At 50.9% G+C, this 55,326-nt stretch carries 62 protein-coding genes, 1 tRNA gene and 5 pseudogenes; 31 read left to right on the forward strand and 37 right to left on the reverse strand.

The window, feature by feature from the left end; all coding sequences use genetic code 11:
• Positions 1–251 (reverse strand): annotated as a pseudogene (locus tag DFO57_RS12250) (flagellin FliC); the annotation flags it as partial.
• A gap of 253 nt (positions 252–504) precedes the next feature.
• Between DFO57_RS12250 and fliD the strand changes: the two are divergent.
• From fliD to amyA, 4 genes are all read left to right on the forward strand, one after another.
• Positions 505–1,902: a flagellar filament capping protein FliD gene (gene fliD, locus DFO57_RS12255; RefSeq protein WP_014605570.1), complete on the forward strand. Its 1,398-nt coding sequence runs from the start codon at positions 505–507 to the stop codon at positions 1,900–1,902.
• Between the two features lie 14 nt (positions 1,903–1,916).
• A complete protein-coding gene (fliS, locus tag DFO57_RS12260) occupies positions 1,917–2,327 on the forward strand; it encodes a flagellar export chaperone FliS (RefSeq protein WP_014605569.1) in 411 nt (136 codons plus the stop codon).
• Positions 2,327–2,686: a flagellar protein FliT gene (gene fliT / locus DFO57_RS12265; protein ID WP_013026163.1), complete on the forward strand. Its 360-nt coding sequence runs from the start codon at positions 2,327–2,329 to the stop codon at positions 2,684–2,686. The genes fliS and fliT overlap by 1 nt, the downstream gene beginning before the upstream one ends.
• A gap of 104 nt (positions 2,687–2,790) precedes the next feature.
• Positions 2,791–4,272: an alpha-amylase gene (gene amyA, locus DFO57_RS12270; protein ID WP_014593942.1), complete on the forward strand. Its 1,482-nt coding sequence runs from the start codon at positions 2,791–2,793 to the stop codon at positions 4,270–4,272.
• Between the two features lie 82 nt (positions 4,273–4,354).
• Here the strand turns inward: amyA and yedD are convergent, their stop codons facing one another.
• Entirely contained in the window at positions 4,355–4,813 is a 459-nt protein-coding gene (yedD, locus tag DFO57_RS12275) for a lipoprotein YedD (RefSeq protein ID WP_013026165.1), read from the reverse strand.
• Positions 4,814–5,056: 243 nt separating this feature from the next.
• Between yedD and DFO57_RS12280 the strand changes: the two genes are divergently transcribed.
• The gene (locus tag DFO57_RS12280) at positions 5,057–5,380 is read left to right on the forward strand and encodes a DUF6388 family protein (RefSeq protein WP_014605568.1); all 324 of its coding nucleotides are present in this window, start codon (positions 5,057–5,059) and stop codon (positions 5,378–5,380) included.
• A gap of 135 nt (positions 5,381–5,515) precedes the next feature.
• Here DFO57_RS12280 and iraP read toward each other — a convergent pair whose 3' ends face one another.
• Positions 5,516–5,812 (reverse strand): anti-adapter protein IraP, encoded by a 297-nt coding sequence (iraP, locus tag DFO57_RS12285; RefSeq protein WP_014605567.1) that lies wholly within the window; start codon positions 5,810–5,812, stop codon positions 5,516–5,518.
• Between the two features lie 175 nt (positions 5,813–5,987).
• Between iraP and DFO57_RS12290 the strand changes: the two genes are divergently transcribed.
• Positions 5,988–6,227, forward strand: a complete 240-nt coding sequence (locus tag DFO57_RS12290) for a DinI-like family protein (RefSeq protein WP_013026169.1) — start codon at positions 5,988–5,990, stop codon at positions 6,225–6,227.
• A gap of 38 nt (positions 6,228–6,265) precedes the next feature.
• On the opposite strand, the gene DFO57_RS12295 is transcribed toward DFO57_RS12290, so the two are convergent.
• Complete coding sequence (locus tag DFO57_RS12295) at positions 6,266–6,532, reverse strand: hypothetical protein (RefSeq protein WP_013026170.1); 267 nt, start codon at positions 6,530–6,532, stop codon at positions 6,266–6,268.
• Positions 6,533–6,817: 285 nt separating this feature from the next.
• On the opposite strand from DFO57_RS12295, the gene DFO57_RS12300 reads away from it, so the two are divergent.
• Positions 6,818–7,018 carry a hypothetical protein gene (locus DFO57_RS12300; protein WP_019106602.1) on the forward strand — a complete coding sequence of 67 codons (201 nt, stop codon included), beginning with the start codon at positions 6,818–6,820 and terminating at the stop codon, positions 7,016–7,018.
• Positions 7,019–7,309: 291 nt separating this feature from the next.
• On the opposite strand, the gene DFO57_RS22600 is transcribed toward DFO57_RS12300, so the two are convergent.
• On the reverse strand, positions 7,310–7,600 hold the full coding sequence (locus DFO57_RS22600; RefSeq protein ID WP_014605566.1) for a hypothetical protein: 291 nt from the start codon (positions 7,598–7,600) through the stop codon (positions 7,310–7,312).
• 841 nt (positions 7,601–8,441) lie between these two features.
• On the reverse strand, positions 8,442–8,753 hold the full coding sequence (gene fliE / locus DFO57_RS12305; protein ID WP_013026173.1) for a flagellar hook-basal body complex protein FliE: 312 nt from the start codon (positions 8,751–8,753) through the stop codon (positions 8,442–8,444).
• A 234-nt stretch (positions 8,754–8,987) separates the two neighbouring features.
• Between fliE and fliF the strand changes: the two genes are divergently transcribed.
• The 15 genes from fliF to DFO57_RS12380 all read left to right on the forward strand — a co-directional run bounded on the left by fliF (position 8,988) and on the right by DFO57_RS12380 (position 22,838).
• A complete protein-coding gene (fliF, locus tag DFO57_RS12310; RefSeq protein ID WP_014593944.1) occupies positions 8,988–10,706 on the forward strand; it encodes a flagellar basal-body MS-ring/collar protein FliF in 1,719 nt (572 codons plus the stop codon).
• Positions 10,703–11,695, forward strand: coding sequence for a flagellar motor switch protein FliG (gene fliG / locus DFO57_RS12315; RefSeq protein ID WP_013026175.1), 993 nt, complete (start codon positions 10,703–10,705; stop codon positions 11,693–11,695). The genes fliF and fliG overlap by 4 nt, the downstream gene beginning before the upstream one ends.
• Complete coding sequence (fliH, locus tag DFO57_RS12320; RefSeq protein ID WP_014593946.1) at positions 11,688–12,386, forward strand: flagellar assembly protein FliH; 699 nt, start codon at positions 11,688–11,690, stop codon at positions 12,384–12,386. Before fliG ends, fliH begins: the two co-directional genes overlap by 8 nt.
• Positions 12,386–13,747 (forward strand): flagellar protein export ATPase FliI, encoded by a 1,362-nt coding sequence (fliI, locus tag DFO57_RS12325; protein ID WP_014593947.1) that lies wholly within the window; start codon positions 12,386–12,388, stop codon positions 13,745–13,747. Before fliH ends, fliI begins: the two co-directional genes overlap by 1 nt.
• A gap of 28 nt (positions 13,748–13,775) precedes the next feature.
• Entirely contained in the window at positions 13,776–14,219 is a 444-nt protein-coding gene (gene fliJ, locus DFO57_RS12330) for a flagellar export protein FliJ (protein WP_013026178.1), read from the forward strand.
• Positions 14,216–15,484 carry a flagellar hook-length control protein FliK gene (locus DFO57_RS12335; RefSeq protein ID WP_110015386.1) on the forward strand — a complete coding sequence of 423 codons (1,269 nt, stop codon included), beginning with the start codon at positions 14,216–14,218 and terminating at the stop codon, positions 15,482–15,484. The genes fliJ and DFO57_RS12335 overlap by 4 nt, the downstream gene beginning before the upstream one ends.
• Positions 15,485–15,613: 129 nt before the next feature.
• The gene (gene fliL, locus DFO57_RS12340; RefSeq protein WP_013026180.1) at positions 15,614–16,099 is read left to right on the forward strand and encodes a flagellar basal body-associated protein FliL; all 486 of its coding nucleotides are present in this window, start codon (positions 15,614–15,616) and stop codon (positions 16,097–16,099) included.
• Positions 16,100–16,103: 4 nt separating this feature from the next.
• Entirely contained in the window at positions 16,104–17,111 is a 1,008-nt protein-coding gene (gene fliM / locus DFO57_RS12345) for a flagellar motor switch protein FliM (protein ID WP_013026181.1), read from the forward strand.
• Positions 17,104–17,517, forward strand: a complete 414-nt coding sequence (fliN, locus tag DFO57_RS12350; RefSeq protein WP_013026182.1) for a flagellar motor switch protein FliN — start codon at positions 17,104–17,106, stop codon at positions 17,515–17,517. The genes fliM and fliN overlap by 8 nt, the downstream gene beginning before the upstream one ends.
• A gap of 1 nt (position 17,518) precedes the next feature.
• Positions 17,519–17,917 carry a flagellar biosynthetic protein FliO gene (gene fliO / locus DFO57_RS12355; protein WP_110015387.1) on the forward strand — a complete coding sequence of 133 codons (399 nt, stop codon included), beginning with the start codon at positions 17,519–17,521 and terminating at the stop codon, positions 17,915–17,917.
• Positions 17,917–18,648 carry a flagellar type III secretion system pore protein FliP gene (gene fliP / locus DFO57_RS12360; protein ID WP_033765984.1) on the forward strand — a complete coding sequence of 244 codons (732 nt, stop codon included), beginning with the start codon at positions 17,917–17,919 and terminating at the stop codon, positions 18,646–18,648. The genes fliO and fliP overlap by 1 nt, the downstream gene beginning before the upstream one ends.
• Before the next feature lie 25 nt (positions 18,649–18,673).
• The gene (fliQ, locus tag DFO57_RS12365; RefSeq protein ID WP_014605563.1) at positions 18,674–18,943 is read left to right on the forward strand and encodes a flagellar biosynthesis protein FliQ; all 270 of its coding nucleotides are present in this window, start codon (positions 18,674–18,676) and stop codon (positions 18,941–18,943) included.
• Positions 18,943–19,728 (forward strand): flagellar biosynthetic protein FliR, encoded by a 786-nt coding sequence (fliR, locus tag DFO57_RS12370; RefSeq protein WP_014593951.1) that lies wholly within the window; start codon positions 18,943–18,945, stop codon positions 19,726–19,728. The genes fliQ and fliR overlap by 1 nt, the downstream gene beginning before the upstream one ends.
• Positions 19,729–20,356: 628 nt before the next feature.
• Complete coding sequence (gene rcsA, locus DFO57_RS12375; protein WP_014593952.1) at positions 20,357–20,992, forward strand: transcriptional regulator RcsA; 636 nt, start codon at positions 20,357–20,359, stop codon at positions 20,990–20,992.
• Positions 20,993–21,131: 139 nt separating this feature from the next.
• Positions 21,132–22,838: a methyl-accepting chemotaxis protein gene (locus tag DFO57_RS12380; RefSeq protein WP_015700052.1), complete on the forward strand. Its 1,707-nt coding sequence runs from the start codon at positions 21,132–21,134 to the stop codon at positions 22,836–22,838.
• A gap of 130 nt (positions 22,839–22,968) precedes the next feature.
• Here the strand turns inward: DFO57_RS12380 and dsrB are convergent, their stop codons facing one another.
• Both dsrB and DFO57_RS12390 read right to left on the reverse strand, forming a co-directional pair.
• A complete protein-coding gene (dsrB, locus tag DFO57_RS12385; RefSeq protein ID WP_014593953.1) occupies positions 22,969–23,163 on the reverse strand; it encodes a protein DsrB in 195 nt (64 codons plus the stop codon).
• A gap of 62 nt (positions 23,164–23,225) precedes the next feature.
• Positions 23,226–23,384 (reverse strand): YqaE/Pmp3 family membrane protein, encoded by a 159-nt coding sequence (locus DFO57_RS12390; protein ID WP_014605562.1) that lies wholly within the window; start codon positions 23,382–23,384, stop codon positions 23,226–23,228.
• A gap of 309 nt (positions 23,385–23,693) precedes the next feature.
• On the opposite strand from DFO57_RS12390, the gene DFO57_RS12400 reads away from it, so the two are divergent.
• From DFO57_RS12400 to DFO57_RS12410, 3 genes are all read left to right on the forward strand, one after another.
• The gene (locus DFO57_RS12400; RefSeq protein ID WP_013026191.1) at positions 23,694–23,918 is read left to right on the forward strand and encodes a DUF2525 domain-containing protein; all 225 of its coding nucleotides are present in this window, start codon (positions 23,694–23,696) and stop codon (positions 23,916–23,918) included.
• A 353-nt stretch (positions 23,919–24,271) separates the two neighbouring features.
• Complete coding sequence (locus DFO57_RS12405; protein ID WP_072404023.1) at positions 24,272–25,060, forward strand: mannosyl-3-phosphoglycerate phosphatase-related protein; 789 nt, start codon at positions 24,272–24,274, stop codon at positions 25,058–25,060.
• A gap of 40 nt (positions 25,061–25,100) precedes the next feature.
• A complete protein-coding gene (locus tag DFO57_RS12410; RefSeq protein ID WP_014593955.1) occupies positions 25,101–26,321 on the forward strand; it encodes a glycosyl transferase in 1,221 nt (406 codons plus the stop codon).
• Between the two features lie 83 nt (positions 26,322–26,404).
• On the opposite strand, the gene DFO57_RS12415 is transcribed toward DFO57_RS12410, so the two are convergent.
• From DFO57_RS12415 to DFO57_RS12430, 5 genes are all read right to left on the reverse strand, one after another.
• Entirely contained in the window at positions 26,405–26,587 is a 183-nt protein-coding gene (locus DFO57_RS12415) for a YodC family protein (RefSeq protein WP_019106597.1), read from the reverse strand.
• A 171-nt stretch (positions 26,588–26,758) separates the two neighbouring features.
• Positions 26,759–26,890, reverse strand: coding sequence for a hypothetical protein (locus tag DFO57_RS22995; protein ID WP_014605559.1), 132 nt, complete (start codon positions 26,888–26,890; stop codon positions 26,759–26,761).
• Between the two features lie 44 nt (positions 26,891–26,934).
• Entirely contained in the window at positions 26,935–27,837 is a 903-nt protein-coding gene (locus DFO57_RS12420; RefSeq protein ID WP_013026196.1) for a DUF808 domain-containing protein, read from the reverse strand.
• A gap of 97 nt (positions 27,838–27,934) precedes the next feature.
• Positions 27,935–28,210 (reverse strand): hypothetical protein, encoded by a 276-nt coding sequence (locus DFO57_RS12425; protein WP_013026197.1) that lies wholly within the window; start codon positions 28,208–28,210, stop codon positions 27,935–27,937.
• Between the two features lie 65 nt (positions 28,211–28,275).
• The gene (locus DFO57_RS12430) at positions 28,276–28,755 is read right to left on the reverse strand and encodes a very short patch repair endonuclease (RefSeq protein ID WP_013026198.1); all 480 of its coding nucleotides are present in this window, start codon (positions 28,753–28,755) and stop codon (positions 28,276–28,278) included.
• Between the two features lie 237 nt (positions 28,756–28,992).
• Here DFO57_RS12430 and dcm point away from each other — a divergent pair, with 237 nt between their 5' ends.
• Both dcm and DFO57_RS12440 read left to right on the forward strand, forming a co-directional pair.
• Entirely contained in the window at positions 28,993–30,372 is a 1,380-nt protein-coding gene (gene dcm / locus DFO57_RS12435; RefSeq protein WP_014593957.1) for a DNA (cytosine-5-)-methyltransferase, read from the forward strand.
• A 111-nt stretch (positions 30,373–30,483) separates the two neighbouring features.
• Positions 30,484–32,100 carry a methyl-accepting chemotaxis protein gene (locus DFO57_RS12440; RefSeq protein ID WP_041455866.1) on the forward strand — a complete coding sequence of 539 codons (1,617 nt, stop codon included), beginning with the start codon at positions 30,484–30,486 and terminating at the stop codon, positions 32,098–32,100.
• A 78-nt stretch (positions 32,101–32,178) separates the two neighbouring features.
• Here DFO57_RS12440 and DFO57_RS12445 read toward each other — a convergent pair whose 3' ends face one another.
• Both DFO57_RS12445 and DFO57_RS12450 read right to left on the reverse strand, forming a co-directional pair.
• Positions 32,179–32,433, reverse strand: coding sequence for an Arc family DNA-binding protein (locus DFO57_RS12445; RefSeq protein WP_013026202.1), 255 nt, complete (start codon positions 32,431–32,433; stop codon positions 32,179–32,181).
• Between the two features lie 73 nt (positions 32,434–32,506).
• Complete coding sequence (locus DFO57_RS12450; protein WP_014605556.1) at positions 32,507–33,211, reverse strand: phosphohydrolase; 705 nt, start codon at positions 33,209–33,211, stop codon at positions 32,507–32,509.
• A 611-nt stretch (positions 33,212–33,822) separates the two neighbouring features.
• Between DFO57_RS12450 and DFO57_RS12455 the strand changes: the two genes are divergently transcribed.
• From DFO57_RS12455 to DFO57_RS12465, 3 genes are all read left to right on the forward strand, one after another.
• On the forward strand, positions 33,823–34,500 hold the full coding sequence (locus DFO57_RS12455) for a hypothetical protein (protein WP_013026204.1): 678 nt from the start codon (positions 33,823–33,825) through the stop codon (positions 34,498–34,500).
• A gap of 171 nt (positions 34,501–34,671) precedes the next feature.
• On the forward strand, positions 34,672–35,439 hold the full coding sequence (gene mtfA, locus DFO57_RS12460; RefSeq protein WP_227022858.1) for a DgsA anti-repressor MtfA: 768 nt from the start codon (positions 34,672–34,674) through the stop codon (positions 35,437–35,439).
• Between the two features lie 112 nt (positions 35,440–35,551).
• Positions 35,552–35,627, forward strand: a tRNA-Asn gene (locus DFO57_RS12465).
• Between the two features lie 72 nt (positions 35,628–35,699).
• Here DFO57_RS12465 and DFO57_RS12470 read toward each other — a convergent pair.
• The 5 genes and pseudogenes from DFO57_RS12470 to hemH all read right to left on the reverse strand — a co-directional run bounded on the left by DFO57_RS12470 (position 35,700) and on the right by hemH (position 38,306).
• A complete protein-coding gene (locus DFO57_RS12470; RefSeq protein WP_110015388.1) occupies positions 35,700–36,032 on the reverse strand; it encodes a type II toxin-antitoxin system PemK/MazF family toxin in 333 nt (110 codons plus the stop codon).
• Positions 36,033–36,290 carry an antitoxin gene (locus DFO57_RS12475; protein WP_014605554.1) on the reverse strand — a complete coding sequence of 86 codons (258 nt, stop codon included), beginning with the start codon at positions 36,288–36,290 and terminating at the stop codon, positions 36,033–36,035.
• 347 nt (positions 36,291–36,637) lie between these two features.
• Positions 36,638–36,843: pseudogene (locus tag DFO57_RS12485) on the reverse strand (helix-turn-helix domain-containing protein).
• A pseudogene (locus DFO57_RS22885) lies at positions 36,840–37,091 on the reverse strand (hypothetical protein); the annotation flags it as partial. The pseudogenes DFO57_RS12485 and DFO57_RS22885, both read right to left, overlap by 4 nt.
• A gap of 252 nt (positions 37,092–37,343) precedes the next feature.
• Positions 37,344–38,306: a ferrochelatase gene (gene hemH, locus DFO57_RS12495; protein WP_041930826.1), complete on the reverse strand. Its 963-nt coding sequence runs from the start codon at positions 38,304–38,306 to the stop codon at positions 37,344–37,346.
• Between the two features lie 747 nt (positions 38,307–39,053).
• Between hemH and DFO57_RS12505 the strand changes: the two genes are divergently transcribed.
• Complete coding sequence (locus tag DFO57_RS12505; protein ID WP_019106590.1) at positions 39,054–40,292, forward strand: MFS transporter; 1,239 nt, start codon at positions 39,054–39,056, stop codon at positions 40,290–40,292.
• 296 nt (positions 40,293–40,588) lie between these two features.
• Here DFO57_RS12505 and DFO57_RS12510 read toward each other — a convergent pair whose 3' ends face one another.
• The 17 genes and pseudogenes from DFO57_RS12510 to DFO57_RS12590 form a co-directional block, all read right to left on the reverse strand.
• Entirely contained in the window at positions 40,589–41,014 is a 426-nt protein-coding gene (locus DFO57_RS12510) for a pentapeptide repeat-containing protein (RefSeq protein ID WP_071988953.1), read from the reverse strand.
• Between the two features lie 162 nt (positions 41,015–41,176).
• Positions 41,177–42,187: an iron ABC transporter permease gene (locus DFO57_RS12515; RefSeq protein WP_019106588.1), complete on the reverse strand. Its 1,011-nt coding sequence runs from the start codon at positions 42,185–42,187 to the stop codon at positions 41,177–41,179.
• A complete protein-coding gene (locus DFO57_RS12520; RefSeq protein WP_181135625.1) occupies positions 42,184–43,116 on the reverse strand; it encodes an ABC transporter substrate-binding protein in 933 nt (310 codons plus the stop codon). The genes DFO57_RS12515 and DFO57_RS12520 overlap by 4 nt, the downstream gene beginning before the upstream one ends.
• Positions 43,117–43,147: 31 nt before the next feature.
• Positions 43,148–43,951: an ABC transporter ATP-binding protein gene (locus tag DFO57_RS12525; RefSeq protein ID WP_019106586.1), complete on the reverse strand. Its 804-nt coding sequence runs from the start codon at positions 43,949–43,951 to the stop codon at positions 43,148–43,150.
• 252 nt (positions 43,952–44,203) lie between these two features.
• Positions 44,204–44,500, reverse strand: a complete 297-nt coding sequence (locus DFO57_RS12530) for a hypothetical protein (RefSeq protein ID WP_013026217.1) — start codon at positions 44,498–44,500, stop codon at positions 44,204–44,206.
• Between the two features lie 79 nt (positions 44,501–44,579).
• Positions 44,580–45,068, reverse strand: coding sequence for an Hsp20 family protein (locus tag DFO57_RS12535; RefSeq protein ID WP_064373957.1), 489 nt, complete (start codon positions 45,066–45,068; stop codon positions 44,580–44,582).
• Between the two features lie 229 nt (positions 45,069–45,297).
• Entirely contained in the window at positions 45,298–46,470 is a 1,173-nt protein-coding gene (locus DFO57_RS12540; protein WP_014593967.1) for a carbohydrate porin, read from the reverse strand.
• Positions 46,471–46,512: 42 nt separating this feature from the next.
• Entirely contained in the window at positions 46,513–48,420 is a 1,908-nt protein-coding gene (locus tag DFO57_RS12545; RefSeq protein ID WP_110015389.1) for a PTS sugar transporter subunit IIA, read from the reverse strand.
• Between the two features lie 2 nt (positions 48,421–48,422).
• Positions 48,423–51,056 carry a mannosylglycerate hydrolase gene (mngB, locus tag DFO57_RS12550; RefSeq protein WP_014605545.1) on the reverse strand — a complete coding sequence of 878 codons (2,634 nt, stop codon included), beginning with the start codon at positions 51,054–51,056 and terminating at the stop codon, positions 48,423–48,425.
• A gap of 25 nt (positions 51,057–51,081) precedes the next feature.
• Positions 51,082–52,185, reverse strand: a complete 1,104-nt coding sequence (locus DFO57_RS12555; protein WP_029570208.1) for a PTS fructose transporter subunit IIC — start codon at positions 52,183–52,185, stop codon at positions 51,082–51,084.
• Between the two features lie 13 nt (positions 52,186–52,198).
• On the reverse strand, positions 52,199–52,522 hold the full coding sequence (locus DFO57_RS12560) for a PTS fructose transporter subunit IIB (RefSeq protein ID WP_014593971.1): 324 nt from the start codon (positions 52,520–52,522) through the stop codon (positions 52,199–52,201).
• Positions 52,519–52,980 carry a PTS sugar transporter subunit IIA gene (locus DFO57_RS12565; protein ID WP_013026224.1) on the reverse strand — a complete coding sequence of 154 codons (462 nt, stop codon included), beginning with the start codon at positions 52,978–52,980 and terminating at the stop codon, positions 52,519–52,521. Before DFO57_RS12565 ends, DFO57_RS12560 begins: the two co-directional genes overlap by 4 nt.
• A 634-nt stretch (positions 52,981–53,614) precedes the next feature.
• A complete protein-coding gene (locus DFO57_RS12570; protein ID WP_024472303.1) occupies positions 53,615–53,935 on the reverse strand; it encodes a hypothetical protein in 321 nt (106 codons plus the stop codon).
• A 43-nt stretch (positions 53,936–53,978) separates the two neighbouring features.
• Entirely contained in the window at positions 53,979–54,242 is a 264-nt protein-coding gene (locus DFO57_RS12575; protein ID WP_041930830.1) for a hypothetical protein, read from the reverse strand.
• A gap of 198 nt (positions 54,243–54,440) precedes the next feature.
• A pseudogene (locus DFO57_RS23080) lies at positions 54,441–54,533 on the reverse strand (RHS repeat-associated core domain-containing protein); the annotation flags it as partial.
• An 86-nt stretch (positions 54,534–54,619) separates the two neighbouring features.
• Positions 54,620–54,712: pseudogene (locus DFO57_RS23085) on the reverse strand (type IV secretion protein Rhs); the annotation flags it as partial.
• A 74-nt stretch (positions 54,713–54,786) separates the two neighbouring features.
• Positions 54,787–55,035: a hypothetical protein gene (locus DFO57_RS12590; RefSeq protein WP_041930831.1), complete on the reverse strand. Its 249-nt coding sequence runs from the start codon at positions 55,033–55,035 to the stop codon at positions 54,787–54,789.
• Positions 55,036–55,326 lie beyond the last annotated feature (291 nt).

The raw sequence follows: 55,326 nt of genomic DNA on the forward strand, positions 1-55,326 counted from the left end.
ACTTCGGTCAGCGCGCCTTCAGCGGTCTGCGACAGAGAGATACCGTCGTTGGCGTTGCGGGCAGCAACGGTCAGGCCGTTGATGTTAGAGCTGAAACGGTTAGCGATCGCTTCACCGGCTGCATCGTCTTTCGCGCTGTTGATGCGCAGGCCGGAAGACAGGCGCTCAATCGCAGTACCCAGTGAAGACTGAGATTTGCTCAGGTTGTTCTGAGTAACCAGAGACAGGGTGTTAGTGTTAATCACTGCCATGATGTTTTTCCTTTAAAAATTGAGCCAGATTAAGGCGTCTGAATTCGGTTTGCTCACCGACAACCTGATTATCGTCAGCCTCTGAGCAACCTTTAGGGAAAAATTTCAGGAATTTTCTGGCAGGCAAACCCGCGAAGACAATTAAAGAAGCGTTCTTTATTGGCGCATTAAATTTATCAAAAACAGGCTAATCTTTTGCCACTCGCTGCCGATACCCAATCTACTTAGCGTATAACCCGTAAAGGATTAACCCATGGCAAGTATAAGTTCACTCGGTGCTGGTACTAACCTCGATCTCAATACTCTGTACAATAGTCTGGAAACAGCTGAACAGACTAAGCTGACGCCAATTACTAAGCAACAGTCCTCTTACAATGCCCAGCTTACCGCCTGGGGCGTGGTGAAAACAGGCCTGTCAAAATTCCAGACCGCTGCTGCGGCATTGCAAAATGCATCGACTATTGCCGCCACTAAAGTGACCAGCACAAACACCGCGTTTACTGCCACGCTGGCGAGTAAAGCCTCCGCAGGTAACTATTCTGTAGAAGTGAGCCAGTTGGCCTCTTCTCAGTCCCTGCTGTCTAAAGCTGCTACCAGTAAAGATACCGATCTGGGCGATCAGAGCCTGGCTTCACGCACCATTACCATCTCGCAGTCCGGTCAAAAATCACCGCTAACCGTGACACTGACGAAAGATCAAACCAGCCTGGCCGATATTCGCGATGCGATTAATAAGCAGCAAGGCAGCGTCAATGCGAGCATCATTAAAGCCGATGATAATACCTATTATCTGTCCCTGACTGCGCGTGACAGCGGCACGGCGAATGCCATGACGGTAAGCTCAAATGATGGCAGTCTGTCGCAGTATATTAATTACAGTCAGGGCGGCAGCAGTAACGCGATGACCGAACAGGTTGCCGCAAAAGATGCACAGTTAAAGATTAACGGCGTGTCCATCACACGCAGCAGCAATACCATTACTGATGCCCCCGAAGGCGTCACGCTCAACCTGACGAAAACCACCGCAGCGAATACGCCAGAAACCTTAACGGTGGCCACGGATAATCAGCCCATGACCGCGGCGATTCAGGCCTACGTTGATGCATACAATTCGCTGCAGACCACGATCGGTAACCAAACGAAATACACTGCCGTTAAAGCGGGTGAGACGCAGAGTACGGGCAATGGGGATTTGTTAGGGGATAACACGCTGCGTAATATTCAGACCAGCCTGCGCAGTCAGTTATCCAGCGCACAGTCTGGCGGCAGCCTGACCACCCTGTCACAGCTGGGCATCACGCAGGATGTCAACGGCAAGCTGACCGTAGACAGCACTAAGCTGAACAACGCCCTGACCAATCAGCCAACAGATGTTCTGAACTTTTTGACGGGTGACGGTAAAACCACCGGTTTTGCAACCCAAACCAATAACAAGCTGACACAAATTCTGGCCAGCGACGGACAGGTACAAAATGCCACCAACGGCATTAATACGTCACTGAAAAAGCTGTCGGATCAATATGACAATGTGAACAGCCAAATCGCTGCAACGATGGCGCGTTACAAAACGCAGTTCACCAGCCTGTCAACGCTCGTCAGCTCTATGACGCAGACCGGCAACTATCTGACCCAGCAGTTCGCTAAACTATAACAGGAGTGGTAAGCATGTACGCTAAGTCCGGTACCCAGGCCTATGCCCAGGTCGGCGTGGAGAGCGCGGTGTTAAGCGCCAGCCCGCACCAGCTGGTTGTGATGCTGTTTGATGGCGCGCTGAGCGCCATGAAAAAAGCAGCTATCTTAATTGAGCAAGGCGATATCCCGGGTAAAGGAAACGCCTTATCTAAAGCCATTAATATCATCACTAATGGCTTACGTGCAGGCCTGAATCATGAAGTAGGCGGTGAGATTTCTGCCAACCTTGATAACCTGTATGAATATATGACCCGCCGTTTGTTACAGGCCAACCTCAATAATGACGTTGAAGCCATTGCGGAAGTCGAAGGCTTGCTGAATAACATCGCCGATGCCTGGAAACAGATTGGTCCTAACTATCAGCCACAGCAGGATACGTTTTAATGAGTCACCCACTCGCGCTGCTAAAAGAGTATCAGGAATTACTCACGCTCAGTAATGCTATGCTGGAAAATGCCAGACAAGGGCAATGGGAGGCATTACTGAGTTGTGAATCCACCTATGTTAGCAGCGTCGAGCGTGTGGCTCGTGATAACGATGCCGGTGTGCTTTCGGCGTTACAACGGGCACAGATTCGCCCCGTACTTGAGCAAATTCTCAATAACGAAACTACGCTGAAAACCTTATTAGGTGAGCGCATGCAAGAGCTGCGCTCTCTGGTCACGACGTCAACGCAGCAACAGAACATCATGACCTCTTACGGTAATATGGCAGGCAATATTCTTTATCCTAAAGAGCAGTAAAGCCCGGCTTTAGCGGGTGGAAACTATATTTTTAATTCACCCGCGTAATTTCTCCACTCTTATCCCATACTTCCAGTTCCCTCTCCTCTGACTGGAAACGCGTCATGCACAACCCAACCCTATTGCAGTTTTTCCACTGGTATTATCCCGATGGCAGCAAACTGTGGCCGGAAGTTACGGAAAAAGCCTCACTGCTCAATGATATAGGCATCAACATGGTATGGCTCCCCCCCTGTTATAAGGGTGAATCCGGTGGCTATTCGGTGGGTTATGACAGCTATGATTTGTTCGATTTAGGCGAGTTCGAACAAAAAGGCAGTAAAGCCACAAAATACGGTGATAAACAGCAATTACTGGATGCGGTAAATGCGTTACGCAGTCACGATATCGGCGTACTGCTGGATGTTGTGGTGAACCATAAAATGGGCGCTGACGAAAAAGAGCAGATTCGGGTCAATCGGGTTAATCCCGATAATCGCGATGAAATATACCCTGATGTTATAGAGTGTGAAGCCTGGACACGATTTAACTTCCCTGCCCGGGCAGGACAGTATTCTAAATTCATCTGGGACTATAAATGTTTCAGCGGTGTCGATCATATTGAAAACCCCGATGAAAATGGCGTTTTTAAGATCATCAACGATTACACCGCAGAGGGCTGGAACGACCAGGTAGACAGCGAGCTCGGTAATTTCGATTACCTGATGGGTGCCAATATTGACTTCCGTAATAATGCTGTGAGCGAAGAGCTTAAATACTGGGCGCGCTGGGTGATGGAACAGGTGCCCTGCACCGGATTCCGACTGGATGCCGTAAAACATATCCCGGCGTGGTTTTATAAAGCGTGGATCGACCACGTTCAGGAAGTCGCCAACGAACCTTTATTTATCGTGGCGGAATACTGGTCTTTTGAAACCGACAAACTGCAGGAATATATCCACCAGGTTGACGGCAAAACGATGCTCTTTGATGCACCCCTGCATATGAACTTTCATCAGGCCTCTAAAGCGGGCAGCGCCTACGACTTGAGCAAAATCTTTGATAACTCACTGGTTCTGGCCGATCCCTGGCATGCCGTAACCATCGTCGCAAACCACGATACGCAACCGTTACAGTCGCTGGAAGCCCCTGTTGAAGCCTGGTTTAAACCGCTCGCTTACGCGCTTATTCTGTTACGTGAGCAAGGTGTACCGACAGTGTTCTATCCCGATCTTTTCGGTGCCAGCTATCAGGATGAGGGCGGTGATGGCGACGTTCACCAGGTCGATATGCCCGTTATTCCCGAACTCGAAGGTCTGATCCGAGCCCGCCAGCTATTTGGCTGGGGCGCACAAACCGATTATTTCGATCATCCAAACTGTGTAGCCTTTAGCCGAAGCGGCACGGCGGAAAAGCCCGGTTGCGTGGTGATCATGTCAAACGGTGAGGCGGGAGAAAAACACATTGCGATGGGCGAAGGCTATGCCGGAAAAGTGTGGCGTGACTATCTTGGGCATAAATCAGAGACCATTACCACCGATGATAATGGCAGCGCGCTGTTTAGCTGTAATGGTGGCAGCGTGAGCGTCTGGGTTGTTGAAGCATAAACAGAGGTTGCCAACGCCACCAGATTGACTGATTCACCCGTGTGACTATGCTGAGAGCGGTCTCTGGACCGCATTCAGCCAATTATTTTGCTAATGCCGGCCGCATAATTTCAGGCTCGATATTTTGAATAACGTCGGCATTAGGCTGTTTTGCCACTTCCTGCTCTGCTTTCTGGCATTCAACGGTCGGCTTTTCGACCTTGCGCAGGGTAAGACCATCGTATTCCAGCTCACCGTTATCGACGTCCAGCGTCATCACCCGCACCTGACGCGTCACATTGACATAATCGCCATTGAGTTGGGTCAGCTTGCCTGGTTTTGCAATGACACGCTGCCACTGGCGGCAATCCAGAGTGCTGCCATCGGCATTGACGATCAGACTGGCAATCGCCTTATCGCTAATCAGATCGCTTTGTGGCCCTACTGTCTGCCAGTTACCCTGCAAATTTGCCGGAGCAGGCGTTTGCACCGCACTCTCATAACTATTGATTTGTGCGCAGCCACTTAGCGCCAGAGTGGCAATCAGCATCCAGTTTTTCATTTTTTAATCCCTAAAATCCGGTCAATGGCGGCTACGTTATAATTTTTACGGTAAGGTGCGCAAGCTATCTGAATGCTGCCCTCAGCGTAAAACTGCATTTTCTGACGCTTTCATCGCGCACGGGCAACATTTATCAATATCAGCACCGCGAACTGACCGTTTTTCATCCTGCACCGCTTAGCCTGACAAGCCAGACGCAACAGGCTACACTGTCGCCCTGCACTACCTATCAGGAAACCTGCAATGAAAACTCCAGAAGCTTATTACGCCGAGGCTCGCGCCCTGTTTTTTACCGCCCACGCGGATTTCCAGGCAGCATTAGACGAACTCACAGAAAGCGATGCCCGCGCCGCCAATATGTCACTGCGTGAACTACGTGAATGGCATGCTGAACGCATCTACGCGGCTTTTTTACGCCAGAAGAACCTTGATGGTATGATTTTCTCGATCCAGCTGGCTGAACCGGATAAAGCCGTCGCTGCCGAGGCCATAGAACGTTATCTCAGATCGCATGCGGAATCACTGGGAATGAGCTGGGAAGAATTCTGTATTAAAAATGAACTGTAGTAAGCAGGTCCTGGCGGGACAATGAAAATACCGCTGATGTCATCGCCCTGTTAACCATCAGGATGGGTTCGCTGAGCCTCTCCTTTTTCCGGCGTCGCTGGCGACAGACAACACACTTATCGCCAGCGTTTGCCATTACTCTTCCTGCGCCATTTTGCCTCTCACTTCAACATACTTAGCGACGGCCAGCAGCCGGTTAATGTGAGTAAGCAGTAAATCAATATCCGACTGCATAAATTCAGATGATGAACGTGAAGCCGTCACTATCGCATCCTGAACCGTTTCGGAGATGGTTAATGCGTTATCTTGTTTCGCCTGGACCAATAAAGCTGCCACCAACAATGACTGTGCTTCTATCTGCGCAGTCAGTTCCTTAGCGTCGACATCCATTTTTGCTAGTTTGAGCAGAATATCTATAACCAATTGTCGCATTGCACTTCTCCTGGTGAGTGAGCGCACTTAGTGTTGTGAACGCACTCAGAGTAAACCAGATGACGGTGCTTTTCTACGCGACGCGGAAAAAACGAATTAAGATAAACATCAGCTTGATACTGTTTTTATTTACAGTAAAATGGCGAGGCGATTTTGCCCTTAAGGGATTGTTAACATGTTTGTAGAGTTAATTTACGATAAACGTAATGTCGCGGGCCTGCCAGGAGCGCGTGAGATGATTTTAGCAGAACTAGAGAAACGGGTGCATCGCGTGTTCCCTGACATTGAGGTTAAGGTCAAGCCTATGGAGCGGAATGCGATAGAGACCGATCTCAGTAAGAACGAGAAGGCGACAATAGCGCGACTCGTGGAAGAGATGTTTGATGAAGCAGAATTCTGGCTGGTGGCTGATTAATCCGTTAACCGCCACCGCCTCAGTCAGCGGGGGATGGCTTAACTCTCCTGCTCGCTGTGGTTAATTTCGATTTCGATATCCTGAATGGCCGTCTCCAGATCTTCCAGTAACGTACCCTGTTTGTTCAGCAGCGCGTCAATGCGGGCTGCGTTTCCTTCATCTTTATACTCGCCGGCGTCAAAGGCTAACCAATGTGCAGAAAGCGTCTCAGTGTTCGTCTGTGCATAGTGACGCATTTCTTTCAGCTGAGATGCCACGTCACGCAGATAATCTGTTTTGCTTTTGGTTTCGATTGAATCAGTCATGCTGTGTTTCCTTATGGTTGTTTATCCAATGAAAATGTCGCCTGGAGATTTAAAGGTAGAACAATATAGCGACTTTGCATTAGGAATAATCGGAACTCACTAGCGTGAGTGACATGAGCGGAAAACGGTAGGATGAGTAAGCACCATGAAAGCAAAGCGTCAATGCGTAAGCTTAGTCGCTATAAGTAAGGGTGCCCATTTTTGAGCGAGCCCCACTGATTGAGGGGAATTGTGACGGTCTGGTTTAGCTGGACTAGACTTAACAGACTCAAAAAGGAGCGAAGCATGCATACACATCACAGTAACGAACAGCGTAAACATGAGGGCGATGTCAGCAAAGGTTTACCCGAAGCGGCACCTCATGCAGGCAATGCCTATGAGGAAGACGATCATCCCGCTAAGGATGCACCTAAGGATCACGGGGAAGTCCCGAGAAAAAATGATGACAGTCAGGATGATAAAAAAGACCCTTTTAAAGCGTCCTGAGTGGTTTTATCGCGAGCATGTTCCGCGCCGGGGCATGCTTTTACCTGCTCAATCAATGCCTCATCATTAAAAAGCACGTCATCGAATACCCTGTATTTACATCCGTATCGTCCCTGCAGTAACAGACCTGTATCATTTTTAACTTCGCCTGACGTAATCCTTATCGCCAGGAAATGCACGAAGAGTGAGGCATGCAATTTAGATTACAAAGCCAAAAAACAGCGCAACGATGTGTTTGCATCCCGTTAGCATGCCATCACGCCTTTTTAAGTAAATACGGCTCGCCGTCACTCAGGATTGTTTATGAAGGTAGTCCACCAGCATTTCAAGATTAACCCTGTGAGGCCCATCTGGATAAAACACGCCCTGCGCCGGTCGGTTAGCATCAAATAACGCCTGCAAATCCAGATCGTCATCCAGTAACTGAATAGAGCCCTTGACCAGCTTATATGAAATCACCCTGCATGTGCCTTCAGGGATCTTGCTTAAAGAGTCAGAGCCTTGAACGTCAGAATAAATCTCATATTTAATCTGCCCACCGCTATTTGAGTTAGCGAGCAGAGTTTGAATTAAGTATTTCATTTTAACCAAAGGATGGGTAAACAAGGATATTACATTAACGCGGAGCAATTTTTTTAAAAAGTTAAATCTTTTAATCAGATATTATTTCTTATAAACCTGCTCATTCTCACTTTATGCTGACAGGCCTTGCCTGGTTTGCTGCTCACGCCCTGCCAGGGGTGCCTTCACCGCGGGATGAGGCAACATGTTCACAGCCTTACCTCTATACCGCCACCCACATTAACACTGAGTTTTTATCGAAAGGAGTTTAGATAAACAAAGCCATCTTTCATTCGTACCGCCGCGACCCTTCTTATTTATTATCGAAAAATATCTTTCTTTTATCAGCGATGTCATCGCATTGAAACTGAAGAAAACCTTATATTGCTGTTCGAGATACCGCGGCAACACTCTTGAAAAATAGCTTGTAAGTTAAATAAAAATTAAACAAAACCCTGTGAAGGATAATTGTTTTCACTCAGGCGTGTTAATTCCAGTCAGGATAAAAATTCTTTTTTTTGCGATAGCACAGGTGATGTAAATAAAGGTTATCTCTTACGGAGGCAATAAATTTTAAGGCGTACGTTTGGCGGGTTGTCAGACGTGAGTTAACCGGCTTAGTGGCCAGTATAGGGGTCGGTCAGTCTGTTTTTATCGATTTACACTTTTGAACTTGTTCGCCAGTCAGCCGCGGCAAACTCCTTCACTGAGGGGTTATCAGGTGTATGACGGCGTGGATAAGGAATAAGGATAAGAAAAAGCAGCGCTGGATGCCCTATCACAAACACGCACTCTGCCCTGGCTCTACCACAACCCAAAGTCCACCTTGCACGAACCTGATATTCCCCCGTCAGTGACGTGACTACACCTGCATATTCATGATGTCGGTATAAGCCGAAACCAGCTTGTTCCTGACCTGAATTCCCATCTGCATTGAGATGGATGATTTTTGCAGATCGACCATCACATCATTCAGCGCGATCCCGGGCTTACCCATTTCGAAATCCTGCGCCTGGGTGCGTGCAGAAGTCTGCGTTTCGCTGATTTTATCCAGCGCGGCCTTCATGGTCGCACCGAAGTCGATATGGCTGGTGACGTCGTTACTCTTGTTGTTGGCCTGGAGCGACGTCATCTGTAACTGCTGTAAAACACCCTCGATTGCCTGCACTGACATGGCTGTTACCTCACTGAAAAGAGATGAAGATTTTTGATGTGCGGAGAAGTTAACACATTGTCAATAAGACAAAGCCCCTAAATGGCGCTAAAAACCGTGGCTTATTCACCCATCGAATTTTGCGTTTCATCAAATAATGCCAGGCATTGAAGTGGAAATTTTATTTATGCAGGTCAGGGAGTCTGTTTTGCCATCACAACTAACCCGGTCAATTACGTCAGGCAGGAATCGGTCATGAATGCGAGTGCAGCCGCCACACAAGATCAAGACAAGAAAGGCTTCGGTGACCTTCTCGCTCGCCTGCGTGCTAATCCACGCATACCTTTAATCGTCGCCGCCGCCGCTGCTATTGCAGTGGTGTTTGCATTGGTCCTTTGGGCCAAGACACCTAACTACAGCGTGCTGTTCAGCAATCTCTCAAACGAGGATGGCGGCGCCATTGTCACGCAGTTGACGCAGATGAATGTACCTTATCGTTTTGCCGATAACGGTGGCGCATTGATGGTCCCTGAAGACAAAGTGCATGAACTGCGTCTGCGTCTGGCGGAACAGGGCCTGCCTAAGGGTGGCAACGTCGGCTTTGAGCTGCTGGATAAAGAGAAGTTCGGTATCAGCCAGTTTAGTGAGCAGGTTAACTACCAGCGCGCACTCGAAGGCGAGCTGGCACGTACCATCGAATCACTGGGGCCGGTTAAAACCGCGCGCGTGCATCTGGCCATGCCTAAACCTACTCTGTTTGTGCGTGAGCAAAAGGCCCCTTCTGCGTCCGTAACCTTAACGCTGCAACCGGGTCGCGCACTGGACGAGGGTCAGATTCAGGCGATTACCCACATGGTTTCCAGCAGCGTGGCGGGTTTACCTCCGGGCAACGTCACCGTCGTGGATCAGAGCGGTCATCTGTTAACGCGTTCTGATGCGGTGGGTCGTGACCTGAATGACGCACAACTTAAATATGCTGCCGAAGTGGAAGCCCGTTATCAGCAACGCATTGAAGCTATCCTGAATCCGATTCTGGGCCAGGGCAACGTGCATGCACAGGTTACCGCGCAGATTAACTTTGATACCAGCGAGCAGACAGACGAGAAGTATCAGCCAAATGGCGACCCCAAAAATGCGTCAATCCGCTCACAGCAGACAAGCACCAGCGAGCAGTCTGGCAGCCCTTATCCTGGCGGCGTGCCTGGCGCGCTGTCTAATCAGCCAGCGCCCGCGAATACTGCGCCGGTCAATGCACCGAACACCAACGCGGCCAACGGGCAGAATGCGAATGGCCAGAACAATGCCGCAAATGGACAGCGTACCAGTACCGCCTCGGCCAGCAGCGTGCCAACCAACTCTCGCCGCGATGACACGGTGAACTATGAGCTGGATCGCACCATTCGCCATACCAAAATGAATGTGGGAGATGTGCAGCGTCTGTCCGTCGCCGTGGTGGTGAACTATCGCGAAGATGATAAAGGCAAAGCGCTTGCACTTAACGAGCAGCAGCTGAAGCAGATTGAAGACCTGACGCGTGAAGCCATGGGCTATTCACAACAGCGTGGTGACAGCGTCAACGTGGTGAACTCGCAGTTCAATACCACCGAACCTACTGTCAGCGAACTGCCCTTCTGGCAACAGCAGTCCTTCTTTGACCAGCTGATAAGTGCAGGTAAGTGGCTGCTGGTGGCACTGGTTGCCTTCATCCTGTACCGCAAAACGGTTCGTCCACACGTACTGCGTAAGAAAGAAGCTGAGAAAGCGGCTGCAGAAGCGATGGCTGCCCGTGCTGCACAGCAAAACGATCAGGAAGCTTACAGCGTCCAGCTCAGCAAAGATGAGATGGAGCAGGAACGCAAAACTAATAACCGCATGAGCGCTGAAGTCATGAGCCAGCGTATCCGCGACATGTCTGAAAACGATCCGCGCGTCGTGGCGCTGGTTATTCGTGAATGGATGGGTAACGAACTATGAGTCTGACCGGTACTGAAAAAAGCGCCATTCTGATGATGACCATTGGCGAAGAACGCGCGGCGGAAGTGTTTAAGCATCTGAACCAACGCGAAGTGCAGCACCTGAGCTCGGCAATGGCCAGCATGCGTCAGGTATCCCATAAGCAGCTGACTGAAGTGCTGCGTGAGTTCGAAGCCGATGCCGAGCAGTTCGCGGCGCTGAGCCTGAACTCCAACGACTACCTGCGCTCCGTGTTGACCCGTGCGCTGGGTGAAGAACGTGCTTCAAGCCTGCTGGAGGATATCCTTGAAACCCGTGATACCACCAGCGGGATGGAAACGCTCAACTTCATGGAGCCGCAGGCGGCTGCCGACCTTATTCGCGACGAGCATCCCCAGATTATCGCGACCATTCTGGTACACCTCAAACGCGGTCAGGCTGCAGATATCCTGGCGCTGTTTGATGAACGCCTGCGTCATGACGTCATGCTGCGTATTGCGACCTTTGGTGGCGTACAGCCTGCCGCACTGGCAGAACTGACCGAAGTGCTGAACAGCCTGCTCGACGGCACCAACCTCAAGCGCGCGAAGATGGGCGGCGTAAGAACGGCGGCAGAAATCATCAACCTGATGAAAACGCAGCAGGAAGAAGCGGTCATCGAAGCGGTTCGCGACTTCGACGGCGAGCTGGCACAGAAAATCATCGACGAGATGTTCCTGTTCGAAAATCTGGTGGAAGTGGACGATCGCAGTATCCAGCGTCTGTTGCAGGAAGTGGAGTCCGAGCAGTTGCTGATCGCCCTGAAAGGTGCAGAGCAGCCTCTGCGCGAGAAGTTCCTCAAAAACATGTCGGCACGTGCAGCAGATATTCTGCGCGACGATCTTGCCAACCGTGGCCCGGTGCGTATGTCTGCGGTCGAGAACGAACAAAAAGCGATCCTGCTGGTGGTTCGTCGCCTGGCAGAGTCCGGCGAGATGGTAATCGGTGGTGGCGAGGAAACCTATGTCTGATGCATTTTCTGCCCGTCCATGGCAGCTGTGGCAGCCGGTTGAACTGGGGCGTCCAGAAGAGCCCGTTGCCATGTCAGCAGAGCCAGCCGAGGTTACCATCTTTGAATCTGAAGAAGATGAGCAACAGCAGCAGTTTGAACATATGCAGCAGCAGTTGCGTAAAGAGGCGCACGGGCAAGGCTATAGCGAAGGTCATCTGCAGGGGTTTGCTGAAGGCCAGAAGGCCGGTTACGACGCGGGCTTTCAGCAAGGTCTGGCCGATGCACAGCAGCAGCAGGCGCCTTTACAGGCACGCATGCAGCAGCTGGTTACCGAATTCCAGAACACGCTGGAATCCCTGGACAGCGTGATCGCCGCCCGTCTGATGCAGCTGGCGCTGGAAGCCGCACGCTCAGTCATTGGGCAGGCAACAACGGTGGATGGCAGCGCCCTGCTTCGGCAGATCCAGGGCCTGCTTCAGCAGGAGCCGATGTTTAGCGGTAAACCTCAACTGCGCGTTCATCCGGACGATCTGCTGAGAATCGAACAAACCTTAGGTCCGACGCTTGATCTTCACGGCTGGCGTTTACTGGCAGATAACACGTTGCACCCTGGCGGCTGCAAGCTCAGCGCCGAAGATGGCGATCTCGACGCCAGCGTCGCCACTCGCTGGCAGGAACTGTGTCGCCTGGCGGCGCCGGGAGAATTTTAATGACCACACGTCTGAACCGCTGGCTGGGCTCGCTTGATGCCTTTGAGAGTCGTATTTCTCAGGTACAACCGATTCGTCGTTATGGGCGTTTGACCCGTGCCACCGGCCTGGTACTGGAGGCGACCGGCCTGCAGCTGCCCCTGGGTTCAACCTGTGTGATTGAGCGCAACGACGGTAAGAGCATCAGCGAAATCGAAAGTGAAGTCGTCGGTTTCAACGGTCAGAAACTGCTGATGATGCCGCTGGAAGAAGTGGACGGCATTCTGCCGGGGGCGCGCGTTTATGCCCGGGCTACCGGTGAAAACCCGCAGGCCGGAAAGCAGCTTTTACTCGGACCACAACTGCTGGGCCGTGTCCTTGACGGCAGCGGACGGCCGCTCGATGGCTTACCGTCACCGGAAACTGGCTACCGTGCGGCGCTAAATACTCCGCCGTTTAACCCCTTACAGCGCACGCCCATCACTGATGTCCTGGATACGGGCGTTCGGGCTATCAACGCCCTGCTCACCGTTGGCCGTGGTCAACGTATGGGCCTGTTTGCTGGTTCAGGCGTGGGTAAAAGCGTGCTGCTCGGCATGATGGCGCGTTACACCCAGGCCGACGTGATCGTTGTCGGGTTAATCGGTGAGCGTGGTCGTGAAGTTAAAGACTTTATTGAAAACATTTTAGGCGCGGAAGGCCGTGCCCGTTCCGTGGTGATTGCGGCGCCGGCCGATGTCTCCCCGCTGTTGCGTCTTCAGGGCGCAGCCTATGCCACACGTATTGCAGAAGACTTCCGCGATCGCGGTAAGCACGTCCTGTTAATCATGGACTCCCTGACGCGTTACGCCATGGCCCAGCGTGAGATTGCCCTGGCAATCGGTGAGCCACCGGCCACTAAAGGTTATCCACCGTCTGTTTTCGCTAAGCTCCCAGCCCTGGTTGAGCGCGCCGGTAACGGTATCGATGGCGGCGGCTCCATTACGGCTTTTTATACCGTTCTGACCGAAGGCGACGACCAGCAGGATCCGATTGCAGACTCTGCCCGCGCAATCCTAGACGGACACATCGTGTTGTCACGTCGCCTCGCGGAGGCCGGTCACTATCCGGCTATTGATATTGAAGCGTCAATCAGTCGTGCCATGACATCACTGATTGATGAAAATCACTATGCACGCGTACGCCAGTTCAAGCAGTTGCTTTCAAGTTTTCAGCGCAACCGTGACCTGGTCAGCGTCGGCGCCTATGCCGCAGGCAGCGATCCCATGCTGGACAAAGCTATTCAGCTTTACCCGCAGATGGAAGCCTTCCTGCAACAAGGCATTTTTGAACGCAGTGAGTACGACGACGCCTGCCTGCATTTGCACGCCTTGTTTGGCTAGTCAGCGCGTTTGATACGAGGACATCGTAATGAAAACAGCCAATGCTATTGACACGCTTCGCGATTTAGCGGAGCAGGACCTGGAGCGCGCCGCCGTGTTGTTGGGCGATATGCGCCGGGGTCAGCAGGCGGCTAACGAGCAGCTCTCCATGTTGCTCGATTACCAGGACGAGTACCGCAATAAGCTGAACAGTGACATGTCCAGCGGAATTGCCAGCAATCGCTGGACCAACTATCACCAGTTTATCCAGACGCTGGAGAAGGCGATTGAGCAACACCGCAGCCAGCTACAGCAATGGAACCAACGGCTGGAACAGGCGCTGGTCAACTGGCGTGAGAAACAGCAGCGCCTGAACGCCTATCAAACTCTGATCACCCGGGCAGAGGAAAATGCATTACGACAAGAAAACCGTCTCGACCAGAAACGGATGGATGAATTTGCCCAACGGGCCGCACTGAGGAAAGGCGAATGATTACGCTGCCAAACACCGCGTTGACGACGAAAGCTATCGGCACTGCTGACACATCAGGCACCACAGACCTGCCAGGCAGTGGTGAGACGCTGCCACAGGACTTTATCACCGCCCTGGGAAATCAGCTGCTTTCCCTGGCGAAGCTGCACGGTAAAAACCCTGCGGCTACAGATAAAAATGTCACGACAGAGACGGAGCATAAAACGGCCACCTCGTTGAATGCATTACTCTCTTCGCTGGAAACGCCGACTGCGCTTAGTGCGTTGTTTACACCGGAAAAGATTAAAGCCGGCACAAAATCAGCCGATGATAAAGATGAGCTGACAGCCACCGTCCTTAACAATAGCGACATGCAGAATATACAGGCGCTCTTTGCCATGCTACCCGCGACGGGACTGCAGCAGGCGGTGAAAGACAACGCAGCGAACCGTGGTGCGGATTTGCAAGGGGATGCGCCCCGTTCAGCGCTGTCAGCGCTGACGCAGGCGGTCACTACGGCACTAACCGGTGATGGCAAAGAGAGCCAAAACACGAAGGTGCAGGACGGCAACCTGGCCAATAAAGCCAGTCTGGTTAGCCAGAGCGTGACCGGCCCAACCGCCGCGACAAGTCATAACACCGCGGTGACGCCTGCGGCTCTGACCACCGACGGCAGTTTTCAGCAGATACTGAGCAGCGTCAGTAAGCAGGACGATCGTCCGTTAGCGGCAGCCAGCGATAACCAGGCCATTCTCAGCGCGCCGGTGAGCAGTACCAGTAGCTTGCTGCAGTCATCTGGCGCCTCAGCGACGATGAACTCACCGTCAACGCCGACGCTGAATGCCCACCTGGGCAGCAACGAATGGCAGCAGGCACTGGGGCAGCAAATTGTGATGTTCAGCCGTAATGGCCAGCAGAATGCAGAACTGCGATTGCATCCTGAAGACCTGGGGGCGATTCAGATCAGCCTGAAACTGAATAACGATCAGGCACAGTTAAATATGGTTTCCAGCCATAGCCATGTCAGGGCCGCGCTGGAAGCTGCGCTTCCCCAGTTGCGTCATGCCCTGGCGGAAAGCGGGATTAACCTGGGTGAGAGTCAGGTAAGCAGTGAGAGTTTCTCGCAGGGACAGAGCTTCCAGCAGCAACAGGAGGCGCGTCGCGACGGACAGCACGGCAGCTTCTCCCTCACCCTGGACAGTGATAACGACATTACGCCCATTGCCGTACCGCAGTCTCTTCAGGCCCGGTTAACCGGCAAAGGCGCAGTCGACACATTTGCCTGACAGCGACAAACGCTGAAGGTAAGCGTAAAACCCGTGTCTTTTCTTGCCATTGTTTGACTTAAGACACGCGATAATCTGTTCAGGCAAGCCGAGAGGCTTGCCCATAATTCACAGGAAGTTACTGCAAAAATGTCTGATAACGCGAAAGCCAAAGGCCGCAAACGAAAACTTTTAATACCAGTGTTACTGATTGTCGCGCTGGCCGCTTGCAGCGTGGCAGGCTATGCAGTCTGGCGAATGATGAATAAACATGAGGGTGATAAGCCGGAGGTCGCGAAAGTTGAACCGCCTCCCGCCCCGGTCTTTTTTGCACTTGATACATTTACGGTTAACCTGGTCAATCCCGACAACGACCCAGACCGCGTACTGTACGTAGGCTTTACGCTACGTCTGCCGGATGAAGAAACGCGTCGTCGGATGAGTGACTACCTGCCTGAGGTTCGCAGTCGTCTGTTACTGCTGCTGTCTCGTCAGAACGCAGCTGCACTGGCGACGGAGCAAGGAAAGCAAGCGCTTGTTGATCAAATCAAACAGGCGCTGGCACCACCACTGGTAAAAGGTCAACCTCCGCAGGTCGTAGACGACGTACTGTTTACTGCCTTCATTTTGAGGTGAATCAATGGGCGACAGCATTCTCTCCCAGGCTGAAATTGACGCGCTACTTAACGGCGACAGCGGCAGCGCGGAAGAAGAAAAGAAACAAAACGGACCTGAGGGCGATATTCGCCCTTATGATCCGAATACCCAGCGTCGCGTGGTGCGCGAGCGTCTGCAGGCGCTGGAAATTATTAACGAGCGTTTTGCCCGTAGTTTCCGTATGGCGCTGTTTAACCTGCTGCGTCGTAGCCCGGATATCAGCGTAGGCGCGATCAAGATTCAGCCTTACCATGAGTTTGCACGCAATCTGCCGGTGCCAACCAACCTGAACCTGATCCATCTGAAGCCCCTGCGCGGTACGGCATTAGTCGTGTTTTCGCCAAGCCTGGTGTTTATTGCGGTCGATAACCTTTTTGGCGGTGATGGCCGCTTTCCGACTAAAGTTGAAGGACGGGAGTTTACCCATACCGAGCAACGTGTCATTCGCCGCATGCTGAAGCTGGCGCTTGACGGATACAGCGATGCGTGGAAAGCCATTTATCCGTTGGATGTGGAGTATGTGCGTTCGGAAATGCAGGTGAAATTCACCAACATCACCACATCACCTAACGATATTGTTGTGAATACGCCTTTCCAGGTTGAAATCGGTAACCTTGTGGGTGAGTTCAACATCTGTATTCCGTTTTCGATGATTGAACCGCTGCGTGAAATGCTGGTGAATCCACCGCTGGAAAACTCGCGGTCAGAAGATACACACTGGCGCGACAATCTGGTGAAGCAGGTTCAGCACTCTGAGCTGGAACTGATTGCCCATTTCGCCGAAACGTCGCTGCGCCTGTCGCGCGTTTTACAGCTGAAACCCGGTGATGTCCTGCCGATTGAAAAGCCAGAGCGCATTATTGCCCATGTGGACGGTGTGCCCGTTTTAACCAGTCAGTATGGCACGCTAAACGGCCAGTATGCCCTGCGTGTTGAACATTTGATTAACCCGATTTTGAATTCGCTTAACGAGGAACAGCCCCATGACTGACAGCAAGAAACCGTCCGATGATACTATCTCTGCGGACGATCTGTGGGCTGAAGCAATGAATGAGCAGGTTGGCTCCGCTACGACTGCCTCACAGAGTGATGACGTTTTTAAAAGCTTTGAAACGAGTAATGCGTCAGGTTCGTTGCAGGATATCGACCTGATTATGGATATCCCGGTGAAGCTCACCGTCGAGCTTGGCCGCACCAAAATGACCATTAAAGAACTGCTGCGTCTGACGCAGGGCTCCGTGGTTTCCCTGGATGGGCTGGCGGGTGAACCGCTGGACATCCTGATCAATGGTTATTTGATCGCACAGGGTGAAGTCGTCGTGGTCAACGATAAATATGGCGTTCGCATCACCGATATCATTACGCCGTCAGAGCGTATGCGTCGTCTGAGCCGTTAAGATGAATAACCAGAATCATACGCTGCAACCTGCCACACCTCAGGCACCGCCCATTTCGGCAGGTTCAGTATTGACCCAGGTCAGTGGCGTATTGGTCGTCATTATTCTGTTGATTCTGGCATGTGCCTGGCTGGCACGCCGCATGGGTTTTGCCCCTAAGAGAGTGGGCAGCCGTGAGCTGACACTCACGGCCAGTGTGCAGGTCGGCCAGCGCGAACGCGTTGTGATTGTTGATACGCCGGATGCGCGTTTGGTACTGGGCGTGACAGCTCAGCAAATTACTCACCTGCATACGTTGCCGCCAGCTGCACCTGATGAAACCGCACCGGTAAAAGCTGCGCCGCAGGATTTTCGTCAGCTATTACAAAATCTGGTTAAACGTCCCGGAAAAAATCCATGATGCGTCGACTGCTCCCTCTTCTGCCGCTGCTGTTGCTGGCACCGGTTGCCCATGCCCAGTTGCCGGGCCTGGTTAGTCAGCCATTAGCTAACGGTGGCCAAAGCTGGTCACTGCCGGTACAAACGCTGGTCTTTATTACCTCGTTAACATTCCTGCCAGCCATTCTGTTAATGATGACCAGCTTTACCCGCATCATTATTGTGTTCGGCCTGCTACGTAATGCGCTGGGCACGCCTTCCGCGCCGCCTAACCAGGTATTACTTGGCCTGACCTTATTTTTAACGTTTTTTATTATGGCACCGACCTTCGATAAAATTTATCAGGATGCCTACCTGCCATTTAGCCAGGATAAAATCAGCATGGATGTGGCGATCGATAAAGGCGCACAGCCGCTGCGGGAATTTATGCTGCGGCAAACCCGTGAGGCTGACTTAGCGTTATTTGCCCGCCTGGCAAATACAGCGCCGATTGCGGGTCCGGAAGCCGTACCTATGCGTATTCTGTTGCCGGCTTACGTGACCAGTGAATTAAAAACCGCATTCCAGATTGGCTTTACCGTATTTATTCCTTTTTTAATTATCGACCTGGTGGTTGCCAGCGTGTTAATGGCACTCGGGATGATGATGGTTCCCCCGGCAACAATTGCGCTGCCGTTTAAATTAATGTTGTTTGTTCTGGTGGACGGCTGGCAATTGCTGGTTGGCTCGCTGGCACAAAGTTTCTATTCCTGACCTCTCTATTGCACAGGAGAAATTCATGACACCTGAATCGGTAATGGTAATGGGACAGGAAGCCATGCGCGTTGCCCTGCTGCTGGCTGCCCCTATGCTTCTGGCCGCGCTGGTCAGCGGTTTACTGGTGAGTTTGCTGCAAGCAGCGACCCAGATTAACGAACAAACGCTGTCTTTCATTCCAAAAATTATTGCAGTGGCCACCACGGGTATCATTGCCGGCCCCTGGATGCTGAACGTGCTGTTGGATTACATCCGCACCGTCTTTTCTAATCTGCCTTATATCATCGGCTGATGATCACTCTCGACAGTAGCCAGCTCGTACACTGGGTCAGTCAGTTTTTCTGGCCACTGGTGCGTATTCTGGCACTGCTTGCTACCGCGCCGGTACTGAGTGAAAAAGCGGTGAGTAAACGGGTTAAGATTGGTCTTGCCGCCATGATCACCTGGATACTGATCCCAAATTTACCCCCGGTGAACGTGACGCTGTTTTCACCTGCCGGCTTTATGCTGCTGATTCAGCAGATGCTGATTGGGATTGCCATTGGTTTTACCATGCAGTTCGCCTTTGCCGCGGTTCGTACCGCCGGTGAACTGATTGGATTGCAGATGGGTCTGTCTTTCGCCACCTTTTTCGATCCCGCCAGTCGACTGAATATGCCCGTTCTTGCGCGCTTTCTCGACATGCTGGCGATGCTTTTATTTTTGACTTTCAACGGTCACCTGTGGCTTATTTCCCTGCTGTCGGACAGTTTTCATACGTTGCCTATCGGCGGCGAGCCTCTTCAGGCAAATGCCTTTATGGCTTTGGTGAAATCCGGCAGCATGATTTTCCTTAATGGCATGATGTTAGCGCTGCCGTTGATCGTTTTGCTACTCACGATAAATATGGTCCTGGGTTTGTTAAACCGTCTTTCACCACAGTTATCAATCTTCGCGATCGGCTTCCCGATTACCTTATCAGTAGGCATTCTGACCATCAGCCTGCTGATGCCTCTCCTTGCCCCCTTCTGCGAGCACCTGTTCGGCGAAATATTCGATCTTCTGGCCCAGTTCCTGACAGAACTGTCCCCTGTCTGAACATTAAGTATCTAACTATTATCCTGATTTGATACTTAAGAAACGCATAACTATCCGCACATTTTTCAAACCACATTTCCCAGAAATCAACTAAGGATATTCTGATAAACGTGCGGAAAGTCTTAAAATTATTCTTATTAAACCGCGCTTCGCGTATTTTAGTCAGGCGGTTAACCGAGTCATCAACAAGATTGTTTTGGTGACAAAATCGGCAATGCTTTGAAATTACTAAAGAAAAATTTTTATGTGATTTTTCTTGTCAGAAAATGTTTTTTCCGGCATTGTCAACTCGCTAACCGACTTCACACTTTCGTGAAATAAATGTTTTTAAGATTTGTCCTATCAGAAAACTCTGGGTTTTCAGCGATAGTGACAGCGCTCCCAAAAAACTGCATTTCGCTCAGTCCGACTTTGTATCGACTTATCGTGTTGATATCAGGTCAGGTGTGAGGTCAGAGCAACACAAATTTTTTGCAGACCGGGTCAGGGAAGAGGACTTTTATGGGCTATTGCCCATTGCCACGCTGCATCAGCAGAATAAAAAAAAGCGCTTTGGAAATCTTCTCGTACCGCAACGCGTAATTCATCGTTGATTTAAACGGATAACAAATTGGTGAGGGTCGCTAACATGCCAACGATTATTATGGATTCCTGCAACTACACACGCCTGGGATTATCAGATTATATGTCTTCTAAGGGAGTTAAGAAGAAAAATATTACTTCTGTATCTGACATTGAGCAATTACAGCAAAGATGTGAGCAGTTAAAACCTGGCGTCGTCTTTATTAACGAAGACTGTTTCATTCATGAAACCGACTCCAGTGAACGCATTCGCAGCGTTATTAACCAGCATCCCGAAACACTGTTTTTTATTTTTATGGCCATTAGTAATATTCATTTTGAAGAATATTTGTATGTTCGGAAAAATTTGATTATTACATCCAAAGCAATTAAGCCTTCGACGCTGGATTCATTGTTAAGTACTTATTTGCAGAAAAAACTCAATATGTCGCCGCGTATTTCTTCGGGTCTTGATGTCCACCCTCTTACGCTAAGCCAGACAGAGTCAAATATGCTGAAAATGTGGATGTCAGGCCATGATACCATTCAGATATCAGATAAAATGCAAATTAAAGCGAAAACCGTTTCGTCGCATAAAGGCAATATAAAGCGAAAAATTAAAACGCATAATAAGCAAGTGATCTATCATGTGGTGCGTTTAACCGATAACGTGACGTCCGGTATCTATGTCAACGTAAGGTAACCTCCTCCCCTCTAAGAACTGGCCCAAAAGGCCGGTTTTTTTATGGATTAGCGATCCAGATCTCACTTTCGGGTGTAAACCTTTCTCTTCTTTTGCCGATGTTTTGTTCAACAGAATAACATCCTAAGAGAGCAAGGAAATGAACACAACGCTGGTTAATGAAGGGCATCCCAAACTTAGTCTTTGGCAAAACATCCGCCTCGTTCCTCTGTTTAGTTTAATATTCGGCGGGATATTGTTTCTGTTCGCACTCTGTATTGCTATCTCAAGCTACTTTCTTATTCTCAGTAATCAGTCCCTTAAAGATGCTACCGATGAGATCCAGGTTAGAAACGGGCTTATCGACAGCTCATCGCACATGCGCTCTGCCCGTTTGAATATCATTCAGGCAGGCGCCGCCGCGCGTATCGGTGAGATGGATGAATTCAACGCCAATCTTGCGGCTACGGCCGATCGTATCAAGCAGGCTGAAGCCGGCCTTAAAATCTATCTGAATCGTAAAAGCAAAACACCAGAAGGCATCAAGCTGGATGAGCAGTTACAGGCGCGTTTCAAAGAGTATGTGACGAAGGGTTTGATGCCGATGATCGAATCGGGTAAACAGGGCAGCTTCGAAAGCATTATTGCTCAGGAAACCGATACGACACGCAAACTGGACAACGCCTATAAAGCCGTTCTGATGGAGGCGATTAAGCTTCGTGATGTTCGCTCCGCTCAGATCAACGATCAGGCGGCAGAGCAGTCACGGATTGGATTTATCGCAATGGGCTCCGCGTTTGTTGCCGCTCTTGTGCTGGTGCTGCTCACCTTTGTGTTTTTACGTCGTGTCGTCATTAACCCACTGCGCAATTCAGTGGCGCACATAGAACGTATTGCTCAAGGGGATTTAACGGCACCCACTGTCCCGCACGGCCGTAACGAAATAGGTCTGTTGCTCGACAACCTGCAACGTATGCAGCAGTCGCTAATCAAAACGGTAGGTACCGTCCGCGAAGGGGCTATCGCCATTTACCAGGGCTCAAGTGAGATTTCTGCGGGTAACACCGACCTGTCATCGCGTACCGAGCAACAGGCAGCCGCGCTTGAGCAGACTGCGGCCAGCATGGAACAGCTCACCGCGACGGTGAAACAGAACGCAGATAACGCCCATCACGCCAGCCAACTGGCAGCAGATGCGTCCGGCAAGGCGCGCAGCGGCGGCGATATGGTAAGCGGCGTGGTGAAAACCATGAACGATATTTCCGGTAGTTCGAAGAAAATTGCTGAGATCACTAACGTGATCAACAGTATTGCCTTCCAGACGAACATTCTGGCGCTAAATGCCGCCGTCGAGGCTGCCCGCGCGGGCGAACAGGGCCGCGGTTTTGCCGTGGTCGCCAGCGAAGTCCGTAACCTGGCTCAGCGCAGTGCGCAGGCGGCAAAAGAAATTGAATCACTAATTGCTGAATCAGTGAAGTTAGTCAGCAGCGGTTCACATCAGGTAGGTGAAGCCGGGACGACCATGAGCGAAATTGTTGAGGCCGTGCGTCGCGTGACCGATATCATGTCGGAAATTGCCGCCGCGTCCGACGAACAAAGCCGCGGTATCCAGCAGGTCAGCCAGGCCGTTACAGAGATGGATAACGTGACGCAGCAAAACGCCTCACTGGTTGAGGAAGCCTCGGCTGCGGCTGCCTCTCTGGAAGATCAGGCTGGTAAGTTGACCAAGGCGGTTGCGGCTTTCCGTTTGCAGGATACGCCAGCAGCAAAACCTGTTCATCAGTCCGATAGCGCACCTAAGGCGCCTGCGCCTGTCTTGCGCCCCGCTGCCGCCACAAGCGGCAATGAGAACTGGGAAACGTTTTAGCCAAAGCAGACCGGTGAGTCAGCGACGTCGCTGAAGCGCGTTGCCTGACGGCGCTGTCAATAACACTCGCCCTCTGAGCCGAACAGGCCAGAGGGCGATTTTGTGATGGTCTGGCAGTTAAATATGAAGGTCAGTCGGCAGGATAAGGCTCGACAAACACACCGTCCTGATGACCGCTCTCGTTAAAGAACCAGATGCCCTGCGGGTAATCTTCCAGGGCCACCAGAAACATGGTGCCTTCACTAAATGGCTCAACAGCCAGGATGGTGCCTGTACGACGGGGCCCACCATCCGTTTTCACACTGACGCGATCGTCTACCTTCATTTACCACTCTCCCGATACATTCCTGTTAACAGTTTAATCGAAGAGCCTGGGTAATGCAGGCGTTAGCGACGCGCGATGACCCACACGGCGTGAATGATGCCTGGAATGTATCCACACAGGGTCAGCAGGATGTTAAGCCAGAATGCTCCCCCAAAACCTACCTGCATAAAAACACCAAGCGGGGGGAGTAAGATTGCGATTAGAATTCGAAGTAAGTCCATAACCATTCCTTTAGGTATTGATAAAAAACCGTTTTGTTATCAAATATAGTCCCTTTTTAGCAGATTACTGAGAAAGTCAGGTAAATCTGAGTAATACGCATTTTCAGTTTCCTGACACTTCACTGCGAGACGTTTAACAGGAACAACAGGTAAACTTTTTTTCGTTGCTTTCCTCCCCAGGAAATACAACACACCCAAAGTAACAAGGATCATTTGCCCGCGCAGCGCGGGCTTTTTTTTTCTGTCCCGCCCTCTCATTTTCCGCTAAATTGTATATTTATTACCCAATCCAGCCGATGGAGGTTTGCGATGTCGCTTCCCCACCCAGCCGAAAAGCATGAGCGGGATAAAGAAATGGACGCCCTGCTGCAGGCTATTGAACCCGGTAGCACCGGTGAACTGCAGGACTACTTTTCCCCACACTCGCAGTCAGTGACGGGGGCGGATGCCCCTCGGCCAGGGCTGTGCCGTGAACCTGCGGAGCAGTGTGAAATGGATATTCATGATTGTCGTTATACAGAGATAAACCGATAGGCAGCGCAGCCGCACTGAATTCGGCGCAAAAAAATACCCGGCGCGAGCCAGGTAAGCAGTCAATTCGTTACACCAGGGAATTCATATTGCTCGTTCAGAGTACGCTTCCCGTTCGCCAAAACAAGCCTTTCCCGTGCGCGTTTCACTCATTTCGCCCTATCTCAAACTGGCCACTTTCACCCTGAGCCTTGTTATTTCAGCGATATTCGCTGCACGAAATGACGGCATCGCCGATTTTATCCTTCGGGTTTTAGGAATCCTCCTGGTTATAGGGGTTGCGGTGCGCAATGCTAAGCCTGCTGTAGACTCAACTACACTAAAACTAATGTCGAACTGGAGTGAAGGAGATCAGGATGCCGAATCTGAATGAATCGCTAATGATAGTGACCGACCTCGATGGATCGCTGCTTGACCACCACGACTATAACTGGGATGCCGCAGCAGAGTGGCTTGATACACTCAACGCGCACGCCATTCCCTTAATTATTTGCTCCAGCAAAACCGCCGCTGAGATTCTGCCACTGCAGCGTAAGCTCGGTATTGCCGGCACCGCCTTTATTGCTGAAAACGGCGCCGTGCTGTACCTCAACGAGAGTAAAAGCGTGCGCATTCCGGACGACAAGATGAACTATGCCGCAATCTGCCGGGTGCTGGCAGCGTTACAACAGCAGTTTCGCTTTACCGGCTTCCATGACTTCAGCGATGTCGATGTTTCCGCCATGACCGGCCTGAGTGAAGCGGATGCCGCCCTCGCCCGTCAGCGTGATGCCTCAGAGGTGATTGTCTGGCGGGATACCGATGAGGCCTTTGGCCGCTTTCGCACGGCGCTGGCCGACTATCATCTTTCCCTGACACAGGGCGGCCGCTTCTGGCATGTCATGCCTGCCAGAAGCGGCAAAGGAGAAGCCTTGCGCTGGCTACTGTCTCACACCGACCGGGAAGGCGTTACCACCCTTGGCCTGGGCGATGGCCCGAACGATGCCCCGATGCTGGATGCAGTTGACTATGCCGTGGTGATCAAAGGCTTCAGTAAAACACCGGTTACCTTACAGCGCGCGGAGGATGCCAACGTATTCCGCACGACACATCACGGCCCTGAAGGCTGGCGTGAAGGGCTGGACCATTTTTTGACTCAGCCATGAAAGGCTGTTGTTCCTCTCGCAAAACCATAAGGATGATGCAATGAGTGATTTCTTTCAGAATGGCGTAATTACTAACTTTCATAATCTTACGCACCGCAGCGTTGAGTCGCTGGAAAAAGAAATGGTGCGTTTTGCCCGTAAGCGCAAAATGGGATTGATCCTGCCTTCCCTCTTTTCCGAGCTGGAAGGTCCGGCGTTGACAAAAATTGTTGATGAACTGGCTAAGGTCCCCTATCTGGATGAAATCGTTATCGGGTTAGATCGGGCTGACCGTGACCAGTTTCTGCATGCCCGCGAGTTTTTTTCCCGACTGCCGCAACGGCACCGCATCCTGTGGAATGACGGCCCCAGACTCAAAGCCATTGACGCGGAACTGGATAAAGAGGGGTTGTCGCCCACCCATCCGGGCAAAGGACGCAACGTGTGGTTTTGTACCGGTTATACGCTGGCCTCAGATCGCACCAGCTGTGTTGCGCTGCACGACTGCGATATTGTCACCTACGAACGCGGCATGCTGGCACGCCTGCTTTATCCGCTGGCTAACCCCGCTTTTCAGTATGAATTCTGCAAAGGGTTTTACGCGCGCGTCGCTGACGGTAAACTCAATGGCCGCGTGGGCCGCCTGCTGGTAGGCCCGCTACTGCGCTCATTACAAAAAGTCTATGGCCACTCCGAATACCTTGATTACCTGTCCAGCTTCCGTTACCCGCTCTCGGGCGAGTTTGCGATGCGCACGCACGTGCTCAACGGCATTAAAATCCCCGGCGACTGGGGACTGGAAATTGGCGTGCTCTCTGAAATTTACCGTAACTACACCACGCGCCAGTCGTGTCAGGTGGAGATTGCAGATCACTATGATCACAAGCATCAGCCGCTGGCAGAAGATGATGGCACCGGTGGCCTTAAGCGCATGAGCAACGATATTGTCCAGTCGCTGCTGCGTAAGCTGGCAACCATGGGCGTGCCGCTGACCAGTGACTCATTCCGGGTATTGAAAGCGACCTATTACCGTAATGCGCTGGATATGATGGAAATCTATAACCATGAGGCGGCAATGAACGGCCTGAAATTCGACCAGCATGTTGAAGAAGCGGCCGTCGAAATGTTCACCCAGTCGATTCTGGATGCCGGTCAGTCCTTTATCGAGCGCCCGAACGACAAGCCGTTTATTCCCAGCTGGAGTCGGGTTCAGTCGGCTTTTCCGGATATCCTGCAGCGTATTTATAAAGCGGTAGAAGAGGACAACGACGGCAACGTATAACGCTGCAGGCATCGCGCCAGTGAGGATGGAGAGTGTGATAAATCCAGTCAGGCCGCCGTCGTTTACGGCCTGACTGACAGAAATCAGGAAGTAAACTGGGGCTGCGATTCGCTGGAATGGCTGAGCTCATCGGTGCGAAAAGCCTCATTCCTGACCGCATAACCATCGTACCATCGACATTCAACCATGCCGCTGGCATGTCCGGTCACCACCATCGTTTGCCCGCCTTCCTTATGCTGTACTTCATCACTGATTGCAAAAACCATGTTGCGCCCTCTTTGAGAAATGACTGTCATTGAAACCATTTCTTTATAGCATGGTAAAAGAGTTGCTGCTGTTAAGACGCGCATAAAAATGGCGAATTCAGAATAACGTAGAGAGATATGTCGAAAACAAATCAGGCGGATAAGAATTATCCGCCTGGGGCGCTGAGTGGATTAGATTTTGCAGCCTTCACAATCGGCATCATCAATCAGGTCTTCTGGCACTTCGCCCGCCTTTTTTTCTGCCTTCGCTTCGGCCTGCTCTAACTGAGCATCAATATCAAATTCAAACATGTCATCGCTCATCGTTTTCTCCCCTGAACGCGTTAAAGAATGCGCTTTTATACCGATTACTCACGCAGTTTGGCAATAAGGTTAACCACTAACAACACGATCGACCCAATGATAAAACCAATCACCAGGTTTGCGCCGTTGCTCAGCAGGCCAGCAACCAGGCCGCTGAAGGGTGCGATCGCATTTTCAATCAGATGATGCAACGGCGTCAGGCCGTGGACGATAATGCCGCCCCCGACCAGGAACATGGCCAGCGTACCGACAACGGTCAACACTTTCATCAATACGGGGGCTGCGGCCAGTAATACTGCGCCCAGCGCCTGGGCCACGCGTGACGATTTATCACGTAGCCAGAACCCTAAATCATCGATTTTAACGATGCCGGCGACAATGCCGTATACGCCAATCGTGACCAGAATCGCAATACCTGACAGGATCAGCACCTGATTCAGCAAGGGCGCTTCGGAGACGATACCGAGGGTAATGGCCACGATTTCAGCCGACAGAATAAAATCGGTGCGCACTGCGCCTTTGATCTTTTTCTTTTCGAAATCGCGCGGGTCCTGTTTTGACAGCTTATCCAGGCGTTGCTGACGCGCCTCTGGCGAGTTCTGCTGTTTATCATGCTGCAGACTGTGCAGGACCTTTTCCACCCCTTCATAACAGAGGTACGCACCGCCAATCATTAACAGTGGCGTAATCAGCCAGGGGGCAAACGTAGAGATAATCAATGCCAGCGGCACGAGTATCAGTTTGTTGAGGAACGAGCCTTTGGCTACGCCCCATACGACCGGCAGTTCGCGATTGGCTTTCACGCCACTCACCTGCTGCGCATTCAGTGACAAATCGTCACCCAGCACGCCTGCCGTCTTCTTCGCGGCGACTTTTCCCATTACCGAGATATCGTCCAGCAGCGTGGCGATATCATCGAGCAACGTTAATAAACTGGTTCCTGCCAAAGTATTTCCCTTATTCGGTCATCAGCAACGGGTTATGTCTGCATCAGCCGCAACGCGTCATCCTCGACGAAGCGCGTGACAGTGCAGCCCGTCGTGCCTATTCCGGTTCGTTATGTTGACAACATGGGCATCGTTCAATTTCTGTCACGGTCATATCAGCGATGCCCTCACAATCCCATTCGACGCGCACCGCTTGTCCTGCGAGTCCATCCATGTGCAGATATTTACTGACCGGGCTTTCCGTCATGCCGGTTATCTCTTCCGTGGCCACCAGCGTTTCCCCAGCATAGATTCTGGCGGTCGCTTTGGTATTCACCATGCGCTCATCACGAATCTGATACAGGCGTTTAACCGTCAGTTTTATGCTGCTCATTGCGGGCTCCCGGTCACGGAAAAGCGTCTATCTAACATTTTATGTTACTGATTAGCAAGGTGGGATCATTCATCCTCTCGGTAATGATGAATTCCCTGATGATCGATTTCAGCGCTGTCATTCATCGCCAGCAGCCACTCTTCGAGACGTTCAAGCAGGGCTTCATCGTCCAGTTTGAGTTTACCGCGTAGCGCGCATTCCCAGATAATCAGCACCTTCCAGCCATTCTCCCGCAGCTGCCGGACATAACGCCGATCCCGTTCTACATTACTGTTTATTTTGCCCGTCCAGAACTCGGTGCGCGTGGCGGGGATCTTAAACAAATAACAGTGGTGGCGGTGCCAGAAGCAGCCATGCACAAAGATAATCGCCTGATGCGAGGTCACGACAAAGTCAGGGCGGCCTGGCAGGTTTTTGTCCTGTACCCGATAGCTGAATCCACGATCTTTGAGCAGCAAGGCGATTCGCTGCTCTATGGCAGTGTCCTGTTGACGAATTGCGCGCATATTTTTACTGCGCGTTTCGCTGGAGTGAACGTCGGCCATAGCACCTCCTTAATAGCGACTTATTCAACTTTAGTCGTCACCCTGAAAAGTGAAAGTCGGCCAGATAAAAGCAGAGAAAATATTTTCACCGCCAGACCGCGCCGTTTAGATCTGACCCGGGCAATTGTGCCTTTTTGACGCTGGCGCACACTGAAACACTATTCTGACCTGCGCCCGCAGATTTCCTCCTCGGGCAAGGAGTGTTAGCATACGCGCTTCACTGTTAAGGATATTTGCATGCACGCTGTCGCAACCGCTGAACCTCTTCTCCCTGCTGCTCTGCATTCCGATGAACTGAACATGTTACAACAGGTGCTGTCGATCTATTCCGTTAAGGACGTTGTCGCACGTTTGCATCAGGCAGGCTTTCCGCACTGGACGCCGCCACTGCTGAACGCTATTCGTCAGGGCAAGCGCGCGTTACCCTCGCTGGCCGCCGCAGAACTGTCGCTGTTGCAGGATTTGTTGCCTGCACGTCCTGCCCATTATGATTCTCCCGATTTCCGCTTTATCGATCTGTTTGCCGGCATCGGCGGTATTCGACGTGGCTTCGAGCGCATCGGCGGTAAATGTGTATTTACCAGTGAGTGGAATAAAGAGGCGATTCGCACCTATCGGGCGAATCACTACAGCGATCCGGCAGAGCACCACTTTAATACGGATATTCGCCAGGTCACGCAGCCAGCCGGCCTTACTGACGAACAGGCGATCTATCAGTCGATTGATGCGGCCATTCCCGACCATCAGGTGCTGCTGGCGGGCTTTCCCTGCCAGCCCTTTTCTCTGGCGGGCGTCAGTAAAAAAAATGCGCTGGGCCGGGCTCATGGCTTTGAATGTCAGGCGCAGGGCACACTGTTTTTTGACGTCGCCCGCATTCTGGCGGCAAAGAAACCGCCATTCTTCGTCCTGGAAAACGTGAAGAATCTCAAAAGCCATGATAAAGGCCGCACGTTTGCGGTGATTATGGAAACCCTGGACGAGCTGGGCTATGACGTGGCGGATGCCCAGGCTGGCGCGCCCGATCCGAAGGTGATTGATGCACGCTTTTTTTTGCCGCAGCATCGTGAACGTATCGTTCTGGTCGGCATCCGGCGGGATATTGCTGGCTCAGCGCAGTTTAGCCTGCGCGACATTCGCCAATTTTTCCCCGCCCAGGTGCCCAGCCTACAGAGCCTGCTGGAGCCGCAGCCCGATGACAAATACATCCTGTCGCCCGTATTGTGGCGTTACCTCTACCAGTACGCTAAGAAGCATAAAGCACGGGGTAACGGGTTCGGCTTTGGCCTGAATGATCCACACAATGTGCATTGCTGCGTGCGCACCCTGTCAGCCCGATACTATAAAGATGGCTCAGAAATTTTAATCGATCGCGGTTGGGATCGGGAAAAAGGGGAAGCCGATTTTCTTGATGCCGCCAATATGGCGCGGCGCCCCCGTCGGTTAACGCCGCGAGAATGCGCGCGACTGATGGGATTTGATAGTGCAGACAGCCATCCCTTCCGCATCCCGGTATCCGATACGCAGGCCTATAAACAGTTTGGCAATTCGGTGGTGGTACCGGTGTTTGCCGCCGTGGCACAGTTGCTTTCGCCCTATATCCGCCAGTTGAACGCATAATTTCCGCTAAAAGTTGCGCTTAGGCGCAACAATTCCTCTCTTTTCCTGCCGTCCGGCGGGATTGTCACAACGCCGTCATGCAAGCCCAGAATACTGCTGCTTTTTCAATGGATGGGTAGAATGATGTCACCTCTCACTTTGTTGTCGCGGCACGTGCTGAAAAGACGTTCCCGCTTTAGGTTTCCGGCGATCCCCACCTGGCTAACCAGCCTGCGCGGGAACTTTATTTTGTTCGTGGTGCTGTTTTGTTTGCTGCAGTCCATCGGGATTGTTCTGCTGACCGCTCAGGTGAGCCAGAACAAAGTCAACCTCACCCAGGCCAGCGCCATGCGTGACCGGCTGGCCTTGCTGGACCGCGCACGCGTCGAGCTGCTTACGGCCAGTGATAACAGCCACCGCGCCGGGCTGTATTTAATGGAAGATCAGAAAAGTGGATCGGTTGACAGCTGGAAAAGTCTGGCAGAAACAGCCAAATCGTCTTTGCTTCATGCTGAACAGCTTTTTGCTCGCTATCACGCCGCACCCGGCGGCGAACTGCAGCAGGGCTTTACGTTGCTGAAACAGGGACTGGAGGAGCAGCTAAAAGGTCTGGAGGGGAATAACATTGACGCCTTCTTTATGGTACCGATGCAGGCTTACCAGCAGCAGTTCAATAGCGCCTGGTTTAACGAGATTACGCAGACCAATAAACAGCTCACTGCGGTTAACAGCCTGACCCTTCAGACACTCATGGAAAGCCGCAACCTGGCGCTAATGGTGACAGGACTGCTGTTTGTCCTGCTGCTGACCGGCGGCATATTGCTGCTGCGTGGTGTGATCGTCCCCTTACGTCTGGCCAGTCGACAGTTACAGGACATCGCAACCGGTGATTTAATCAACTGCCCGGTTCCACCGCGTTTGCAATCGCTGGAAACGTCCAGACTCTTCAACGCAGTGGCGGAGATGCGCCAGGGGCTGCGCACCATCGTGGCTGAAATTAACACGATTGCGGCAAGCGTGGCCGAAGGTACGCGTGAAATGCAGCATACTAATGAGCAGGTCAGCGAACAGTATCAAGCGCAAAACAGCAGCTTTAGCCATATTTCCCAGCGCCTGCATCGCGTGTCTGAAGAAGTCGAAAACAGCACCCTGTTTTCTCAGCAGGCCTCTGAACAGGCGCATTTCGCCGACGATCTGATGCAGCAATGTACGCTTCAGGTGGATGAGATGGAGGTTCAGATGCGCCATATCGTCGCCTCCTCCGGCGAAATCGCGGGTATCGTTGAGATGCTGGACGGCCTGTCACTGCAAACGCGTTTGCTGGCGCTCAATGCCGCCATCGAATCCGCTCATGCGGGCGTGTATGGACGAAGTTTTGGCGTGGTCGCGAAAGAGATGGGCAACCTGTCAAACAAGAGTGGCGAATCGGCGCAGCAGATCAACGGTCTCGTTAATCATACGCAACTGCACATTTCAGAGGGCTTCAATAAGGTGAAATCGCTTGAGGCGCTGTTTAACCAGATAAGCCAGTCGGTCAGCGCCGTTGTGACACAGTTGCAAGAGCTGCAGGAAAACGCCACCGCACAAAGCCGCCGCGTTTCGGGCATTGCTGCAGAAGTGGTTGCGCTGGATAAACAGCTTCAGACGAACGAAAGCCTCACCGCCCGCCAGGGCCGCACGGTCGATACGCTGCAGCAGCAGGCAGCGCGCCTGGCCGAAAGCGTGCAGCAGTTCCGTATCACCCTGTAGCCGTTAAGCTTGGGATGTAAAAAAGCCGCCAGTGTTAAAGGCGGCTTTTGATCGTTTTGCGGGGACAAACACCGAATTTTACGATTTCTTTTTCTTGCTCTGCTTCTTCAGCAGCGTGCGCAGCTGCTTGATTTCGCTGGAGCTTAATGCATCCGATGTGTCTTCCTCTGTATTCTGGCTGTCAATGACAGGCTGAGCAGGCGCATTGAGGCTGGACTGAAGCCGTTGCACGATTTCCTGACTCATTGACACCTGATTTTCCAGCGCCAACTGTTTGATGTGTTCTTTCAGTGCAGGATCAATTTTAATCGTTAAATTAACAGTTTCGGTCATTTCATCACTCCTTTATTGTTATTACTGCCACGCTACCGGATGACTGTATCGATTCCTATACTGTCATAAAAATTTAATATTCAGCGTGTATAGGGCTAAAGTCGTGGAGTACTGACTCATCCAGACTGACTAAGTTGCCTTGCAGTTCCGCACACAGCTTGGCCATATAGTGCACCAGAAAGTCCGCATTGTGTTCTGCCAGCCTGCGCCCTGCTTCGGTTTGCATGGTTTCTGGCAACCGCAGTAGCTTGGTCTGAAAGTGATCCAGCGTCCACTTAACATCATTGAGTTCCCGATCTTTACCGAGCGGATCCTCGCTGTTAAACAAGGGGCGATTCATGGAACCTGCCGTATAAAACACCCGCGCCAGACCTATAGCACCGAGCGATTCCAGCCTGTCGGCATCCTGCACAATTTTTGCCTCCAGCGTTTTTGGCGTAATGGCGGCACTGAAGCTGTGCGACTGAACCGCATGCATGACCTGCTCGATCAATTCCTCAGGAAAATCGATGAAATCCTGTTGTAAAATGCGCTGCGTTTCACTGGCGGCATAGGTGGATGCCTTGTGACGCTCAGGGTGGTTTTTCGGTAAATTCACCACATCGTGAAAATAACACGCGGTCAGGACCACCAGCGGATCGGCCTGGGTGCCGGCCATAATGCGTTGAGCGCTCATCCATACGCGGCGTAAATGTGCGATATCGTGCGCGCCATCATCATGAATCCAGTTGTTTTCAAACCAGGTCTCATAGCGAGCCTGCCAAAGCGTAAGTGACATATTCTCTTTCCTGTTGGGTTGACGTCCGTCCTGACTGACGATGAATTACGCGCTCAGGGCCGACCATCATAGCGAATGGCTAATGACATTTTCTTTACACAGCAGAGGAATATCGCCCTTGCCCCAGGATAATTTCGAAAAAAAATGCGACGCTGATCATTTTTATAGCATTTTGCCGTAATTAAAACGTCAGTTTGCTGCTTTTTCAGCCTTGACTGATTTAATTGCGGGCAGGTTAATTAGTTTAATAAATGTAATGATTAATGATAGGCATTTTCTCGGGGAGTAACAAAAAACATGACATAACCTGTTCGCACTTATCATTAAAATCGGCAAAAGTTACACACAGATAAATCTGAAAAGGTTCCTATTTTTGCCGATATAACGTACTGTATTCTCACTATCAGATGTCCCGGAACGCGCATTGACAACAGCATTGTTGATTTTTTATCCGCCCCCGTTTTTCGGGACAAAAATCACCAATGCTCAGATGACTATGAGACGGCAAATTGTTAAGGGTAATGATTTATAGTTTTTATGATATTGCCACCATTTAGATGCCCTTGTTGTTTTAGCAGTAACCGGGTTCTACTAATAAAAAGAGGTAATCCATGAAAGAGCGGCCGATTCTTTTTTCCGAACAGCGGGTTCGTGCCCTGTTAGTTGGCCAACAAACGCAAACCCGGCGCATAATGAAAACGCAGGCTTTTGGCCCGGGGCAGGATCACCACGAGGGGGTTCATGCTTTTGACGTTCAGGCTAACCACCTGCATGGCGATAAAATGATGTCGATGAATGACATTCGCTATCACTGCCCGTACGGTATGCCGGGCGACGTGCTTTGGGTGCGCGAAACCTGGCGTGGGCCGATTGTGCCGCAGGATGCCCTGGCGGATTACGAGCGCGATCCCGTACCGTTCCGCACGCCGGAATTTTGCCAGTACCGTGCTGACAGCAATGAACTGGGTCAGCATACGCTGAGCGGCCCGGATGACGAGCAGTTTGGCTGGCAGACGGCCATTCATATGCCGCGCTGGGCCAGCCGTATCAATCTGCTCATTACCGATGTGCGTGTGGAGCAGATTCAGGATATCAGTGAAGATGACATCATGGCTGAAGGGGTCCAAACCGACTCGCACTTTCTGAATAACTTTTTCACCATGAATGTGAATTCAGAAATGCCAAAAGAAGCCTATCGCAAGGCATGGCAGAAACAGTACGGTGCAACCAGCTGGCAGGTAAACCCGTGGGTGTGGGTCATTGAGTTTGAGCGCGCCGGGCGTGAGTAAATTTAGCCTGCGCTTTGCGGGCTAAATCACAGACAATCTCCTCGCTAACGGGTTGAATATACCGTCTTCATCCCTGAAGCCCGACAATGCCAGCATGACGTTTCGATGCTGGCATTTTCCTGTCTGGTCTCTCAGGATTCTGCGACAGCAGCATTCAGTGCGGAACTTACGATGTTAAAATGGCCATGGAAAACGCATAGCGATACCGCCGTCACCGAATTGCCCTGGCAGGCCGGTCTGGCACAGCCCATCTTTACCCTTCTCACACAGGATGAACAGCAGTCGCTGACAGAACTGGCCCAGCGCTTTCTGCAGCAAAAAAAGCTGGTTCCGCTTGAAGGCTGCCAACTTGATGCGCTGCGTAGCGTGCGTATTGCCCTGCTGTTCTGCTTACCCGTGTTGAAACTGGGTCTCGACTGGCTGGATGGCTTTCATGAAGTGCTCATCTATCCTGAGCCCTTTAATGTGGCGGATGAGTGGCAGGATGAAAACGGCCTTGTGCATCACGCGCCTGCCGTTCATGCGGGCCAGAGCTGGACGCAGGGCCCGGTGATCCTTAACTGGCTGGATATTCAGGATTCCTTCGATCTGTCAGGGTATAACCTGGTCATTCATGAAGTGGCACACAAGCTGGATGCCCGCGGTAGCGGCTACACCAGCGGCGTTCCACTGATTCCTCTGCGTGGCGTCGCCCAGTGGGAAAAAGACCTGCGTGAGGCCATGGCTGAGGTTGAAAATGAGGTTGAGCTGGTCGGGGAACAGGCCGCCAGTATCGATCCTTATGCCGCCAGCGATCCTGCGGAATGCTTCGCGGTGTTATCCGAGTATTTTTTTACCGCACCGGTTCTGTTAGCTGAACGCTTTCCCGCGATGTATGGGCATCTCCAGCAATTTTACCAGCAGGATCCGTTAAGCAGAATCCAGATGACTGATCGGTGATTTGTTTACTTCGCGAACGCTTTGCATTAAAGCTAGCCAGTTGAATGCTAAACGCTTTTTTACAGTTGACACCTTGAGGCGACCTCGTTACTATTCGCCTCGTTCACACGATTCCTCTGTAGTTCAGTCGGTAGAACGGCGGACTGTTAATCCGTATGTCACTGGTTCGAGTCCAGTCAGAGGAGCCAGATTTAAGAAGCCTGCTCAGGAAACTGAGCAGGTTTTTTGCTTTTCTGCGTTTACCTTTTACATCTAAAATCTCAGCTCAGAATGGCCTCCAGTCTGGCCACCACTTCATTCACAATAACTTCAGGTATCCGTTCAAGATATTTGCCGTTCCGGGCTTCCATATCAAGGGTTCTGGGCTGGTCACAACGAATTACCCCCGTTGTTTTCGTTCCTGCGCCATTCAGTGAAACAGTAAACCCCGCTGCGCGGGCAAAGTTTCCGCCGTTGGTCACGGGAACAACCACAGGTAGCCGCGTAAAATGATTAAAAGACGCCGGAGAAACAATCAGTACTGGACGCCTTCCGCTTTGTTCATGCCCGGCATTCGGATCTAGTGAAACGAGCCAGATTTCCCCTCTGTCCATCTACAGGAGCTCCTTGCCCACCGCAGGCGCATCAATCCATTCCCGACCCTCTTCGCTAATTTCAGCGTGCGGATCGCACTGCGCCAGTAGTTCTTCGAGTGAATAGCGGGGACGTTTTTGAGGTTCAATTATGAGGCAGCCACTATCAATGGTCATGCCCACTTCGCTGTCCGTCGACAGCCCCAGCGTTTTCAGCACGGCGGGAGGGACCGCCAGCATGACAGATCCGCCAACCTTTTTCAGACGAGTGGTATACATAGAGCACCTCCGAATATTATATTTTAATATAACATCTGCGGCAGGCGATGCACAATTATTCATCAGATTCATTGTGATTTCCTTAACGTAATAAAGCGTGAAGAAAACCTTAATCCATCAGAGGACAGATCCGGCAGTTTTCAAAGGCGGCATTGCCGGTAAAACGGCGACCATCCTGATACATCAGGTGCTTCTTTCAGATCATGAAGCACTTCGTGCAGTCAGGAACTTAGTTCGTGATAAGAAGGCCGATAATAGAAAACTGTTTTTGCGGTTCAAAGGATTATGACGGATCAGATAAACGAAATGCGGCGCAGCTTCCGTATCCGGGCTGCGCCGCAGGAACATCAGCGATAGCGCGAAGGCCAGATTTTTTCAGGCTCGACGTCTAACGTTTCAGCAATCAATCTTTCGCCTTTGGGCCAGCGGCGGGTAAGCGCATTAGCCAGCGTGGAGGACGCTAGCCCTGCCTGACGGGAAACCGCCGCCAGCGACGTTTCCCGTCAGGCAGGGCCGCAATAATGTCGGCGGGATGCCAGTCCTGTTGTGTCATGCCGTCACCTCGTCGATAAACTTCACGCCGTCAGCTGTGCGGAGCCAGCGCGGGGCTTTCATTTTCGCAGCGAAATAGTTGATCAGTTCATACAGCAGGCAGCTAAGGTGCTTCTCCGTTTCATAGGCAAATCCCAGCCCCGACAGAGTTTGCGTGATAGCAAGGCAGTAACGACAAAGCTCCGTACATTCAGGCTCGAAACGGGGAGTGGTCGCAGGGAGAGTGTCAACGGTCAGGCTTTCAACCAGTTACAAAAAACCATCGAAGGTTTTGCCACGCGTTATAAAACACTTATACAAAAAATACCGGTAGAAACGTTACGCACTAAACTCAAGTTCTGGTTTGTTATGAACCGTCCAGCACTGCGTTTCCGGTGCGAACCGGCGGCCTGCATCCGGTCAGCATGGCGCGTCTAAAAAACGGGGCCAGAATGCACACATCCTGGCCCCGTCACGGCTGGCGTTATCAGCCGGAGGGCTGATGTCAGCACGCGCCGGAGGCTATTTCGCGCCCTCTGCCAGCTGTCGCAGCATCTCAATATGAACAGGCTTATCGTTAAGCGCAGGGATATAGGTAAAGGACGTTCCCCCTGCATGCATGAAGATTTCTCTGTTCTGCTCATCCAGTTCTTCCAGCGTTTCCAGGCAGTCTGCCGCAAAACCCGGGCTAATCACCTGCAGGCTTTTTACGCCTTCCGCAGGAAGATTTTTGATGGTTTCATCGGTGTACGGCGTTAACCAGGGCTCTCTGCCAAATCGTGACTGGAAGGTCATCACAATCTTCAACGATGGCATGTTAAGGGCTTCGGTGAGCAATTTGGTGGTTAACGCACAGCGATCCTGGTACTTATCCCCTTCGTTAGAAAACCTGACCGGTATGCCATGGTAGGAGACCAGTAGCGTATCCGGCACGCCATTGGCCTCGAATGATTCCAGCACAGAGGCTTTTAACGCCTCGATGTAGGCAGGATGATCGGCATAATCGTTTATGAAGTTGATCGCCGGCGTGTAACGGTTTTTCATCGTCTGCAGGTGACGGCTTACGCTGTCCCAGACGGAAGAGACGGTGGACGAGGAAAACTGCGGATACAACGGGATGACGATAATTTTATCGACACCTTTGGCCAGCAGTTTGTCAATGGCGCCGCCAATGCTGGGCTCGCCATAGCTCATTCCTAACTCGACAGGCATGCCCGTCAGCGCTTCGAGTGCGCGAGCCTGGCGAACGCTGTAAACCATCAGCGGTGAACCTTCGTCCATCCAGATAGAGGAGTACAGTTTGGCCACGCGTTTGGCGCGCAGCGGAATAATCACGCCATGCAGGATTGGGCACCACAGGATCCTGGGTAAATCGACCACTCTGTAGTCGTGCAAAAATTTAGATAAAAACGTTTTAACCGCAGCAGTTGTGGGTTCTTTTGGTGTTCCAAGGTTAACAATTAAAACACCCTGTTTATTCGTCATTAGCTGGGACCTCTGAAAACCCATGGAAAAAAAGTGCCTGAACACTGTAGCACACTCAAGGACATCATCACCTCCGCCCTTGCCGCTGGCGTGTGCGGAGGCGAAACGAAAACCGGGTTAACTCACCCTTCGGATCGGCACCGACCGCTGAGTCAACGTTCAACGCCCTTTGCTGTCTCCGACACGGCCATATGCCCCGGGCTGTCGGTACAGACCATCAATGAAAACACGCAAGCGCACCTGACAGTTTGCAAAAAAGTAAATCTGGCTCGCCGCGCTTCAATACATTTTCAGGCAGTGAATACCACCACGCGCAGCAACACCGCCCCTTTTAGTTTTTAACTCTGCGTTATCTGAGGAGTCAAAAACAGTGGGTCGTATCTTACCATCGCCCTGCTGGCAAACGACCAATAGCTCTGATAAGTCCTGTCGCCCTCCAGGCCGGTTCGTGCTTTTTATCGCCATAACTGATGACAAGACGATCGGATAATCCCCTGACTATTCAGGGGGAACTATCACATCTTGTCGATATTTCGGTTTATCAAAGTGAATATTGAGCATGCTAATATTTAGACGTCTATGCTCGTGCTGCCCGATTCCGCTTAAGTTCAGAAAGGTCTGGCGAGCGAGTCGGATCATACAGCACACTCACTGTGCTTCAGCCAGGACAAAATAAGACCGAATACGGTCATGAATCAGACTGATGCAACCACTTTCGCCAACAGGCGGTCCTGGACAGGAATCATTATGCATAAAGGGGTTTCTACAGGCGAAGATGCGTTGCTGCAACACAGGTCATTTGTGGCCTTCTGGCTGGCCCGTACCTGTTCTTCGTTTGGCTTTCAGATGTTTTCCGTGGCCGTCAGCTGGCAAATCTATGCGATTACCCACAGCGCCATGGCACTGGGCATGATTGGCCTGATGCAGTTTCTGCCTTCGGTGCTGTTAGCCTTGCCCGCAGGGCATCTGGCAGATCAATTCGACCGTCGTCGTATCGTGGTGATTGGGCAACTCATTGAATGGGCCGCGCTGCTCGCCCTGGTGGCGCTGACGCTAATGCACTGGGCAGATAAGATTGAAATTTGGGGTTTGGTCTTCCTGATTGCCCTGGCTAAAGCACTTGAGTGGCCTGCTATTACCTCAATGCTACCTGCGCTGGTCCCGCCATCGATTCTGGCGCGCGCCATGGCGGCCAGTTCCGTCGGCGGTCAGGCCGCGGTGATTGTCGGGCCGACGTTAGGCGGACTGCTTTACGTGGCCGGTCCCGAGGTTGTTTACGGGGTTTCAGCGCTCTTTTATTTGCTGTCGCTAATCTTAGTCAGTCGCCTACGTTACGAACGTCCTCCTCAGGAACGTATGCCGATGACCCTGTCGAACATGTTTATGGGCGTGCGCTTTATTCGCGAACGCAAAGACGTGCTCGGCGTGATATCGCTCGACCTGTTTGCCGTGCTACTGGGCGGTGCTACCGCACTGCTCCCTATCTTCGCCCAGGATATTCTGCACACCGGGCCATGGGGCCTTGGCCTGTTGCGGGGTGCGCCGTCGGTAGGGGCGCTGTTGGTCGGCGTCTGGCTGAGCCGCAACAAGCTGGAAAAGCACGTCGGCATGATTATGTTTGGCTCCGTTGCGGGTTTTGGCCTGGCGACGCTGCTGTTTGCCCTTTCCACCAAACTGTGGCTTTCACTGCTGGCGCTGGCGGCGCTGGGCGGTTTCGATATGGTGAGCATGGTAATTCGCGGCGCGCTGGTTCAACTGGATACACCGGATACGATGCGCGGCCGCGTCAATGCGGTTAACGCCATCTTTATCAATACCTCAAACCAGTTGGGTGAGTTTGAATCTGGGCTGCTCGCGGCATGGATGGGCGCGGTGCCTGCCGCGGTGATTGGCGGCATCGGGACGCTGGTGGTGGTCGGGCTCTGGATGACGCTGTTTCCGAATCTGCGCAAAAGGCAGAAGCTTGAGAATGAAACGGTGGAGTAATTGCGATGTTGAAGGCTGCAGCACTGAGAGATGCGCTTATTGACTGGCAAAGCCTGGCTGCAACATTGAATGCTGCAGGCTTTATCGCTATAGCCCAACCGCAAGTACGGCTAAAATATTAGCAGATACACTGCGTAGTGACAGATAACAACGAAGTGCGCGAGTATTTTAATTTTACTAAGCAGATGATTAAGTAGATTAAGTAGATTAAGTGCAGGTATATTCAAAGGATCCAACCACACTGAATAATAAAACCGAGTAAGGCTGAGTTCTCTTTCTCGGCTTTATTTGCGAAATCAAATAAACTGAGAAGGTATATCCATATTATCAAACTGGGTTATTATTGGTAAAATACCACCCTCAAACTTAACTCCACGAAAGTCACATTTTTTTAATTTCGCATCAGTAAAGGTGCAATTAATATATTTCGTTGCTCTAAACTCAACTCGATCAAAAACAGTGCCGGTAAAGTCACAGTCTACAAATCTTACGCGACGACCACCGTACTCAATTCCGGAGGATCCAGCCACAAACTTTGCTTTGACAAAATGACTCGCTTCACACACTGCATCATCCACATTGATTACTGGTTTACTTTTTGAAAAATTGCATCTTTTTATTTCTGCTTTGCATAAAAGAGCGCTATCTAAACACGCGTTTTCAAAGTCTACATTTGTCAGAATACTATTATTAATACTTCCTGATACTTTCGAATAAGACATATCAGTATTCGTTATCTTTGATTCGAAGAGGTTCACAGCCTTTAATTCATTTAATACCGTAAAGGGACCAATTGTCACACCTGAGAGAAGAGTGAAATTTTGCTACTTAGTGACAGGCGGTGAGCATCCGTATGTTCCGGGCTGAACTGGCCTCGTTTTGCTTCAGGTATTCGATGCACGGGTCAGCAGCAGAATCACAAAAATCCCCCCGATGCCTGCCGTAATAATCCCGATCGGCAGCTCCTGCGGTGCCAGCAGCGTGCGGCTGATGATATCCCCGCCACAAAGCAAAACCGCGCCGCCCAGGCCACACAGCGGTAACAGCAGACGGTGCTTTACCCCTGTGACCGGTCGACACAGGTGCGGTACCATCAGGCCGACAAAACCAATCACCCCGGTTAGGGCGACCAGCATTGAGGTCGTCAGCGCGCAACAAAGAAAGACTTCAATCCGCAAACGACTGACGTTAATCCCCAGCGACAGCGCCGTTTGTTCGCCCGCCAGCAGACCGTCCAGCGAGCGATGACGCATCAGAGCAAAGCCACTCAGCAGAACAACACCGGCAAGCGCAACAGGCAGATTCTGCCAGCTGGCCAGCCCCAGGCCACCCAGCGACCAGAACATCACCGAACTGGCCGCTCGCTGATCGCCCGAGAAAATAAAATAGCTGGTGAGCGCGCCAAACAGAAAAGACACAGCCAGCCCACAGATGATCAGGTGTGCTGGGCTGCGCAGTTTTTTGAAGTAGAAAAGCAACATGACCGCAGCGGCAGAACAGAGCCCGCCCGCAAAGGCGGCAACCGGCAAGGTCAGCTCACCTAACCCGTTACCAAAACGGGTGATGACCAGCACCGCACCTGCCGAAGCACCGGAAGAGAGACCAAAAAGAAAAGGATCGGCCAGATCGTTGCGGGTGGTGGTTTGCAGCAGCGCTCCCACCATCGCCAGCCCGGCACCGGTCAAGGCTGCAAGCAACGTGCGCGGCAGGCGGAGATCGATCACAATCCGGCTGATCATTTCAGACTGAGGCATGGCGATCAGTTCCAGTGCGCCCAACACCTGCGTCAGGGATAACGCGACCGTGCCTTTGGCAACGCTGATTAACATCAGCACTGCCAGCAGAAGGACGCAAAAGCACAAGATGCAATAAAAACGGTAAGGTGTAGCATTCACGGCGCGGTTCCTGAATACAGGGCGCGCGCCAGTTTCTCCACCGCGGCAATATTAGCCGGGCCTGGCGTCAGCTCAGCATACTGCAGCTTCAGATAACGATGATGTTTGACGGCTGGCGTGAGTTTCATCAGCGGATGACTTTCCAGGAAATGCCGAAGGGCATCCGCCCCGCCGCCGGTTTGATAATCCAGCAAGATAATGAAATCAGGTTCGGTTGCCGCCACACTTTCCCATGACGTGGTGCCCCAACTGATATCCAGCCCCTCCAGCGCATTGGTTCCGCCGGCGGCTTCAATGATGGCGGTTGGCATGGCATATTTTCCGCTAGTAAACGGCTTATCTTCCCCGGAGTCGTAGACAAAGACCTTTAACGGCCGGACCGCGCTGGGCCGTTGAGGAATCATTCTCAGGCGCTCCTTCCAGTGATTAACTAAAGCCTGCGCCTCAGCCTGTTTGCCAAAGATTTTACCTAACGTCAGCTCATCGTGATAAAGCAGATCCATGCTGGCTTTATGCTTTTCTTTTTGGGTAAAAACGCAGCTTTCACTCAGCACCAGCGTCTTAATGCCGTACTGACTTAACGAGGCTGGCGTCACGTCGCCGCCCACCTTCATGCCATAATTCCAGCCGGCAAAAAAGAAGTCAGGATTCACCGCCACCAGCGTTTCCAGAGAGGGATACTTAGGCGCCAGCTCAGGAATGGCCCCCATCTCCTGCTTAAATTCCGGTGTCATCTTGTACCAGCCACTGATGCCCGTCAGCCCGACGATGCGATCCTGCAAATGAAGCGCAAAGGCCATTTCTGACATATTGAGGTCGTTAATGACCGCCCGCTCAGGCGGTGCATTAAAGGTAACCGGCTGACCGCAGCTCTCAATGGTGACCGGGAAATCGGCCGCGAGGGTTTGTCCAACAGGAATGCTCGCCAGCCATGCCGCGCAGCAGAGCCTTAACAACGAATCAGGCACAGTCTGGCACCTCGAAAATGCGTAAATGACTCCCGTTCGCGGGATGCGCTACGGTAAAACTGTTTAAACCGAATACCGGCCGGAGATAGCGGGATGACAGGGCGCGAGCAGGCGCATCACATACTACCTGCTCCCCCTGTGACAGAATCAGCACGCGGTCGGCAAACGTATCTATCAGTGATAAATCGTGCAAGACCGCCACGGCCGTGATGCCTTTGTTTTTGATTAACGTCAGCAGCGCATGTCGTCCAAGGGGATCAAGATGATTGGTCGGTTCATCCAGCAGAATCAGCTGTGGCTTTTGGGCCAGAACGCGCGCCAGGGCCGCTCTTTGCCGTTCACCGCCTGATAACGCATCTAGTGAACGTCGCCGTAACGCCGCCAGCCCTGTTTCCTCTAGCGCCTCACTGACAACGCGCTGATTGACAGAATGTGGACAGGCGCGCACATGAGGAAGACGACCCAGTGCAACGTAATCCTCAACCGCCAGCCTCAGGTCAGGCACGTCGTTTTGCGCCATGACGGCGATACATGTGGCTAACTCCTGCCGTGTGTAAGTTTTGATGCAGCGACCGTTTAGCGTTATCTCATCCTTCTGTACCGCCAGCTCACGGCTCATCGCCCGCAGCAATGAGGTTTTGCCGCTGCCGTTCGGCCCAATAATCGCCAGGCGCTCCCCTGTCCCGATGCCGAATGTGATGTCATTGAGCAGGCAGCCGCCATCGGGTTTGTGCAGCGCCCCAATGTTCACCCGCAATATCGATTCACTGGCATATAATGTCTCTGGCTGCATCATATCACCCTATTCATTTATGTTACGTTATAACATAACAATGGCAGAGTGAAATAACAAGCGCCCAGGTAACATGAAAAAAAGTGCCGACGACGCGGCACTTAACGACAGGGATAACGAATGACGGAACAGGCTATTTAAATCGGTTATGCAACAGGCTGGCCGTCATCGCTAACATGCCTGCCCCCAGAGCGCTATGCAGCATCAATGTATTCAACATAACGACTTCCTCACGTTTACCGCTGTCCTGAGCGGTTACACTGCCTCAGCCAACTTTTCCTCGTTGGCCTCTTTCTCAATCAAGCGCATCAGCAACGATACCCGGCGATCGGTACGCTCTGGGGTATCCGGTGGCAGGTTGTAGCGCAGGGTGTAGAGCTTGCCCTTCTCGTTGTAAAAATCCACCACCAGCACAGGCAGAATTCCGCCTGGCACTTTATTGTAATTCACCGACAAGCGGGTCCTGCCCAGCTGCAGTTTGGCAGCCATGACGGTCTCGCCGACCAGTTTAGGATACAGGCTACGATCTTCGGGCACGCTGATGACTCTCATAACAGCCTCCTGATTCTCCGCTTGATAACATAGTGCGGAGAGCGCTGTTCACGCTCCCCGCTGTCGGGTCAAACTGCCATTAAGCCTGATGTTCAATCGCCTCTGAGGTGCGGTGTTCAATCGGAATGCGGCGAGGTTTCTCGCTTTCTGGCACCTCATGATGCAAACCGACACGCAGCAGTCCATCCTGAAGCCGTGCGGTGGTGACTTTCATATGTTCAGGCACGCTGTAGCTCAGACGGAAGTCTGAACGACTGATGCCCCGATGCAGCCAGCCGCTGTTCTGGCCTTCTTTGTCCGCCTCTTTATCCGTAACCTCCTCTTTCTGGCCGGTAACCGTCAGGCGACCGCCCGCCACCTCGATCTCCAGCTCGTGTTCTTGCCAGCCGGGGACACTGACGGTGAGCTCATAGTGCTCATTATCCGTTTGTCTGAGGTCATAAGAGGGTGAAACCGACACGGGCGCATCACCGGTCAACTGGCTGAAAAGCCGATCGATACGGTTGAACCGGTCTGAGAATGCAGAATCTGCAACAGAAGGAAACAGTGGAAAATTACGTAATGCCATGGTGATAACCTCCTGAATTAATCGTTCATTCAAAAGCTCATCTGAGTGGGGACCCTCCCCGTTTCTCACAAAAATTTATAGGATCTTTTTGGATGATTTCAAGGGATGAAAACGAAATTTTTTTGGCAGCTGGCGGGCCAGAACCTGGTGCCTTTTTGACGATGTTGAGTGACGCGCCGCGCCCTGTAAAGATGCCATGTCATCTCAACCGGGAGCGGCTTATTGCCTATCAGAAATGGTATTTAAACCGGACGCGCGCCCCGTAACGTTCGTTATCGCCACTGTGCCGTTCGGCATTAATCTGCGACCAGTAAGCGCCAAGGTAAATATCGAAATTTTGCATCTTCATGACATTGCGAAAACGGTAAGAGGAGTGGATGGTATGGATATCATACTTGCCTAAGATGAAGTCACTCAGGCTGGCCCCGCTGATATACTGCATCGTAAAGGCTTTCACATCGTTACGCGCGTAGATATAGCCAAGCTGAAAGTCGCGCCATAGTCCATTCAGCCCAGCACTGAAGTTTTGTTCTTCCGTCGCATCCATATAGGCCGTGCTGAGATTGATGACCGCCCCTGAATCTGGATTCGCACGTTGCCCGTCCCAGCTCAGCGTGGCGCCATATCCATTGCGCTTAGACTGATCCTTAAACTGCCCCCGGTTATCGGTATAACCATAGGCATTGTTCACCACGTTGCTTTCCATGCCGACAGCCGCCGTGACGTCGCTATGGCGCCAGGCGATAACCGGGCGCAAATAAATAACATTCTTTTTATGCTCCAGTGTATTCCCATGGTATTCCCCATTCTGGAACAACCTCGTTCCGTCATTCGCCATGGCATTTAATTCAAAATAAAAACGTTGCCATGTTTTACTTAGCTGAATAGCCCCCGCCGATCCCCGTCCGCGCGCCTCTTTCATCATGTAGATATAGCCATAGCCATCTTCGTAGAGATCGTTGGCCGTGTTGCCGGAATATTCGATAAGCGTGTCCTGATTGAGCGGAAACATATCGAAGGCTTCATAGCGGCCTACTTGCACTTTCCAGTCTTTTTCCTGACCAAAGAAGAAAGCCGCGTCGTCTAACTCAAGCCCGCCAGAGAGATCGGCAAGCGGTTGCACGGTAAAGCCTGCAAAGGATTGATCCGCCATGCTTCGGTAACCGTCCAGCCCGATTAAAATTCGGCCATTGACGTCCCAGCGTTCCGCTTCTCCTGCCTTCCAGTTTTTATCAGCACGGGTTTTTAATGAGGTAATTTGGCCCGTTCTGCTTGCACCATCGAGATTGAACTCAACATCACCATAGAGTTTCAGCGCGCCTTGTTCTGTATCAAACGTTATCGAGGAAAATGAAGCGGAAGAGATAAAAACCAGTCCCCAGACATAATGCCGGTATTTCATAACCAACTCCTTATGCTAAATAACCCTGAGTGAATAAATTTCTTAAAGTAAGTACTTTTTTGAGGCTGTAATAAATTCGTTATAATTTTTACACTGACTTATTTTTTCTATAATATCGTCATCCAGAATATTGGTGAGGAAGTCATATATCAGCATACTGTCAATGAACTGGTCCTCACTGATGGCCAACATAAAAACAAGTTTTACCTGTTTACCGCTATCCCACTTAATGCCCTCGGGAAAGATGGCGACAGAGACTGCGGTGCGTACCGCAACAGGCCCTAACGGATGCGGGATGGCGATTTTATCATCCAGCAGCGTTGACGCCCGCGCTTCACGATCTAATACCGACGATAAGAAATGATCGGTAACCCGCCCTTGCGCGGTTAACCTGTCGCAAAGAAACGTAATTAATGATGAACGGGTATAATCTCCCGCATTTAATACAAAAAAATTATCAGCAGAAAAATACGTTAGCATCGCGTTGACAGGCTGTGTTTCAGACACCAAATAATATTTTATATTTTCGAGCTGCCCTCTCTCTGGAAACGGGGGCAATAGAATAATACGTTTATTCTTCTCAACGATATTGACCAGGCTGATGACAATATCTTCGTCAACCTCAGGCAGCAGACTATATTGCTCAACGGAGATCTGCCTGACGATATCTAACCCCGGGTACATGCTAAGGATTTTTTGACAGACGACTCGCGTCGAGGCCATCCCCTGATCGCTAACCACCAGCGCCCGCATCCCCTGACCACTCTGATGGCTGATACTGTCTTCCAGAATGGCGCCAATATGCATGACCAGATAACCGATTTCATCGGCACTAACGGTCGCCTTGAAGAACTGATCCAGTTCACTGAACGCACTAAGCGTTAATTCATACATTAACGGATAGTGGCGTTTTATTTGTTCCAGTAAGGGATTAACAATGGTAATCGCGTTGTTGACGCGAATGCGCATGGCTCTGATATGGCTTAGCAGCGTCGCCTGGGACAGCGCGTCATAATTCACATGAATAAACCACGATGTACTCACGTAGCTCAGGAAGTGATTCATTATCGTGCGTTCAACAGCGTATTGTTCAGAGACCAGATTGTGGCTGGAGGTTGTGGTACAAAAGGCGACAAGATTCATGGCCATGAAGTCAATTTCACTTTGCGAAAACGGCATCGCCGGGTTAACGCATAAAGACTGGAGTACAGCTTCAGCCAGCGTTTTCCAGCCAGGTTCCGCATCGCAAAATTCAAAATCCCGTAGCCATTTGCCTCGCGCCATCCTCTCTTGCGCAATCCCTGTGATCAGGCTTAAAAAGCGAAGATTCGCGTCACTTATCGCGATCCTTTTCTCTGCAAGGCAGTGGCTCAATGCGTTTTTACAGTCCGGGTATGCCGTAACCGGGCCGACATAACTGTCCTCGTCAGTGGCCTGAGTCAGGCGCAGTCGGTGGTCGTAGATGCAACGCCGAAAGGCAATTTCGCTACCTTTAAGCGTAAAGATGTCCTCACCCTCCGACACAATACGCAATTGATAGAGAGAGACGTGACGCTTCAGCAACGTAATATCATTTCTTAAGCTGTAGATACTGATAAACCACTCGGCTTCCCGCTCAGCAAGCCTCACGCCCTGCTCATCAAACAGCAGTGCCTCCAGCATGGCAGCGCGACGTTGTGCCCCCGAACGTGTTTCATTCCATGGCCGTTGGCACTGATCCAGTAAAACCTGCAGAGCCTCAGGCTCGCTAATCTGTAATGAGAAGCCGTTTTTTCGCGAATAGATAAGACGGTTACCAGACTGGCTGACGATGTCACCCACTTCTTTGAGGTCAGTACGGATGGTTCTTGTTGACACCTTCATCTCTTTTGCCAGGGCGGCCTGCGTGATATCGCCCTGCGCGAGTGTCATGAAGATGTCCCTGACCCGTTTGCTGGTGAACAGTCTCATGGTTATATCCGTTTAATCAGCACCGTCTGCACGTCGTTAGGCTTGAGCGTCTGCCGTGCCTGCATGGGCGTCATCTCATCGAGCATTACGCAGCGCGCGTCCTGCAGAGGCGGAATCACGACATCGGTTTCCAGATGGGGATTATAAAATCTGATGATGATTCCGCTGTGGTCTTCCGCACATTTCACCGCACTGACCAGGGCATCGCGGTGTGTTGCTGGCAGGCTTAGCGCGCTATAAGTTTCGGGATAATCCCGCACCTCGTCATTCAGACAAAAACGCAGTCGTCCGTTCAGGAAGTCGCTGTCCTGATAAACGGGAAACTCGGTCAGCCAGGTTTTCGACACGCGCGCATGTTGGGCCTCATCGAATGTGCCGAGGTAAGTTCGCCAGCCAAATGAGAAGGTCATAGTTTTCAACAGCTGGGCATCGGGCGTTTCTACGATACTTTCACCGGACGCGCGGCCCGGCCGATAAAGCAGATTTTCTTTACCCATAAAGCCAAATGTGCGGAACAGCGTCAGCGAGAGCGTATTGAAATCATCCCCGACGATTTCGTATTCACGCACACCATTGGTGTGCAGCGTAAAGCCGTGCTGCTCATCGTGGAGATTGACGTAGCTTTGCATCGGTTCAATCGAGATCGGTTTTTCCTGCCAGCGCTCTTCTTCCCAGCACTGCAGCGCCTTGCCAAGTTGCACCGGTCGGGTGACCGCGCCAAACAGCTGATCGGCACAGGAAACCCGGGCCGCAATATCAGTGGCAAAGTGCACACAAAGACGATGACTCAGAACGTTGTTATCCACTTCCACATTAAAGCGAATAAGATCGTCATTCTGCAGAACGACTTTTACCTTGAGGTTCAGGGTTGTCGTGGCAGTGCCTGCCGCCCTTTCGGCTAAATCAGCCGGGACCTTGAGCGCGTAGCGAAGTATCAGGCCCTGGCTGACGGTACTCTTTTGTTTCTGAACGGTCGTCATGGTGCCCTCAGACGTAATCATCCAGTCGGCCCGAGGCGGCGAATAATTGTATGAATCCCCATCATCACCGTTTTCCACAAACAGCATTTGCCGCGGATAGCGTTTACCGCTCCGTTTATCGGTAATGGTTAACAGGCCATCGGCTTCCGCCTGAATATGGTAAACGTCATTTTCAGCCGTTGTCTCCTGGCTCAGCGCTGGCCTCGCGGCGTTATCCTCACTGAAATCAATGTACCAGCGGTCATAGCCCAGTGCCGGTAATACCGGGCTGTTAACGGTCAGACGCGTACGGCAGACTTTTTCAGGTTTATGCCAGGCTTTACCCGGATCGAGGCGAATCGTCTGATTAAGTACGTATTGCGTCAGGTCTTCTTCCGACTCGATAACACAGGGGATTGCTTTGCCGTTGCCGTCACGCAAGGTAAACGGCAGCCCCGGCAGCCAGGCCTCAAAGGTTATGTCTGGAGCAACACTCCACGGCAGTGGATTAAAAGCGGTGAAGGTAAAATCATGCTGGCGCGGAATGCGCTGTGTGATCAGTCGGGTATGTAACTCCAGTAAATTCTGCGCCAGCCCTTTGGCTTCTTTATAGCGGAAGAAGACATCCTGATTGGTATCATCGCTGTTGCATCCGCCGATGCTGTCATGGGCGGCGTTGTAAAACATCAGTTTCCATATCGTTGCGACAATATGTTTGGGATAGGCATTGCCCAGGCTCTGACTTATCGCCAGCACAGGCTCAAGCGTATTCACCAGCAGCGATTCAACTTCATTGTTTAACAGTTTCAGGTCGGCACGACAGGAGAAGATCGTTTTGTGCACGCGCGAATGCTTAGCTTCGGTCAGTTCACCCTTTAGCGTTCGAGCCTCTGCACCGGCTTCCTGTTCCAGCATCTTAACGACAGTCAGCGGATTGCTGATGAGGTACTCGCGGCTATCATCACGGGCATTAAACTGCTCGACTAATTCTGGCAAGTTGCGGCGCACGGGAGCCTGGTCGAAGCCATGAGGAAACAGCAGGTGCTGGCGATGACTGCGCGCTTCTATTGCAGCCATCTTCTCATCAAGAAAGGCTTTCATGGTTTCAGGCGTTTCATCCAGCAAGCCGCCGTAGTGATAACCCCACGGCATCTGCAGGGCAAAAACCCGGTCACCGTTATCACCCTGCCAGAAAAATTCTGTTTCGTGCAGCGTATTATCGGCGATGCCGCGCCAGAATAAGGCATGATGGATACCGAACTGGCGATAGAGTTGCGGCATATTGCCGCCCTGGCCAAAACAGTCCGGAACATAGCCTAGCTTCATTACGTTGCCATGGCGTTGAGCCACTTCCATACCGTAAAACAAATTCCTGACAACAGACTCCTGATGAATCACCAACTGATCCGTTTGGGTAAACCACGGCCCCGTCAGCAAACGTTCATCGGCGATCAGTTTCGTGAGTCTGGCTCGATCCTCAGGAGCCCACTGAAGATAGCTTTCGATAAGTGAGCTTTGTGCGTCTAATAAATAGCAGGGAAACTCAGGATGGGTTTCCAGTACCTGAATAAGATTTTTAATATGGTTATACAGGTAAATCCGCGAGCGTGAAGACGTAAAATACCACTCCTGATCCCAGTGCGTGTGCGTATAGAGATGAACTGTCCGCTTTTTCATATTATTAACCTTACTAAAAACCGCTTTAGTCGAATTTAATTTCAATATCGTCCGGGGAAGTATTGATGCTCTCGCTGTTCGCATCCGTCTCATTAAAATTCACTAAAACGTTAGCGCCTATTGCGATCACCAAGGTGCCCACCAGCGCGCCAAGAAAATAGGCCCACGGATTCCCGACGGTAAAACCACCGTACAAGCCCCCCAACGGCGGCATAATGGGATACGCTTTAAACAGCGCCACCGTCATTGAGCCCATGGCGCCCGCCAGTATGTTTAACGGAATTAATCGCGCGGGATTTTTTAACGTAAACGGTATTGCCCCTTCGGATATTCCCAGAATGCCCATAATCACCGAGCCATTACCGGCTTCTTTTAGGGTTTCACTGAAGTTACGTGGCCGGATAAAGCGGGCAGCGGCATAGCCTAATGGCGGAATAATAATCGCGACATTGACCAAAATAGCCGGTAAATAAACGCCACTCATAAACAACACATTTCCCGTGCCCCATGCCGCTTTATTAACCGGCCCGCCAAGGTCAAAACAGATCATCCCACCCAGTACCGCAGCCAGCACAACGGTATTGGTGCCGTCTTCGGTCATGCGCTGCACCCAGGCCATCAGCGAACTGTTTAGCCAGTGCAGGACATCGCCCAGCAGCAACAGCATCACGACAACCTGCAGCCCAACGGTAATAAACGGCAGGATAATTAGGGGCACGGACGAAGCGGCAGAACCGGTGATGCGGATTTTTCGTGATACCCATTCCGCAGAATAACCCGCCAGTAAGCCGCCCAGCACCGCTCCCAGAAAACCGGATCCAGTAACAGAGGCAATCAAACCCGCCGCAAAACCTGGCGCCAGCCCTTTTTTCCCGGCTATTGAATAGGCAACGTAAGCACCTAATACGTAATTCATTAATCCAATGATTTTGAAGCCGATATCCTGGGCAAGATACAGCCATTTTTCCAGCCCGCTACTGTGGGCAAAGCTGTCCAGATTGGGTTCACCCAGGATGATGCCGATAATCTTGGCCACGGCGACGACTAACGAGCCGGCAATAATGACGGGCAGCGCAAAAGAGATCCCTGTCATTAAATGGTTTTTGATATTGACCATAGTTTTTTTCATAGTGTCACCAATATCACGGGTTACGGCGCGCCTCGACAGCCGCCACGCATTTTGCAATGACCTCGGCTGCATGTCCGACGCACTGACTGATTTTCACCCTAATGACTGTCTTGCCGGCAAAGCGCTCTTCTTCTTCAATCGAGCGATCGGCGGCAATCAGCACAAAGTCCGCTTCAGCAATATGTTGCGGGGTTAATTTATCGATCATCCCCATCGCCCCTTGCTGTTCGATATGCACCTGATGGCCCAGCTTTCTTCCCTCTTTCTCAAGCGATTTGGCTGCCATTGGCGTATGGGCTAAGCCCGCAATACAGGACGTGACGCCTACGATATTCATGCTTCCTCCTTAAACTGGATTCGTTGCACCATAAACTGGAACAGGGCATCCCTGTTTTCGAGCGTAAATAAGGCTCGCCTGAAATCATCATCAACAATCTGGCTTGCCAGCGCGTTGATGATTTTTAAATGCAGAAGACTGGCGCCAGATTTTGGTACCAACAGCGCGAAGATTATTTTAATGGGTTCCCCATCCAGACTTTGCCATTCAATTGCGTCATTCAGCCGAATAAAAATCACGCCGGCTTTTATTACGTTGTCCGTTTTGGCATGAGGCATGGCGATTTGACTTTCAAAACCCGTGGAATATTCATGCTCGCGCTGCCAGAGATCCGTTTTAATGTCATCTGCACTCAGCGCCCATCCCTGTGCAACCGCGTGCGAAGCAATAAAATCAAAGACCTCGTCTTTGCTGGTAAATGCTTTATTTAAGAATATGCTTTCGCGATCAATAAGCATGTTTTCCCTCTTGCCGGATTATTCCGTACCTTGATGAAAATCCTAACGGAAACCTAAGGTATGTAAACACAAGCGGTTTCCGGTATGGTGCGGAAGATGTCTGCGGCAGAGCGGGCCAGAAATGGGAGGCAGGTCTAAATAATAACTTTCTTTGAGATATTGATCACGTGGAGGAACAAGTAGAGGTTTTAGAGGTGTTGTAAGGTGGTAAAGAATAGGGATGTTTGAAAAGGGGATTGGAGGGAATAAAAGAATTCAGCTGAGTGATTATGGCAAGAGGGAATGGTATTTTGTTATATGTTAAATAATCTTATGTAGCCCCCCTGAAAGGTAATACAAAATTGAAGTAGTACTTACAATCAAGATTGATTGAAACCCTATATAGATAAAGAAGTCTTAAATACCAACTTTATAGATTCTTTCTTGAAATTATCATTAGAGAGCATACACTCTAACTTCCTGATACAACCGGAAAATCCATAATTATTTAGCTATTAAAACCACAGCACCTGCAATTAACCTCTTCGCACACCACTTGAAAGTGCGCTAATAACCTCTAGGAAAAACGATATTTCAAAAACCCCTTCAAAAAATTCAATTAAAGTAGCGCTATAAAAAGTTGGCAACTGTATTCTTACCTTTCCCTCACTACGAAATCTCCCGGGCCATTCCAGGCTATCTCCTTATAAGGCATATTAATTTCACCTCTTTCCTTAAGGTAATCCATAACCTGAGATGGAGCCCAACCCTGTCCGTATGAAAACAACGCGCCCATCTCAATAAGTTTTTTCAATACAGTAATCTTATCATTTCCATCTTTAAAATTAACACAGTAAGAACACCCCGCCTCAAGATAACTACGCATCGATAAAATAGAAATGTCATGACCGCAACCTACTGATTTAATTACAACTATTTTATCTTCCAATATAGTCACAACAATAGCCTTTAACATTTCACTCCTTAAATAATCTCAACCAGCTTATTTTCACCAATATTTACTTAAGCTTAGATAACTCCTTTTTAAACTTTGCTATCAATTCCATCCATTCGTTATATGAATTATTTTTAACATAGCAATCACCCAACCATTTTGGATGACAACGTAAAAGTAAACTTTCGATAGCGCTCAACCTCTCAGAGTCGCTTTTACTTAATGTCAATACCTTACCCATTAGACTTTTTATTTCATTCGCTTCATCTACGTAAGAAGCAAACATCAATGCTTCGTATATTTTCAAACTAGTTTTATCTATACTCATGGCGTTTTTGGTGCCTCTTTGATACTCATCACCTGTGAAGTTTATTCGCTACTCTCTAGTGAATTTCTTAATCGCCATTTAGAATTTAACATTCCATTGTTATTGATAATAAACCGCAAAATAACCACAGACCTTAATGCTCATATAAACCAGAAATGTGAGTTCGCTGATATTATTAATTTCGAATTTCTTTGAACAGTTTATCCCGCATGTGAGCCCTATCGGGTCCTGCTGGGTAAACCGAGCGCTGTCCGGGTCATAATAGCGGAACAAATTATAGTGGAGCCCGGTTAATTCGGCACCTGTGGCGCCTCACCCCTTTGGCTATCGCTAAAGCGATGTTCAAATTTGCTTGAGCAAATTAGGTACTGGCCTTACATGCCCAGGTTCTGCTCTACCACCGGAATTCGCTGGTTAGACTCGCGCAGCTGTTTGCCCCACGGGCTCTTAACACCTTCCCATACTTTTTGCCTTTATTAAGTTCGTCATAATATCCACCGTAAAATCAATGCATAATTCAAATTAAATTTAATTAATTCAAGTTTCACTGCCAAATATTAAATAACTGTTTCCAGATTTCCATCTCTTCATCTGTAGCAAGACTATAATCGCCAGTAACCTTTCGATAATTCATGAAACAAACGTCAATGGCCCGAATTGAAACTGTTTTATTCTTACGGCTCCCATCAATGATAAATTTCATCTTATCGCGATATTCTTCATCTTTAATCATTTTTTGGAAAAAGACCTCAAGAAAATCTAAAACTTCATTATAGGAAAATAAATCTATCATTCTCTCCCCTATAAAATATCAACTTTATCAAACTCTATTACACTTGAATTAGCATGCATTTTTTGATTTCTCCAGCACCATATTCTGAGGACGCTTAGATGAATGGTCAAGAGGTGGCTCCCTCTCTATCACCAAACATTCGAGGATGACGCACTTGTGGCACGCAGTTTCCAAAAAATTGCAACGTATCCCCCCTAAATCTGAAATAACTCTATGATTTGTACATTAATATCAAAAAATAAAATGTAAACTCCTTGAAATCGGCACCTGCGGTGCCTCATTCCTTGGGGC

The organism is Pantoea sp. AG702, assembly GCF_003182295.1.
GTDB lineage: Bacteria > Pseudomonadota > Gammaproteobacteria > Enterobacterales > Enterobacteriaceae > Pantoea > Pantoea ananatis.

Excerpts from the sequence above, each read along its gene's own strand:
- fliD (WP_014605570.1), top strand. The coding sequence starts at position 505 with ATGGCAAGTATAAGTTCACTCGGTGCTGGTACTAACCTCGATCTCAAT.
- fliS (WP_014605569.1), top strand. The coding sequence starts at position 1,917 with ATGTACGCTAAGTCCGGTACCCAGGCCTATGCCCAGGTCGGCGTGGAG.
- fliT (WP_013026163.1), top strand. The coding sequence starts at position 2,327 with ATGAGTCACCCACTCGCGCTGCTAAAAGAGTATCAGGAATTACTCACG.
- amyA (WP_014593942.1), top strand. The coding sequence starts at position 2,791 with ATGCACAACCCAACCCTATTGCAGTTTTTCCACTGGTATTATCCCGAT.
- yedD (WP_013026165.1), bottom strand. The coding sequence starts at position 4,813 with ATGAAAAACTGGATGCTGATTGCCACTCTGGCGCTAAGTGGCTGCGCA.
- DFO57_RS12280 (WP_014605568.1), top strand. The coding sequence starts at position 5,057 with ATGAAAACTCCAGAAGCTTATTACGCCGAGGCTCGCGCCCTGTTTTTT.
- iraP (WP_014605567.1), bottom strand. The coding sequence starts at position 5,812 with ATGCGACAATTGGTTATAGATATTCTGCTCAAACTAGCAAAAATGGAT.
- DFO57_RS12290 (WP_013026169.1), top strand. The coding sequence starts at position 5,988 with ATGTTTGTAGAGTTAATTTACGATAAACGTAATGTCGCGGGCCTGCCA.
- DFO57_RS12295 (WP_013026170.1), bottom strand. The coding sequence starts at position 6,532 with ATGACTGATTCAATCGAAACCAAAAGCAAAACAGATTATCTGCGTGAC.
- DFO57_RS12300 (WP_019106602.1), top strand. The coding sequence starts at position 6,818 with ATGCATACACATCACAGTAACGAACAGCGTAAACATGAGGGCGATGTC.
- DFO57_RS22600 (WP_014605566.1), bottom strand. The coding sequence starts at position 7,600 with ATGAAATACTTAATTCAAACTCTGCTCGCTAACTCAAATAGCGGTGGG.
- fliE (WP_013026173.1), bottom strand. The coding sequence starts at position 8,753 with ATGTCAGTGCAGGCAATCGAGGGTGTTTTACAGCAGTTACAGATGACG.
- fliF (WP_014593944.1), top strand. The coding sequence starts at position 8,988 with ATGAATGCGAGTGCAGCCGCCACACAAGATCAAGACAAGAAAGGCTTC.
- fliG (WP_013026175.1), top strand. The coding sequence starts at position 10,703 with ATGAGTCTGACCGGTACTGAAAAAAGCGCCATTCTGATGATGACCATT.
- fliH (WP_014593946.1), top strand. The coding sequence starts at position 11,688 with ATGTCTGATGCATTTTCTGCCCGTCCATGGCAGCTGTGGCAGCCGGTT.
- fliI (WP_014593947.1), top strand. The coding sequence starts at position 12,386 with ATGACCACACGTCTGAACCGCTGGCTGGGCTCGCTTGATGCCTTTGAG.
- fliJ (WP_013026178.1), top strand. The coding sequence starts at position 13,776 with ATGAAAACAGCCAATGCTATTGACACGCTTCGCGATTTAGCGGAGCAG.
- DFO57_RS12335 (WP_110015386.1), top strand. The coding sequence starts at position 14,216 with ATGATTACGCTGCCAAACACCGCGTTGACGACGAAAGCTATCGGCACT.
- fliL (WP_013026180.1), top strand. The coding sequence starts at position 15,614 with ATGTCTGATAACGCGAAAGCCAAAGGCCGCAAACGAAAACTTTTAATA.
- fliM (WP_013026181.1), top strand. The coding sequence starts at position 16,104 with ATGGGCGACAGCATTCTCTCCCAGGCTGAAATTGACGCGCTACTTAAC.
- fliN (WP_013026182.1), top strand. The coding sequence starts at position 17,104 with ATGACTGACAGCAAGAAACCGTCCGATGATACTATCTCTGCGGACGAT.
- fliO (WP_110015387.1), top strand. The coding sequence starts at position 17,519 with ATGAATAACCAGAATCATACGCTGCAACCTGCCACACCTCAGGCACCG.
- fliP (WP_033765984.1), top strand. The coding sequence starts at position 17,917 with ATGCGTCGACTGCTCCCTCTTCTGCCGCTGCTGTTGCTGGCACCGGTT.
- fliQ (WP_014605563.1), top strand. The coding sequence starts at position 18,674 with ATGACACCTGAATCGGTAATGGTAATGGGACAGGAAGCCATGCGCGTT.
- fliR (WP_014593951.1), top strand. The coding sequence starts at position 18,943 with ATGATCACTCTCGACAGTAGCCAGCTCGTACACTGGGTCAGTCAGTTT.
- rcsA (WP_014593952.1), top strand. The coding sequence starts at position 20,357 with ATGCCAACGATTATTATGGATTCCTGCAACTACACACGCCTGGGATTA.
- DFO57_RS12380 (WP_015700052.1), top strand. The coding sequence starts at position 21,132 with ATGAACACAACGCTGGTTAATGAAGGGCATCCCAAACTTAGTCTTTGG.
- dsrB (WP_014593953.1), bottom strand. The coding sequence starts at position 23,163 with ATGAAGGTAGACGATCGCGTCAGTGTGAAAACGGATGGTGGGCCCCGT.
- DFO57_RS12390 (WP_014605562.1), bottom strand. The coding sequence starts at position 23,384 with ATGGACTTACTTCGAATTCTAATCGCAATCTTACTCCCCCCGCTTGGT.
- DFO57_RS12400 (WP_013026191.1), top strand. The coding sequence starts at position 23,694 with ATGTCGCTTCCCCACCCAGCCGAAAAGCATGAGCGGGATAAAGAAATG.
- DFO57_RS12405 (WP_072404023.1), top strand. The coding sequence starts at position 24,272 with ATGCCGAATCTGAATGAATCGCTAATGATAGTGACCGACCTCGATGGA.
- DFO57_RS12410 (WP_014593955.1), top strand. The coding sequence starts at position 25,101 with ATGAGTGATTTCTTTCAGAATGGCGTAATTACTAACTTTCATAATCTT.
- DFO57_RS12415 (WP_019106597.1), bottom strand. The coding sequence starts at position 26,587 with ATGGTTTTTGCAATCAGTGATGAAGTACAGCATAAGGAAGGCGGGCAA.
- DFO57_RS22995 (WP_014605559.1), bottom strand. The coding sequence starts at position 26,890 with ATGAGCGATGACATGTTTGAATTTGATATTGATGCTCAGTTAGAGCAG.
- DFO57_RS12425 (WP_013026197.1), bottom strand. The coding sequence starts at position 28,210 with ATGAGCAGCATAAAACTGACGGTTAAACGCCTGTATCAGATTCGTGAT.
- DFO57_RS12430 (WP_013026198.1), bottom strand. The coding sequence starts at position 28,755 with ATGGCCGACGTTCACTCCAGCGAAACGCGCAGTAAAAATATGCGCGCA.
- dcm (WP_014593957.1), top strand. The coding sequence starts at position 28,993 with ATGCACGCTGTCGCAACCGCTGAACCTCTTCTCCCTGCTGCTCTGCAT.
- DFO57_RS12440 (WP_041455866.1), top strand. The coding sequence starts at position 30,484 with ATGGGTAGAATGATGTCACCTCTCACTTTGTTGTCGCGGCACGTGCTG.
- DFO57_RS12445 (WP_013026202.1), bottom strand. The coding sequence starts at position 32,433 with ATGACCGAAACTGTTAATTTAACGATTAAAATTGATCCTGCACTGAAA.
- DFO57_RS12450 (WP_014605556.1), bottom strand. The coding sequence starts at position 33,211 with ATGTCACTTACGCTTTGGCAGGCTCGCTATGAGACCTGGTTTGAAAAC.
- DFO57_RS12455 (WP_013026204.1), top strand. The coding sequence starts at position 33,823 with ATGAAAGAGCGGCCGATTCTTTTTTCCGAACAGCGGGTTCGTGCCCTG.
- mtfA (WP_227022858.1), top strand. The coding sequence starts at position 34,672 with ATGTTAAAATGGCCATGGAAAACGCATAGCGATACCGCCGTCACCGAA.
- DFO57_RS12470 (WP_110015388.1), bottom strand. The coding sequence starts at position 36,032 with ATGGACAGAGGGGAAATCTGGCTCGTTTCACTAGATCCGAATGCCGGG.
- DFO57_RS12475 (WP_014605554.1), bottom strand. The coding sequence starts at position 36,290 with ATGTATACCACTCGTCTGAAAAAGGTTGGCGGATCTGTCATGCTGGCG.
- hemH (WP_041930826.1), bottom strand. The coding sequence starts at position 38,306 with ATGACGAATAAACAGGGTGTTTTAATTGTTAACCTTGGAACACCAAAA.
- DFO57_RS12505 (WP_019106590.1), top strand. The coding sequence starts at position 39,054 with ATGCATAAAGGGGTTTCTACAGGCGAAGATGCGTTGCTGCAACACAGG.
- DFO57_RS12510 (WP_071988953.1), bottom strand. The coding sequence starts at position 41,014 with ATGTCTTATTCGAAAGTATCAGGAAGTATTAATAATAGTATTCTGACA.
- DFO57_RS12525 (WP_019106586.1), bottom strand. The coding sequence starts at position 43,951 with ATGATGCAGCCAGAGACATTATATGCCAGTGAATCGATATTGCGGGTG.
- DFO57_RS12530 (WP_013026217.1), bottom strand. The coding sequence starts at position 44,500 with ATGAGAGTCATCAGCGTGCCCGAAGATCGTAGCCTGTATCCTAAACTG.
- DFO57_RS12535 (WP_064373957.1), bottom strand. The coding sequence starts at position 45,068 with ATGGCATTACGTAATTTTCCACTGTTTCCTTCTGTTGCAGATTCTGCA.
- DFO57_RS12540 (WP_014593967.1), bottom strand. The coding sequence starts at position 46,470 with ATGAAATACCGGCATTATGTCTGGGGACTGGTTTTTATCTCTTCCGCT.
- DFO57_RS12545 (WP_110015389.1), bottom strand. The coding sequence starts at position 48,420 with ATGAGACTGTTCACCAGCAAACGGGTCAGGGACATCTTCATGACACTC.
- mngB (WP_014605545.1), bottom strand. The coding sequence starts at position 51,056 with ATGAAAAAGCGGACAGTTCATCTCTATACGCACACGCACTGGGATCAG.
- DFO57_RS12555 (WP_029570208.1), bottom strand. The coding sequence starts at position 52,185 with ATGAAAAAAACTATGGTCAATATCAAAAACCATTTAATGACAGGGATC.
- DFO57_RS12560 (WP_014593971.1), bottom strand. The coding sequence starts at position 52,522 with ATGAATATCGTAGGCGTCACGTCCTGTATTGCGGGCTTAGCCCATACG.
- DFO57_RS12565 (WP_013026224.1), bottom strand. The coding sequence starts at position 52,980 with ATGCTTATTGATCGCGAAAGCATATTCTTAAATAAAGCATTTACCAGC.
- DFO57_RS12570 (WP_024472303.1), bottom strand. The coding sequence starts at position 53,935 with ATGTTAAAGGCTATTGTTGTGACTATATTGGAAGATAAAATAGTTGTA.
- DFO57_RS12575 (WP_041930830.1), bottom strand. The coding sequence starts at position 54,242 with ATGAGTATAGATAAAACTAGTTTGAAAATATACGAAGCATTGATGTTT.
- DFO57_RS12590 (WP_041930831.1), bottom strand. The coding sequence starts at position 55,035 with ATGATAGATTTATTTTCCTATAATGAAGTTTTAGATTTTCTTGAGGTC.